This is a genomic window from Rhodococcus mengyinensis (genome assembly GCF_048381435.1).
In the GTDB taxonomy this organism is placed as follows: domain Bacteria; phylum Actinomycetota; class Actinomycetes; order Mycobacteriales; family Mycobacteriaceae; genus Rhodococcus_F; species Rhodococcus_F opacus_D.
Genome location: NZ_JBLWIT010000116.1, coordinates 55,789 through 113,459 on the forward strand (window position 1 = coordinate 55,789; position 57,671 = coordinate 113,459).

Genomic DNA, 57,671 nt, shown 5'->3' on the forward strand with positions numbered 1-57,671 from the left:
GCCGATCACGAAGAACACGTCGGCCTTGTCGAAGTCCTGGTACGACCCGGGCGGACCGTCCGCGCCCAGCGACTGCTTGTAACCGGTGCCCGCACTGGCCATGCACAGCCGCGAGTTGGACTCGATCTGGTTGGTGCCGACGAAGCCCTTCGCGAGCTTGGTGATCAGGTACTGCGCCTCGATGGACATCTGACCGGAGACGTAGAAGGACAGGGCGTCCGGTCCGTGCTCGTCGAGTTGTTCCTTCAACCGGCGCGCGGTCTCGCTGATGGCGGCGCCGACGTCGATCGAGGTGGGTGCCTCCCCGCGCTCGTCGCGGACGTACCCGGTTTCCATCCGGCCACCGGCCACCAGCATCTCGGCGCTCGTCGCACCTTTGGTGCACAGCCGCCCGAAGTTGGTGGGATGGTCCTTGTCGCCGGACGCCTTGAGCACACGGCGCGCACTGGTCTCGGGATCGATCCCGACCTCGAGCACCATGCCGCAGCCGACACCGCAGTACGAGCAGGCGGTCTTCACTGTGGAAGTCCCGGCTTTCTGCTGCTGCATCGACTAGCTCCTCACCTGCACGGTCGCAGCCTGTCCACCCGGCTCACGACCTGTATCAATGCTGCCGTGAACCGTGTTTCGTCGGGATTAACCCCCGTGAGCGTTCGGTGACGTCTCTCGCACCCGGGCCCGGGCACGGTGGTGATGTCGAGGCAGAATCGACCAGGTCATGTGACCGTCGTCACTTCAGGTGAGTGGCCGCCCGAAAGCGGAGTAAATAGAACCGAGCGGATCGACGCTCGGTCAGCCCTGCTGCGTGGCCCACCACGACAGCAGTTCGGCCTCGGCCTCGTCGCGACTGAGGGGGCCGCGATCGAGCCGGAGCTCCTTGAGGTACTTCCACGCCTTCCCGACGTCGGGGCCCGCCGGAATGCCGAGCAGCTCCATGATCGCGTTGCCGTCGAGGTCGGGGCGCACCCGCGCGAGGTCTTCCTGCTCGGCGAGCCGGGCGATCCGCTCCTCGATGTCGTCGTATGTCGCCTGCAGGGCGGCCGCCCGCCGCTTGTTGCGGGTGGTGCAATCGGCGCGGACCAGCTTGTGCAGCCGCGGCAGCAGCGGGCCGGCATCGGTCACATACCGGCGCACGGCGGAATCGGTCCACTGACCCTTGCCGTAGCCGTGGAACCGCAGGTGGAGGAACACCAGCTGCGAGACGTCGTCGATCATCTGCTTCGAATACTTCAGCGCCCGCATCCGCTTGCGGACCATCTTCGCGCCGACCACCTCATGGTGGTGGAAGCTCACACCACCGCCCGGCTCGTTGCGCTTCGTGTCCGGTTTACCGATGTCGTGCAGCAGCGCCGCCCACCGCAACACCAGGTCGGGGTCGCCGTCCTCGAGGTCGACGGCCTGCTTCAGCACGGTCAGCGAGTGCCAGTACACGTCCTTGTGCTGGTGGTGCTCGTCGATCTCGAGCTTCATCTGCGGCACCTCGGGCAGCACGAAATCGGCGAGACCCGTCTCGCACATCACGTTCATGCCGTCGATCGGGAATTCGCCGAGAATCAGCTTGTCGAGTTCGGCCCGCACGCGTTCGGCCGTGATCCGCTCGATCTGCGGCGCCATGTCGACGATGGCCTGATGCACGCGCTCGTGCAGCGTGAACCCCAGCTGTGACACGAACCGGGCGGCCCGCAACATGCGCAGCGGGTCGTCGTTGAAGGAGTTCTCCGGCGCCGACGGCGTGTCCAGCACCCCGGCCAGCAGGGCGTTCATGCCTCCCAGGGGGTCGACGAAGTCCTGCGATCCGTCCGCACCGATCCGCACGGCCATCGCGTTGACCGTGAAATCGCGCCGAACCAGATCGTCCTCGAGCTTCGTCCCGAACTGGACGACCGGATTGCGCGACACCCGGTCGTAGGCGTCGGCGCGATACGTCGTGATCTCGATCTGCTGGCCCGCCTTGGCGGCGCTGATCGTCCCGAACTCGATGCCCGTGTCCCACTGGTTGTCGGCCCAGCCGGACAGCAGCTTCTGCACCCGCTCCGGGTGAGCGTCGGTGGTGAAGTCGAGGTCGGTGCCGAGGCGGCCCAGGATTGCGTCCCGGACACTGCCCCCCACCAGGTACAACTCGTGACCGGCGGCAGCGAACCTCTCACCGAGCGGCGTCAGGACTTCGGACAGCTCGCGCAGCGTCACCGCGGCGCCGGCAAGCAGTCGCGTACGGCGCTCGTCGTCGAGAGAAGGGGCAGTCACGTCCAGGAAGCTTACCGAGGTGCGCAAATAGCGAGATACGCATACACGCTGTCACCTCGCCGTTCGGTTCACCACAGGTGTGTCACGAAGCGTCTCGGTTCGGGTGCGGCGTTCCGGTGGAGACGGCAAAGCCAACTACTATCGATGGGGTGTCTGCTGCCGAACGTGCGAACAGGAGTCGCCGCAACTCGCGGCGGCGCGGCGCCGTCGGCAAACCCGCGAAACCCCACATGAGGACGGTTCGCGAAACCTCGGCGGGCGGGCTCGTCGTCAACGGTCTCGGCGGACCGCGGGAGAATCTGTGCGCCGCGCTGATCGGACGCACCGACCGACGCGGGCGGCTGCTGTGGTCGCTGCCCAAGGGACACATCGAGCAGGGCGAGACCGCCGAACAGACCGCGATGCGTGAGGTCGAGGAAGAGACCGGCATCCAGGGCACCGTCCTCGCGTCGCTCGGCAGCATCGACTACTGGTTCGTCACGGAGGGCCGACGGGTCCACAAGACCGTCCACCACTATCTGCTGAGATGCCTCGGTGGGGAACTGTCGGACGAAGACGTGGAAGTCACCGAGGTAGCGTGGGTGCCGCTCGCCGAGCTGGGATCACGCCTGGCCTACGCAGACGAACGGAAACTCGCAGAAATCGCCGGTGACTTGATCTCCAAGATGACTACCACCCCGACCGCCCCCGACCTGAAGCTCCAGAAGGGGCCAGACGCCGGATGAGGATGGCTTTGCGTCGGGTCGGTGCCGTGACGTTGACCGCACTCGCGGTCGTTCTGGCTCCCACCAGCACCGTGGTGGCGGCGGCCCAGGACCCGGTGCCGCCCGAGAGCGCCGGGACCCAGACGGTCGACGAGGACCCCGAGTTTCTCGAACTGCACATCGACAACGTCACGCCGTCCACGGTCACCACCACCAGCGACCCGTTCGTCACCGTCACGGGCTCGGTGAAGAACGTCGGCGACCGCACGGTCCGCGACGTCAGCGTGCGGTTGCAGCGCGCCCCCGCCGTCGCGAGCAGCGAGGGCCTCCGTACGTCTCTGACCCTCGATCAGTCGCGGTACGACACGGTCGGCATGTTCGACACGGTCGCGGGCCGCCTCGACGAGGGGCAGAGCAAGCAGTTCACGCTGTCGCTGCCGCTGCGGTCCGACACCGACATCTCCCTCGACATCACCGAACCCGGCGTGTATCCGCTGATGGTGAACGTGAACGGCACCCCCGAGTACGGCGGGGCGGCGCGTCTCGACGACGCCCGTTTCCTGCTTCCCGTGTTCGGGGTCCCCGGCACGCCGGCCGTGCCCCCGGACATCTCCAGTCCCGTCGCGGTCACCATGCTGTGGCCGCTCGCGGACCGGCCCCGGCTCGCGGCGGGGGTGCCCGGCTCCGTCACCGAACCGGTCCGTCTCGTCGACGACGACCTCGCGACGTCGCTCGCGGACGGCGGCCGCCTCGACGAACTGCTGGGCGCGGTGGAGTTCGCCACCCGGGAGAGCGTCGACCGCGACCACACGCTCCGGGACAGTCTGTGCCTGGCCGTCGACCCGGACCTGCTGATCACCGTCGAGAACATGACGCGCGGATATCTGGTGGTGGACGACCCGTCCGATCCCACCGGTTCCGCGCACGAGGGCACCGGTCAGGATGCCGCGTCGGCGTGGCTCGACCGCGCCCGGTCGCTGGCCGCGTCCATGTGCACCACGTCGGTGCCGTTCGCGCAGGCCGACCTGTCCGCGATCACCGAGGTCGCGAACCCGGACCTGACCGCGACGGCCGTCGAAGCCCCCGCGGACATCGTCGACAACGCTCTGGGTGTCACGTCGCTGCGCAATTTCGTATGGAGCGACGCCGGGGTGCTCGACGACGCGACGGCGCAGATGCTCCGCGGAGACGAGGCGACCACCACGCTCGTGGCCGCCAATTCCGTCGACACGACGACACCCCGCGACAGCGCCCACGTCATCGAGGCCACACCGCCCCCCGCGCCCGTTCCCGCGAACGGGGAGACGACCCCGGCGGCCACCGAGACGCCCGCGGCCACCGGAAGTGTCGACGCGCTGCTGTTCGATCCCTCGGTCGGCACGGCGCTCGCGGCCATGGGGACGACACCGCAGACCCCCTCGTACACCCCGCAGCGCGCGCGGTACGACCTCTCGGACGATTCGCAGACCGCCCGGCTGCAGGACGCGCTCGGTGCGGTGTCGTGGTCTGCCCTCGAACCCGAGGCCGCACGGGCTGCCGGCACCCCGCGTTCGCTGATGGTGGTGCCGCCGCAGCTCTGGACGGCGGGCGCCGAGGACGCGAAGACACTGCTGTCCACGGTCTCCTCGCTGATGCGCTCGGGCCTGGCGACGCCCCGGCCGCTGCCCGCGATGCTGGGACGACAGCCCGGATCACCCGAGGTCGCGACCCTGGAGTACCCGGATCAGGCCGCCGAGGACGGCGTCCCCGCCCATATCCGGGACGCCGCCGGCACGCAGACACCCCGCATCGAGGCGCTGAACGCCGCGCTGGTCGACGACCCGCAGGCCCCGCTCACCCCGGAACGCTTCACCGCACCGCTGCGCGAGGACCTGCTGCGCTCGATGAGCCTCGCGCATCGCCGCGACGACGAACGGCGGTCCGCGGAGGAGGCGTCCGACGTGCGCGCCGACGAGGTGGCCGAAACCATGGACGACCTGTTCGGGGCAGTCACCGTCGTGTCGCCGGGCGGCGTCTACACGCTGGCGTCGGAGCAGAGCCCGCTGCTGCTGGTGGCCAGGAACGACCTGCCGGTCGGGATCACCGTCCGTCTCCAGGTGGATGCGCCGTCGGGGATGACCATCACCGACATCGGCCCCACCACGCTGCCCCCGCGGGGCAGTCGCACCCTCACCGTTCCCACCGAGGCCAACGACTCCCGCAAGCTCGTCGTCCAATTCTCTCTGACCACCGCCGATGGACAGCAACTGGGAGAGCCGACCAGCGTGACGGTACGGTCCAACGCGTACGGGCAGGCGTTGGCGATACTGACAGCATGCGCGGGTGCTCTGCTGCTGTTCCTCGCCGGCCGCCGGCTGTGGCATCGATTCCGCGGCCAGCCGGATCCAGCTGACGAAGGGTACGAACGTTCATGACCGGGAACTTGCCCAGTAGGGGCCAGAGGCTTCCCGATCGCTCCCATCCCCGGGTCGCCCCGTGGGAGCGGGACCACTGGGCTCGGGAAATCCGGCCGGACGAGGCACCGACGGTGCAGTTCGCGGCCATCCGGGTCGACCCCTCGCCGCCTCCGGTCCGGGATTCCGGGCCCTCGACCGCGCCGCAGAAGCAGAGCAACTCGCGACTGCTGGCGTCCACCGGTTCGATCGCGGTGGCGACGCTCGTCAGCCGCATCACCGGATTCGCCAAGCAGCTCCTCGTCCTGACGCTGCTGGGTGGGTCGGTGGCCAGCTCGTTCACTGTCGCCAGCCAGATCCCGAACATGATCTCCGAGCTCGTGCTGGGAGCGGTGCTCACCGCGATCGTGGTGCCCGTCCTGGTGCGCGCCGAACGTGAGGACCCGGATCAGGGTGCGGCGTTCGTGCGACGCCTGTTCACCGCCACGTGTGTGCTGCTCGGCACAGCGGCGTTGCTGGCGACCGCCGCCGCACCCGTACTCACCACCCACGTCTTCCTGTCGGCCGACGGCAAGGTGAACACATCCCTCACCACAGCTCTGTCCTATCTCCTCCTGCCCGCGATCCTGTTCTACGGACTGTCAGCGCTGCTCACGGCCATCCTCAACACCCGGCAGGTGTTCAAACCCGGTGCCTGGGCTCCGGTGCTGAACAACGTCGTGATGCTCACCGTGCTGGTGATCTACTACGCGACACCGGGGGAGATCACCCTCGATCCGGTGCGGATGAGCGACCCGAAACTGCTGGTCCTCGGTGTGGGCGTCACGCTGGGTGTCGTGGTGCAGGCGATGAGCCTGGTGCCTGCGATCCGGCGCGAGGGCATCTCGCTGAAACCGCTGTGGGGCCTCGACGACCGGCTCAAGCAGTTCGGCGGGATGGCCGTCGCGATCATCCTGTACGTGCTGATCAGCCAGGCGGGCATGATCGTCGCCACCCGCATCTCGTCACACGCGGACGCGTCGGGTCCCGCGATCTACAACAACGCGTGGCTCCTGCTGCAGCTGCCGTACGGCGTGCTCGGCGTGACGGTGCTGACGGCGATCATGCCGCGACTCAGCCGCAACGCCGCCGCCGACGACACCCCGGCCGTGGTCGACGACCTGTCCGTCGCCACCCGCCTGACGATGATCTCCCTCATCCCGATCATCACGTTCCTCACGTTCGCCGGCCCCGAGATCGGCCAGGCGCTCTACGGGTACGGCAACTTCGGGACCGGTGACGCCGAACGCCTCGGCCAGGCCGTCAGCTGGTCCGCGTTCACGCTCATTCCCTATTCCCTGGTACTGATCCAGCTCCGCGTGTTCTACGCCCGCGAGCAGGCCTGGACCCCGACGTGGATCGTCCTGGGCATCACCGCGGTGAAGATCGCGCTGTCGGCGCTCACCCCGATGATCGCCTCCAGCGACGACCAGGTGGTCATCCTGCTCGGCGTGGCCAACGGCCTCGGCTACATCACCGGCGCGCTCGTCGGGGGCTGGCTGCTGCACCGCAGTCTCGGCAACCTGCAGATGGCGAACGTCGGCAAGACGGTGTGGGTGGTGGTGCTCGCGTCGATGGCGGGTGCGCTCGTCATGCTCGGCGCCGACCGCCTCCTCGGGCTCGACCGTCTCACCAGTTTGTTCGGCGGTCCGGGCTCGATGGTCCGGGTCATGATCAGCGGCGTCCTGATGCTCGTCGTCACCTTCGTGATCCTCTGGTTCGCGAAGATCCCCGAAATCGTGTCCATCACCGTCGCCGTCGCCCGCAAGGTTCGCGCGCTGCGCGGTCGCGGCGCCGCACCGGAACCGGAGGCTGACCCGCTCGCAGAAGCCGAAACTGAACTGATTCCCGTGGTCCGCGCCACACCGCACGACTTCGGGGGACAGCCGCGTGGTATCGAACGACCCGGTGGACTCCCGTACCCTGGACACGAGCGGGTCGGATCGCCGCCCGGTACTGGTCGGAGTTGGGCATTCGAGAATGAAGGAGTGAGGGTGAGCGACGACGACGTGGCCGGCAGCAAGAGAGCCGGAGGTTCTACGGTGCAAGCGTCCGAACGCGATTCGGCCGCCGCCCCCAACGGCGTCGACGCCCCGACCACCCGGATCTCGTCCGAGTCGGCCTCCACCGACTCCGCGAAGTCCGGCAAGCAGGCCGGCGCCGCCGCACCGCAGAAGAAGGACGCAGACACGTCCGCGGGCTCCGAAGACACTCCGAAAACGGGGCAGAGCAAGGAGACCGGCGATCCTGCGGATGCGCAGACGAAGGCTGCTCCGAAGACTCCCGCCAAAGACTCCGGCGAATCGCGCGGAGACACACGTCACATGGGCGCTGCCCCCGCACGGGATCTCAGTTACGACACCGGAGTGATCCCGATCACACCCGCACCCGGACGTGAGCCCGGCGCAGGTCCTCGTCGTACTCCCCGTGGCCCCAAGCTCATTCCCGGCGCGTCCGTCGCGGGCGGTCGGTACCGCCTGCTGACACCGCACGGCGGTTCGCGGGGACTGCAGTTCTGGCAGGCGCTCGACGTCAAGCTCGACCGCGAGGTGGCTCTGACGTTCGTGGATGCCGAACAGCGCTCCACCTCGGCCGGTCCCGAAGGCCCGCAAGCCATTCTGTCGCGCACCCTGCGACTGGGCCGGATCAACTCGCCCGGTCTCGCCCGCGTGCTGGACGTGGTCCGCGGTAGCTCCGGCGGCATCGTCGTCGCCGAGTGGACCCCGGGACGCTCGCTGCGGGAGATGGCCGACACCAAGCCGTCTCCGATCGGCGCCGCCAGTGCCATCCGCGCACTCGCCGCGGCCGCCGAGACCGCGCACCGGGCCGGTGGGGCACTGTCCATCGACCACCCCGACCGCGTCCGTATCAGCATCAACGGCGATGCCGTGCTGGCGTTCCCGGCCACGCTCGCCGACTCCGACTCGAGTACCGACGTGCGCGGACTGGGCGCCATGCTCTACGCCCTCATCACCGCCCGCTGGCCGCTGGGCGACCCGTCCGCTCCCGCGGGTGACCCGTCGGGTTCGCACCGTCCGGGCAGCGTCGGCGGTATGCGACTGGCCGACCGCGACTCGAGCGGGCAGCCCATCGGACCGCGGGTGATCCGCCCGGAGGTCCCGTTCGAGATTTCCGCGGTGGCGCTGCGCTCACTCGAGCCGAACGGGGGAATCCGCACGGCGGCCACCGTGCAGCACATTCTCGACCAGGCGTCCGTCGTCAACGACAAGACCGAATTCATCCCCGTGCTGCGGCTCGGGCAGCGGGCCCCCGGCACGACCGGTCACGCTCTCGCCGACCCGGAAGCACTGGAGGCGGAGAAGAAGAAGTCCAACCGGATGATCGCGGCGCTCGTGGGCCTCGCGGTCGTCACGATCATCGTGCTGGCGCTCCTGGGCTTCTGGCTCGCGACGTTCCTCACGGGCAGTAGTTCCGACGCGCCGCTCACCGAACAGGACTTCGGGCTCACCACGTCGGCCGAGGCCCCGCCCAACCCCGAGTCCCCCGCCCCCGCGCCCGCCCCGGCGGCGAACGTCGCGCCGGTCAGCCCCTCGGGGGCGACGGTGTTCTCGCCGCAGGGCACCCCCGACTCGGCCGCGAACGCCCGGCTGGCCGTCGACGGCAACACGTCCACCGTGTGGAGCACCGACTCGTACTTCCAGCCGTTCCCCGCGCTGAAGAACGGTGTGGGCCTGATGGTCACGCTGGACGATCCGGCGACACTGTCGAGCGTGTGGATCAACTCGCCGACACCGGGCACCAACGTCGAGATTCGCAGCGCCCCGTCGGAGAACCCGACCCTCGACCAGACGCAGGTGCTCGGTTCGAAGGTCCTCGGCAACGGTGTCACCGAGATCCCGGTGAAGTCGGAGGGACCCACCAAGAACGTCCTGGTGTGGATCACCGGCCTGACTAATTCCGGTGGCAAGAACCAATCGTCCATCGCCGACATCGGTTTCAACGCCGCGACGTAGTCGGCACCCGGTGCTCGCGGATCGGCGACCTGAGCTAACATCCGCCGGTGCGAATCTTCCGGGGGGATTCCGAGGGTGAGCCCTCGGACGTCGACCTGTTGGCTGCGCACGTCGCCGGCGATCGGCACGCCTTCGAGACACTGCTCTCGCGGCACTACGACCACCTGTGGCACGTCGCCAAACGCACCAGCTACACCACCGAGGACGCGGCGGACGCCCTGCAGGAGGCGCTGCTGTCCGCGCACCGTAACGCGGGCTCGTTCCGCCGGGACGCCGCGGTCCGGAGCTGGCTGCATACGATCGTGGTCAACGCCTGCCTCGACCGCATCCGCCGGAACAAGGCTCGTCCGGCGGTGTCCCTGTCCGCGGACGAGGACGACGAACCGAGCGATACCCGCGACTACGTTTCCGAGGTGGAGCTCAGCATGGTGGTCGAGCGCGCACTGGCGCAGCTCCCACCGGATCAGCGGACCGCGATCGTGGCCGTCGACCTCGAGGGCCGTTCGACGAGTGAGGCGGCCGCGCTTCTCGGGGTTCCGGAAGGCACCGTGAAGAGCCGCTGCGCCCGCGGCCGGAAGAAGCTGGCCGCCTCTCTCGAATATTTTCGGGTGGAGGGGAACCGATCATGACTCCGGGGCGTCAAAACGTAGTAGGAGCGGGGAACTGTCCTGTCGTCCCGGACCACAACGACTCGGTGAGGAGGTGCCATGGCCGACCGTGAACCCGATCCGTCCGATGCCGCGCTGCCCGCACCGCCGTACTCCGAGGACCTACTGGCCGATCTGCACGCCGGGGTGCTGCCGGACTCGGTGAGCGATCGCCTGTGGCCGCTCGTCCGGAACGACCCGCAGGCGATGGCCGTGATCGACGCCCTCGACCGGGTCACTGATCAGTTGGGCGCGCTCGGACGCGATCATTCCGTCTCGACCCCGATTCCCGCCGACGTCGCCGACCGCATCAACCGTGCTCTCGCCGCGGAGCGGGACACACCTGCCGAGGCCACCGTGGTCCCACTCACCCGGCGACGGAAGTGGGCTGCCGCGGCCGCGGGGACGTTCGCGGCGGCGGCAGCGGTCGTGGTGGCAGTCGCGGTCGTCACGCCGGACAGGCAGGAACCCGAGACCCCGGTCGTCGCCCTGCCCAGTTCCGAAACCTCGCCGGCACCAGCCGTTCTCGATCTGGGCACCGGTCTCGACTCCGGACGCCTCCTCACCGTGATCGGTTCGCGGCAGCTCGGACCACTCGAGGATCCCGCACAACTGTCGGAATGCCTGCGCGCCAACGGTATCGAACCGTCCCGCCCCCTGCTCGGTTCCGGCGAGGTTCGCCTCGACGGTGTTCCCGGGGTACTACTGCTGGTGGCCGCGCCGCGTCCGCCGCAGATCACGGCGCTGGTGGTCGGCGGTGAGTGCGGCGCGGGAGATCCGGCGACGATCGCCGTCACCGAGATCGGTTGATCCTCAAGATCGTTCCCGCTCCGAACGGGCGACCGGCAGGAGTAGCTCGAGGATCTTCCCACGCAGTTCCGGAGTGTCGTCCTCGACGGCGATCAGGCTGGTGAACAGCGCGGCGCCGGCAGCGAGCACCAGCACGGCCGTCGCGGTGCTCGACCCGGCCGGGTCCACCTCGCTCTCGAACAGCTGAGTACTCGGCCCGCTGAATCCCCGCCACAGCGCGGTACGGAGGTCGTCGTGGTCGCGGATCGCTGCCAGCAGACCCGGCGTGGCCGCTCGCACCTCCGGTCGCGAGAACAATTCGGCACTGCCGGTCACCACCCAGCGGATCCAGCCTTCGCGGTCGGTGCCCTCGAACGGTGTCAGGTCGGGTGTCGCACCGAGGATGGCGTCGAGAACCAGATGCGCCTTCGACGGCCATCGTCGGGTGATGGAGGCCCTGCTCACCCCGGACCGCGTCGCGATGGCCCGCATGCTCAGTTGATCCCAGCCCGATTCCACGAGCATCGCCCGGGTGACCGCGAGGACGTCGGTGTCGATCCGCGGGTCGCGGGGGCGGCCGGTTCCAGTTGCATTCATTGGTTCGAATTGTGGGACAGAAGTGCCTTCCGCGCTATATCGTACCTATTACGAGTCCAGCGGCATCGTAATTGAAACGGACGAACACATGAAGATCGCGGTCACCGGCGGCACCGGATACGTCGGCGCCCACACCACGCTGGCGCTCCTCGCCGCCGGCCACACGGTTCGACTGCTGGTGCCGCCCGCCGAATCTCCCGACACCCTGCTCGTGGCAGCCGGGGACGACGCCGCGCGGATCGAGCAGGTGGTCGGCGACATCCGCGACGCCCAAGTGGTCGCACGCCTCCTCGACGGCTGCGACGCGCTACTCCACGCCGCCGGGGTAGTGGGCACCGACGACCGTCGCGAACAGTTGATGTGGGAGATCAACACGCAGGCCACCGCCGCGATCCTCACCCGGGCGGCCTTCCTCGGACTCGACCCGATCATCCACGTCGCGAGTTTCAGTGCCCTGTTTCCGTCACCCGACGCCGTCATCGGACCGGACAGTCCGACGGCGTCTGGCCGTAGCGCGTACGGCCGCACCAAAGCGGCCGCCGACCGCATCGCCCGCGCACTCCAGGACGCGGGCGCCCCCGTGGTCATCACGTACCCGACGAGCGTCGTCGGTCCCGGGCTCGGATCCACCAAGGGCGTCACCGAACAGGGATGGGGCGCGATCGTCAGCGGCGGGGTGGCGCCCCGATTCGACGGCGGCATGCAGATGATCGACGTGCGCGACGTGGCCGCGGTCCACACCGCCGCGATGCACCCCGGCCGCGGACCCCGGCGATACGTCTGCGGCGGCGAACTCGTCGAGTTCAACCACCTCATCGACGTCCTCGAACATTCCTCAGGCCGTCGCCTCCGGCGCATCCCGCTGTCGGGCAGCACCTTTCGCGCGCTCGGACGGATCGCCGACGTGGTCGGCAGGTTCACGCCCCTCAGCGCGGGGCTCAGCTACGAGGCAGCGTGGCTGCTCACCTCGGCGACCCCGACGGACGACTCGCGAACCCGCGACGAGCTCGGGCTCACCTGGCGGCCTGCCCGCGCGGCGCTGGCCGCGACCTTCGCCTGAAACGCCCTCCCACCACCACCCTCGAAGGCGGACCACCATGACCGTTCCACCACCCCGGCCCGGGATCTGGGAGCCGGCCCGCTTGGGTCCCCTGACGTTGCGCAACCGCATCGTGAAGGCAGCCACGTTCGAGGGCGTCATGCCCCGCGGCCGGGTCACCGACCAGCTCGTCGACTTCCACGCCGAGGTTGCTCGCGGTGGCGCCGCCCTGACGACCGTCGCGTACTGCGCCGTCTCACCCGGCGGACGCGTCCACGCGAACACCCTCGTTCTCGACCGCGCCCGCGTCCCCGACCTGCGCCGACTCACCGACGCCGTTCACGCCGAAGGCGGGTTGGTCGCGGCGCAGATCGGTCATGCCGGTCTGGTCGCGAACACACTGTCCAACCACACCAAGACCCTCGCGCCGTCCACCCGCCTCAGCCCGCCCGCCATGGGTCTGGTGAAGGGTGCCACCCGAGAAGAACTCGACCAGGTCACCCGCGACTTCGAGGACGCGGCCCGGAATGCCGTCGAGGCCGGATTCGACGCGATCGAGGTCCACCTCGGGCACAACTACCTTCTCAGCTCGTTCATGAGCCCCAACCTCAACAAGCGGACCGACGAGTACGGGGGCAGCCTGGAGCGGCGGGCGGCGTTCCCCCGGCGGGTGGTCGAGCGGGTGCGCCACGCCGTCGGCGACTCGGTGGCCGTCACGGCCAAATTCAACATGACGGACGGTGTCCCGAAAGGGCTGTGGCTCGACGACAGTCTCCGCATCGCGCAGCTCCTCGAAGCCGACGGGCATCTCGACGCACTGCAGCTCACCGGGGGCAGCTCGTTGCTCAACGGGATGTACTTCTTCCGCGGCGAAGTCCCGATGGCGGAATTCGTTGCCTCACAGCCCAAGCTGGTGGGCTGGGGTCTGAAGGTCTACGGGCCGCGCATCTTTCCGACGTACCCGTTCGAGGAAGCGTTCTTCCTCCCGATGGCCCGGCAGTTCCGCGAGGCCCTGTCGATGCCGCTGATCCTCCTCGGCGGCATCAACAGGCTCGACACCATCGAGAACGCACTCGGCGACGGGTTCGAGTTCGTCGCGATGGCGCGCGCCCTGCTCCGCGACCCGGACCTCGTCAACAAGTTCCGCGACCGGCACGTGGCCGAGGGACTCTGCATCCACTGCAACAAATGCATGCCCACCATCTACACGGGCACCCGCTGCGTCATCCGGGAGACTCTGCGCTGATCAGGGCGCCTGCGGGGGGAGCGACCGGTATCACCTGCAGTCGGGGAACAACACCCTTTAGTCTTGTGTTGATCCATACGACTGAGCACCCCTCACTACTGGAAGGCCCGCATGACCACTCCATCGACGGTTCATGAACTCATCATCGTTGGTTCGGGACCTGCCGGATACACCGCTGCCGTCTACGCGGCGCGCGCGGAACTCGAACCGCTGCAGTTCGAGGGGACCCAGTTCGGTGGCGCCCTCATGACCACCACCGAGGTCGAGAACTTCCCCGGATTCCGTGAGGGAATCATGGGACCCGACCTGATGGATCAGATGCGGGAGCAGGCCAAGCGCTTCGGCACCGACATCCGCACCGAGGACGTCGAGGAACTCGACCTCACGGGCCCGATCAAGAAGGTCGTCGTGAACGGCGAGACCTACCAGGCGCACGCGGTGGTGCTGGCAATGGGCGCCGCAGCCCGTTACCTGGGGATTCCGGGTGAAGAGAAGTTGCTCGGCCGCGGCGTCAGCGCCTGCGCCACGTGCGACGGATTCTTCTTCAAGGATCAGGACATCGTCGTGGTCGGCGGCGGCGACTCCGCCATGGAGGAGGCCACCTTCCTCACCCGCTTCGCCCGCAGCGTCACCGTGGTGCACCGCCGCGAGGAGTTCCGTGCGTCCCGCATCATGCTCGAGCGCGCCAAGGCGAACGCGAAGATCCGGTTCGTGACCAACGCGGCGCCCGTCGAGGTGCTGGGCGAGAACAGCGTCACCGGCCTCGTGATCCGCGACACCGTCACCGGTGAGACCTCCACGCTGGACGTCACCGGCATGTTCGTCGCCATCGGTCACGACCCGCGCAGCGAGCTCGTCAAGGGACAGGTCGACCTCGACGACGCCGGCTACGTGATCGTCAAGACGCCGTCCACCGCCACGTCGGTGGACGGTGTCTTCGCCGCCGGCGACCTGGTCGATCACATCTACCAGCAGGCGGTCACCGCCGCCGGCACCGGTTGCTCCGCGGCGATGGATGCCGAGCGCTGGCTGGCAGAGCGCGGCGACATCACCGCCAACACTGTCGCCGCCGCCGGCTCGCCGGTCGACGCCTGACCTCACCCACCCACACCCACCTCGAGTAAGGGAAATCCCCGTGTCGAATACCGTCACCATCACCGATGATTCGTTCCAGCAGGACGTCATTTCCAGCGACAAGCCTGTCCTCGTCGACTTCTGGGCCACCTGGTGCGGCCCGTGCAAGATGATCGCCCCCGTCCTGGAGGAGATCGCCGGTGAGCACAGCGACAAGCTGACCATCGCGAAGCTCGACATCGACGCGAACCCGGGCGCTGCCCGCGACTTCCAGGTCATGTCGATTCCCACGCTGATCCTGTTCAAGGACGGAAAGCCGATCAACACGATCGTCGGCACCAAGGGCAAGGCTGCGCTGCTGAAAGAGCTCGCCGACGTTCTCTGATCGACACCCGAACACCCGGCACGATTCCCGATTTTGTGGGAATCTCTGAGACAATCGATCGATGTGCTCCAGTCGCATCAGCTAGACCGACCGGAACACATCGATCGTTTTGTTTGTACCGAGACTCGTATGTACTCGTTGATTCGGACTGAGAGGCCCTGAAACATGCACCGACTCCGTCACGGCGACCATGGTCCGGCCGTTGCTGAGATTCGGGGCACTCTGGCCGGTCTCGGTTTCCTGCACAACGGCATCGCGGACACCCGGCGCGAAGGCACCAACGGTTCGCACTGGATCGCCCCCGACGCCGTGTTCGATCATCACCTGGACAGCGCCGTACGGGCCTTCCAGCAGCAGCGTGGGCTTCTCGTCGACGGAATCGTGGGTCCTGCCACCTACCGGTCCATGAAAGAGGCGTCGTACCGCCTGGGCGCGCGCACGCTGATCTACCAGCTGTCCGCACCGCTCTACGGCGACGACGTCGCCACCCTGCAGACCCGCCTGCAGGATCTCGGCTTCTACGTCGGACGCGTCGACGGCTTCTTCGGACCGCAGACCCACGATTCGCTGTCCTCGTTCCAGCGGGAGATCGGGATCGCCGCCGACGGCATCTGCGGTCCGGCAACCCTGCGGTCGCTCGAGTTGCTCGGCACCCGCGTCACCGGTGGTTCACCGCACGCGATGAGCGAAGAAGAAATGGTTCGCAGCTCGGGACCCCAGCTGAGCGGCAAGCGGATCGTCATCGATCCGGGCCTCGGCGGCGACACCTACGGCACCATCGTCCGGTCCGCGTATGGCACGATCTCGGAGTCCGACATCCTGTGGGACCTCGCCAGCCGCCTCGAGGGCCGCATGGCCGCCACGGGCATGGAGACGTTCCTGTCCCGCCCGCACCACGCCAATCCCACGGACATCGAACGCGCATCCACGTCGAACGCCTTCGATGCCGACCTGATGATCTCGCTGCGCTGCGATGGCAACACCAGCCCGTCTGCCAACGGTGTCGCGAGCTTCCACTTCGGTAACTCGCACGGTTCTACGTCGATGATCGGTCAGGTTCTCACCGGATTCATTCAGCGGGAGATCGTGGCGCGCACGCCGTTGCAGGACTGCCGGACCCACGGTCGCACCTGGGACCTGCTGCGCCTGACGAACATGCCGACCGTGCAGATCGACCTCGGGTACCTCACCAACGACCTCGACGCCGCGGTGCTCTCCAACCCGCGGGCGCGCGACGCCATCGCCGAAGCGATCCTCATCTCCGTGAAGCGTCTGTACCTGCTCGGTCAGGACGATCAGCCGACCGGAACGTTCACGTTCGCCGAGTTGCTCGCCGAAGAGCTGTCTTCCTCCGAACGTTCCTGACGTCTCGTTCCCAAACGCTCAGTGCGCACCGACGGGTGTGCGCTCCCCGATGTCGACCATGCTCACCGTCGCGGTGTGGATAAGACGCTCCAGGGCAGCCTCGACGTCTTCCTTCCACCCGTGATCCCGATTCAGCTCGAGCCGTAGGCGCGGGAACCGATGATGGGGCGCGACGATTTCGAAGCCGTTGTCCTCGAGGAATTCGGCGGGGATCATGCACTCCTCGGGGGAGCACTCGCGGGCCGCTGTGGCTGACGCCATCCCGTGTGTGTCGATCGGCCCGGTTCCGTCGGTGTTGCGGATACCGAACGCCTCGAGCGCGCGAACACCGCGGCGCACCAGATCGGCCACCACGGCTTGGATCAACGTGGTTCCCAGATTCTGTTCTTCACCGGCCGGCTCGAGCCGAAGGCTGGTGAGGAGGACGGCGTCGGCACCGACCGGAGCGGTCGGGAGAAGCTGCGCGCGCGGCACGGTCCGCGGGGGAGCGTAGAGGGCGCTGCCGACCGGCTTGCCGTCCATGACGGCCACCTGTCCGCACGATCCCCATTCGAGCATGACCATGGAGAGCCAGGCTTCCTTCTCGAACTCCTGATCGCAGAATCCGCGCGAACTGTGGATCGCCGCGGGATCCATTTCCCAGAAGACACAGCGACGAGCGTGGGCGGAGAGCTTGTCCAAGCCGTCGAGAGTGAGCGATGTGACGTGAGTCGACACTGGCTAGCTCAGCCTCCATATGTCACTACCGCAGATCATTCGACATCCTCTGGTATTCAACGTTTTTCGCCCCCGATAGTTCTGCTGGAGTCGGTCCGTCAGCGGCCACTGTCACAGTGACGGATCACCCGCGGGTACTTCTACCTCTCTCAGGCGCTCATGAATCGGCCTTCTGTGCCTCCATCATCCCAACGATCCTCTGAAGATCGTCCACCGAACCGAACTCGACCACAATCTTGCCCTTGCGCTTGCCGAGGCTGACCGTGACCCTCGTGTCGAACGAATCCGACAGCCGCTCGGCGACGTCCTGCAGGCCCGGCATCTGGATCGGCTTGCGGCGCTGGGCGGGCTGCGCCGCCTGGTCGTCGCTGCGGTTGGCGAGCGTCACCGCCTCCTCCGTCGCGCGAACAGACATGCCCTCCGCGACGATGCGTGCCGCCATCACCTCCTGCGCGTCGGCTCCGGCCTCGAGCGACAACAGGGCGCGAGCGTGCCCGGCCGACAGCACACCCGCCGCGACGCGGCGTTGCACGGGAATCGGCAATTTCAACAGTCGGATCATGTTCGTCACCACGGGACGCGAGCGACCGATCTTCGCCGCCAGTTCCTCGTGGGTCACCTCGAACTCTTCGAGCAACTGCTGGTACGCCGCGGCCTCTTCGAGCGGGTTCAGCTGCACGCGGTGGATGTTCTCCAGGAGCGCGTCGCGAAGCATGGCGTCGTCGCCGGTCTCGCGAACGATCGCCGGGATCGTCTCCAGCTCGGCTTCCTGGCTGGCACGCCACCGACGCTCGCCCATGACGAGCTGGAACTTGCCGTCGTCGAGCGGACGCACCACGATCGGCTGCATCAACCCGAACTCACGGATCGAGTGGACGAGTTCGGCGAGAGCGTCGTCGTCGAACACCTGACGCGGCTGCTTGGGGTTCCGCTCGATCAGGTCGGGGGCGATCTCCCGGTACACCGCCCCGGTGGGGGAGGGGAGGGGTTGAGCACCGTTCCCGGATTCGCCGTCGGCGCCGTTGCTCCCTCCATTGTTTCCCGTGGACGCGGGAGCGGTCTTCTCGTCCGTCGCAGAGTCCGACGAGTTCGGCGCGGGAGCGGTCAGTACGGTGCGTCGGTCCGCGCCGATCACGACGTCCGCGGCGGCGTTGCCCAGCCCCGGTCCCGTCGTGGTCGGTCCCGTAGGAATGAGCGCGGCCAGTCCACGGCCAAGTCCACCCTTACGCGTCTGACTCATCGCTGCTCCTGCTTCGTGATGTGTGCGGTGCGTGCTGCGAGTTCACGTCCCGCGTCGAGGTAACTCATGGCACCCCGCGAGCCGGGGTCGTAATCGAGCACGGTCATGCCGTACCCGGGCGCTTCGGACACCTTCACGCTGCGGGGAATGACGGCACGGAGGACGGCGTCACCGAAGTGGGTGCGGACCTCTTCGGCCACCTGGTCGGCCAACTTGGTGCGCCCGTCGTACATCGTGAGAAGGACCGTCGACACGTGGAGATCCGGGTTGAGATGTGCCTGCACCAGTTCGATATTCCGCAGCAGCTGTCCCACACCCTCGAGGGCGTAGTACTCGCACTGGATCGGGATCAGAACTTCCTTGGCCGCGACCATCGCGTTCACCGTGAGCAGTCCGAGCGAGGGCGGGCAGTCGATCAGGATGAAGTCGGCATCCACCTCGCCGAGAGCCTTCTCCGAGAGCGCGCCCTTGAGCCGTCCCTCGCGGGCGACCATGGAGACCAATTCGATCTCGGCGCCGGCGAGGTCGATCGTGGCCGGAATGCAGAACAGCCGGTCGTTGTGCGGACTCTTCTGGATCGCCTCCGCAGCCGTCACCTCACCGAGGAGAAGCTCATAGCTGGACGGCACACCGGAGTGGTGGGCGACGCCCAACGCCGTGCTGGCGTTGCCCTGCGGGTCGAGGTCGATGACCAGAACGGTGAGTCCCTGAACCGCGAGGGCGGAGGCGAGGTTGACCGCGCTCGTCGTCTTACCGACGCCGCCCTTCTGATTGGCGATCGTGAGGATCCGCCGTTCGGGCGGCTTCGGCAGACTCACCGAGTGGGGGTGCAGTACCTGACTCGCGCGGTGCGCGGCGGCACCGATCGGAGTCTCCTCGACGGAGATTCCGTTGTAGGGGGCCGTGAATCCGTCGTCTCCGTTCCCGGAGCTCGTCGCCTGGTCGGATTGATGGTCGGTTTCACGTGAAACTGTTTCACGTGAAACGGCGGATTCAGGCCCACCCGACATTGACTACTCCTTCGATTGGGAATCGCTCGTTACTCGACATATTCACTCCCTAGTCACCGTGCACATCGTCATCGACGCTGACGGCGTTTCGGTACACGTTCTGCCCGAACGACAACGGTGGGGACAGGAAGCAGGCCCACTCCGCATTCCACGATATCCAGCTTGCCAGCACCCAACCGAGTCAGGGAAGCACGATCACGGGAAATCTCTTCGGCGGCGCTCGAACCTTTCAATGCGAGCATTCTCCCATGCTCGTGGATAAGCGGCAGCGACCACTTGGCCAACTTCTCCAACGGCGCCACCGCGCGGGACGTCACGACGTCTGCGCCGCCGGCTTCCTTCACCACACCCGACTCCTCGGCCCGGCCCCGGACCACGAGCACGTCCAGACCGTTCGACTCGACGAACTCGGCGAGGTACACCGACCGTCGCAGCAGCGGCTCCACCAACGTGATCCGGAGATCGGGTCGGGCGATCGCGAGCGGGATACCGGGCAACCCGGCACCGCTGCCGACATCGACGACCGACTCACCCTCGGCGATCAGTTCACCGACGACGGCACAGTTGAGGAGATGACGTTCCCAGAGTCGCGGAACCTCCCGGGGCCCGATCAACCCCCGCTCGACACCGTCGGTCGCCAGCGACTTGTAGTAGCGCTCCGCGATATCGAATCGTTCACCGAACACCTGGCGTGCCGCCGCTTGTTCGTCCCATTCGGCCGGCTCTCCACCATTCGGTTCCACGTGAAACATCCTCCCGCGAATAACGCGAAATCAACAAACACAGCTTCTTTATTATCCGCCCTCCGTCACGACTATGTCCCTTAACTCGAACGCGCAACGCCGGAACAGTGTCGAGCCGCACCCCCTTCCGGTGGGGGAGGGGAGGGGTTGGGTTAGTGCACTGTCGGTGAAGCGCCCGTTCGGCTCGGCGGTCCCGTCGTCGCCTCACCGGTGAACCCTCTCTGCGATGGATCTCGCGCACATCTCGTCATCTGGTTCTGCGGAACAGCGGGGCGATCGACGCGCGCATGTTTCACGTGGAACAGGCGACGGATCGCAAGGGGGGTATCTGGGGCCGGCCGTATCCCGGCCCGAGATTGTTCTGCGCCGGTGCGCGCCCGGGACGTTGGTCCGTCTGGTCGCATTCGGCGCGGGCAGTTTCACGTGGAACAACTGTCCTGTGTTTCACGTAGAACAGAACCGACCCCGTCCGTGCATTACCCGGCCGCCGTCCCAACTCGGCAGACGCAAGGGTCCAGCGAATGGCCGACCTCCCAACTACGGCAAAGCCATCCACGCCTACTCGACGCTAGCTCTCGGCAGCTTCACTCCGACGAAGCCCGAGTTCTCAATCATCACAGTGACGAAACTCCCGGGTGTGGTTGGGTGGGTGAAACTACAACCTAAATTACTTCGAAAACGTCCGAAATGGACGGCGCGGACTCCACAAACGCGATAGGTCAGACCGTGGTGTCCGGGAAGGAGTGGTGCTCGTGAGCGACGAGCCAACGACCGTCTTCCTTTCGCAACCCCACTGTGAGGCGGAGCCGGTTCTCCGGATTGTCGGCGAGCTCCGCTTCCATTCCACAGCGGAGGAGCGCATGGGCGAACGCAACATCCTCGCCGGCCGTCACATCCAATGACACCATCTCGAACCTGGCACCCTGCGACTGCCATTCGAAGAACGGCGGCCATGTCTCGCGATACGCATCGATTCCACGAGCGCCCTCGTATGGCGGTGGCACGTCGAACATCACGATGTCGTCGGAGTGGTCCGCGAGAACCCCGGCCATGTCGCCACTGTGCACAGCCTCAGCCCAACGGTCGATCAGATCCCGGATCTGTCGTTCATCCTCGCTCATCATTCACTCCATCCAGTCGACGGCACCGCTTCGGTCGCTTCAATGATGTGGACTTCGAGAAGCATCGAAACTCATCGCACCGAACCACTGACGCGTGAGTGGTATGTCTCGAGACATCGCGGACACTTGCGGATCGTTCCGCTCACCATCGCCGGATGAGCAGAGGAGAGCTTCGATGGACCCCGCATCCTTCTCCACGATCCCAGCAGTCGTCGGCGGCAGGCGAGTAAGCCGATCGCTTCGCCCACAGCGCCCCGACGGATTCACGTGCGGGCGGCCCCCTCAAAACTGAGCGAGGTGCGGCATCCCAATCTTGACCCCCGTCCATAGACCCGGGCTCGAGTCCACTCGGCCTGGGCCGCCGAGGTTGTTGAAAGAGTTCCAGACGATGCCGGCGACCCCACCTACTTGCGGGGGATATCGTCAGCGATTCTCGCTTCCCGCCGCTGATCGATGGGGCGCATCGCCGGGTGGACTCGGCCGCCTCCGGGACGTCCGAGACGGGGAAGAGTCATCTCGTCGAAGCGCTCGCGCGCACGCCGCGATCGAGACCGAGCTGCGGGTGCTCTGGTCCATCCTGGAAACCCTCATCCAGACGGTGAACAAGGCGAAGGTAGACGGCACGATCGGGGGCGAAGGTCGGCGGACCGGTGGCGAAGTTACCCGCCCGCACTGTCCACGAAGTCCTGAGACAGCGCAGTCACGCGACGGTGGCGCACGAAATCTCGCCGCGGACACCCGACCTCTCGGTGGGGGAGGGGAGGGGTGCGTGTTTCACGTGAAACGAAACGAAGCCAAAGTGACGGATGGCGACATACGGATAGCGAAAAGGCGGGGCTCCCGGAGATGGATCCGGGAGCCCCGCCTTGGTGATGCTCTGTGGATCAGTCCTTGATGACGACCACGCGACGTGAAGGCTCGGCGCCTTCGCTCTCGCTCGACACGCCATCGACCTTCGCGACCGCGTCGTGAACGATCTTGCGCTCGAACGGCGTCATCGGAGCGAGCTCCTCGCGTTCACCGCTCTCGAGTACGCGGCGGGCAGCCGAGGAACCCAGCTCGGTCAGTTCGGCGCGACGGCCGGCACGCCATCCGGCGATGTCGAGCATCAGGCGACTACGTTCGCCCGTCGCCTGCTGCACGGCGAGGCGAGTCAGTTCCTGGAGTGCGTCCAGCACCTCACCCTTGCGCCCGACCAACTTGGTGAGATCGTCTCCACCGTCGATGCTGACAACAGCACGGTCACCCTCGACGTCCAGGTCGATATCGCCGTCGAAGTCGAGTACGTCGAGCAGCTGCTCCAGGTAGTCGCCGGCGATTTCCCCTTCCTCGATCAGGTAGTCGTCAGAATCGGAATCCACCTCGGTGTCCGGGTTCTGCGTCGTTGCAGTCACGTCTGTCTCATCTCCGTCCACTGCGATGTCAGGCTCACTAGCCATGCTCGTTCTCTTTTCTGAATCAGCGCCGCTTGCGCTTGGGGGACTTTCCGCGGTTGGACTGGGGGCGGGCACCAGGCTTCGGCTTCGACGTACCCGCAGCCGAACCGTCACCACTCACCTGATCGGAGGCGCTGTCTTCGTCGACGCCCTCGACGATCTCCGGCTCGTCCGCTGAGGAAGAACCGTCCGTTGCGGTCGCGGACTTCTTCTTTTTCTTGGTGAGATCGGGACGTGCACCGGGCTTCGGAGCGTTGTCCGCCCGGCGTGCGATGGCAGCCTGCTTCTTCTCTTCCTCTTCTTGGTCGATGCGACGGAAGACGATGTGCTGCTGCGCGTACGTCCAGATGTTGTTACTCACCCAGTACAGGAGGATCGCGATGGGGAGGAACGGACCACCGACGAGCACACCGAGCGGGAAGACCCACAGCGCGAGCTTGTTCATGATCGCGGACTGCGGGTTGGCGGCGGCCTCGGGGCTCTGCCGAGCCACAGAAGCGCGCGAGTTGAAGTGGGTCGCGATGCTGGCGATGACCATCAGCGGAACCGCGACAACGGCGATGTTCAGCACGGTGGGGATCGGGCCGTAGGCAGCAAACGCGTCGAGCTGTTCCTTCGGCATGGTGATCCAGGCCGAGATGGGAGCGCCGAACAGTCGAGCACTCAGGAAGGACTGCACGTCCTCGACGCTGAAGAAGTAGTTCGGCGTGTTCGCGTTCGCCTCGACCGACATGCCGAGCTGCCCGAATCCGGTGCCGGTGCGGTTGAACGAGCGAAGCACGTGAAACAGGCCGATGAAGACCGGAGCCTGCGCGAGAACCGGGAGGCAGCCCATGATGGGGTTGAACCCGTGCTCCTTCTGGAGCTTCTGCATCTCGACGGCCTGACGCTGGCGGTCGCCGGAGTACTTCTTCTGCAGAGCCTTGATCTGCGGCTGAAGTTCCTGCATCTGGCGCGTCGTGCGAACCTGCTTCACGAACGGCTTGTACAGCACGGCACGCAGCGTGAACACGAGGAACACCACGGAGAGTGCCCATGTGACACCGCTGTCCGGCCCGAGGAAGGGAATGGCACCGAATATCTTGTGCCAGACCCACAGGATCCCGGACACCGGATAGTAAATGAAGTCGAGCACGGCTCTATGTACTCCTCTGTTCGTCCACGTTCGCCGGACAGCAACGACGGCCACCCGCATGACGGTCGCGACGGGCAGGGACCGGGTCCCACCCACCAGGGTGCCAGGGGGCACACTTCGCCAACCGAACCACCGTCAAAAAAAGGCCTTTGATCGCCCCGTGGGTACGCAGGGATTCCACCGCGTACTCGCTACAGGTCGGCATGAACCGGCAGGTCGGCATCCTCAGGGGCGACACATACGTCCGGTAGAGCTCGATGAAGAAAATGAGAGTGCGCGCCGGTAACGCACGGACCGACTTCCACGCGGAAGAGGCCGAGGAGGTGGCCTCGGCCGTGTCGGCGCGCGACTCGTGGAGTGCGCTTTTCATGCGGAGGTACTCACGGGTGCAAGAAGGTCCAATCGAAGGAGACCTGCACGAAGTTGCTTCTCCAGGTCCCGGCTACTTGCAGTCGCAGCTCCCGGAAGAGCCCGAATCACCACATCGGTTCCCCGTGGAACCACGTCCACGAGGTCGATGCAGATATGACGAAGCCGGCGTGCGACTCGATGTCGAATCACCGCCGGCCCGACAGCCTTACTCACAACCAGTCCGAATCGCGGACCGCCGCTACTCACCAGCTCATCTGCCTGCGCACGGTCGAATGCGTGCACAACCAGGTCGCGTCTTCCCATCCGACGACCACGTCGCACAGTCAACGAAAAATCTGAATGACGACGCAATCGGTGCGGCTCAGGCAACACCCCGAGCTCCCGAACCCAGTGTCGGGATCAGGCGGTGAGAGATTCGCGGCCCTTACGGCGACGCGCCGAAACGATTGCACGACCCGCACGGGTCCGCATACGAAGACGGAAGCCGTGAACGCGCGCGCGGCGTCGGTTGTTCGGCTGGAACGTCCGCTTGCCCTTGGCCACGGTCAACACTCCTCGAAGTTCATCGACGCCTCCCGGCGTCATGGATCTAACATTGGCGAAAACTCAGGTGTTCATCCACAGGGTGGGGATGGAACGACCCCGAAACTGGACTCGAGCCAGCACGAAACCGCCACCTCACCACAGGGTGACTGTTCGAGAGTACTTACCACTCACGGTCAGGTCAAACTCGCTCACCTGCGATTCCCCCGCGAATCGGTTGACCGACACGCCGAGGATCGACAAATGCTTGCACCCCAACTTCCAATGTGCCAAACCGCTGTGAGGTTGCCGACACTGTTGCTAGCGTCTATGCATGGTCTCGCCGATGAACCCTGATCGAGTGCCCGGCTCTCGACTTCACCGTTCTCATCTGCATATTCACCACAATTCATCCACAGGGCACAGATGGTGTGCCGCTTCGGATCGCCACGAGGGTTGTTGACACCCTTCACTTCCCGGGTCCGTGAACCCGCTCATCCAGGTTTCGCATGCATAAGCGCAGGTCAGCGCGCTGGATCTGGACTCCTCTCCATGCAACGGCGTCTCGACAGGGGGCATCTGCACTTTGTCCACATCTGTGGATAATTGTGTGGAAACACAGTTCAGATGGCATATTCGTAGGTCCGTACGGGGTCCATCCTCAGGTCGGGGAAGTTACCGATTCCACCTCGACGACGGCACCGACACTCGACTCGGCACCGCTGGCGCCGAGTCCGCGAACACACTGGGGAGGAACCACGTGAACGACGATCCGAATGCGCTCGCACGGATCTGGATCGACGTCGTCGCAGACCTCACATCCGATTCGCCCGGCGGCGATCTGCCGCCGCTGACGAGGGGACAGAAGGCGTGGTTGGCGCTCGTCAAACCCCTGACGCTCGCACAGGGCTTCGCGCTCCTGTCCGTTCCGTCGCCCTTCGCGCAGGAGGCGATCGAACGGGATCTCCGTGAACCGATCCTCCACGCCCTCGGCCGGCATCTCGGTGAGCAGGTCGAAGGCCTCGGTGTGCGTATCGCGGCCCCGGTCGACGACGAGCCCGAATCCGATCCGCCGAGCCGGGACCACCGGCCCGAGCCGGAACCTCTCCACACGCCTCGCCACCTCGAGCCCTCCGTCACCAGTTCCGGATCGTTTCGCAGGCGCCGGTTCGGTTCCGGAGAGGATCAGCCCTACTCCGACACGACGGACTTCGAGGAAGTCGACGACGACCGCGAGGCCCTCGCCAGCGTCCACGAATCCTGGCCGTCGTACTTCACGAAGCCCCCGTCCGGCCCGGCACCGTCGGCGACCGGGGGGAACAGCCTCAACGCGAAGTACACATTCGACACCTTCGTGATCGGCTCGTCCAACCGATTCGCCCACGCCGCGGCGGTCGCCATCGCCGAGGCGCCGGCACGCGCGTACAACCCGTTGTTCGTGTGGGGAGCGTCCGGCCTCGGCAAGACGCACCTCCTGCACGCCGCCGGCCACTACGCCCAGCGGCTGTTCCCGGGGATGCGGGTGAAGTACGTCTCCACCGAGGAATTCACCAACGACTTCATCAACAGCCTCCGCGACGACCGCAAGGTGGCGTTCAAGCGCCGCTACCGCGAGACCGACGTGCTGCTGGTCGACGACATCCAGTTCATCGAGGGCAAGGAAGGTATCCAGGAGGAGTTCTTCCACACCTTCAACACCCTGCACAACGCGAACAAGCAGATCGTCGTCTCGTCCGACCGGCCGCCGAAGCAGCTGGCGACACTCGAGGAACGACTGCGTACCAGGTTCGAATGGGGCCTGATCACCGACGTTCAGCCGCCCGAACTCGAGACCCGCATCGCGATCCTCAGCAAAAAGGCCCGAATGGACCGGCTCGAGGTGCCCGACGACGTCCTCGAGTTGATCGCCTCCCGGATCGAACGCAACATCCGGGAACTCGAGGGTGCCCTCATTCGTGTGACGGCGTTTGCGTCCCTGAACAGGCAACCCCTGGACCTCACGCTCGCCGAGGTGGTGCTGCGCGACCTGATGCCGGACTCGTCGAGTCTCGAGATCAATGCGGCGACGATCATGGCGGTCACCGCGGAGTACTTCAACATGTCCATCGACGACCTCTGTGGCCCCGGTAAGGCACGTCCGCTGGCGTCCGCCCGCCAGATCTCCATGTACCTGTGCCGCGAGCTCACCGATCTGTCCCTGCCGAAGATCGGGCAGACTTTCGGCCGCGACCACACCACCGTCATGTACGCGGACAAGAAGATTCGCAAGGAGATGACGGAGCGGCGGAAGGTCTACGACCAGGTCCAGGAGCTGACCGCCCGGATCAAGCAGCGCTCCAAGAGGTAGTCACCGACACCTGCCTCCCCTGTGCCCCTGGTAGCTCGCCTACCGGGGGCACAGGTCGTTTCGCGGGGAACCGCAGTCTCGCGGGCAACTCGAGGGGCTCCTCGAGCCGGTCCTCGAGGTTTGGCTCGAGCGGGTCCTCGAGGCACCGCTCGAGGGTCTACTCGAGGCTTGCGCGAACCCCCGCCGACACGACACGCCGATGCAACACGCCGACGCCGGGACCTGGGATAAAGCATGCACACCTGTGGATAAGTGTGGGGATGAGGTGGAATCTCTGTGGACAGAACGTGCAGAACTTTGAACAACCTCGAGTAGTCCACATGGGTGCCGGATTGGTCCTCGAGTTTGTCCTCGAGAATTCCCCACACGACGACGCGGACGGACCAGCGGCTACACGCCTTCGTCCACAGATTCCACAGGACCTAATAGTACTTCTCATTAATTCTTATAAAAACCTCTTTGAAAACAGGGTTGGGGACAGCGTCGGTTCACAGGCCTCGGTCGGCGACTCGAGGACGCGACGGTTCCGCTTTCAACTTCGTCCTCGAGGGCATACGGTTATGCATCGCCGCTCTGTGAAAGACTGCAGTGCTGTGGTCACGGCCCGACCGTGGCGAACAACCGTGCCTACCGAGAGGAACAACCCGGCGATGGAGCTTGGAAGCCTGAAGTTTCGTGTCTCCCGGGAAGAATTCGCTGATTCAGTGGCATGGGTCGCTCGCAGTCTGCCGTCGCGGCCTCCTGTCCCCGTTCTCGGCGGCGTTCTCCTGGACGCGACCGAGCAAGGGTTGACGGTTTCCGGATTCGACTACGAGGTATCGGCCCAGGTCAGGGTCGCAGCCGAGGTCGGAAGCGCCGGCCAGGTCCTCGTCTCCGGCAAGCTTCTCGCCGACATCACGAAGTCGCTTCCCAACAAGCCGGTCGACGTGACCCTCGAAGGCACCCGCGTGCTGATCACGTGCGGAAGCGCCAAGTTCTCCCTGCCCACCATGCCGGTCGAGGACTATCCGCAGCTTCCGCAGCTGCCGCAGCAGACCGGCTCGATTCCCGCCGACGTGTTCTCCGAAGCGATCAGTCAGGTGGCTGTCGCGGCGGGCAAGGACGACACCCTGCCGATGCTGACCGGCATCCGCGTCGAGATCGAACGCAACGCGATCGTGCTCGCCGCCACCGACCGGTTCCGTCTCGCAGTCCGTGAACTCGAGTGGTCGCCGGCGAACCCCGACACCACCGCAGCCGTCCTCATCCCCGCAAAGACGCTCTCCGAATCGGCGAAAACGCTTGCAGGAGATGCCACTTCGCCGGTCGAGCTGGCGCTCGGTTCGGGTTCCGCGGTCGGCAACGACGGGCTCCTCGGCATCGTCAACGACGGCCGCCGCACCACCACCCGGTTGCTGGACGCCGAGTTCCCGAAGTTCCGGCAGCTGCTGCCGTCCGAGCACACGGCACTGGCCACCGTCGAAATCGCTCCGCTCGTCGAGGCGATCAAGCGTGTTGCCCTCGTCGCCGAGCGCGGCGCGCAGGTCCGCCTGCAGTTCTCCACCGAGGGACTTCTCCTCTCCGCGGGTGGCGACGATGCGGGTCGCGCAGAGGAAGGCTTGAACGCGGTCTTCCAGGGTGAGCCGCTCACGATCGCCTTCAACCCCGGCTACCTGATCGACGGACTGTCCTCGCTGCACAGCGAGCAGGTGCTGTTCGGTTTCACGACCCCCAGCCGCCCCGCCGTGCTGCGCCCGGCCACCGAGGACGAGATCGAGCCCGACGATTCCGGCAACTTCGCGGCGCCGGAGAGCGCGTACACGTACCTGCTGATGCCGGTGCGTCTCCCGGGCTGACGGTTTCGCGGAAGCGAAACCAGCACTGCCGAACGAAATCTCACGAGTGGACGGAGATCACGATGCAGATCGGGTTGGTCGGGCTCGGAAAGATGGGATTCAACATGCGCGAGCGGTTGCGCGCGCACGGGCACGAGGTGGTCGGTTACGACCCCCGCCCCGAGGTCACGGATGTGGCGTCGCTCGCGGAACTCGCGACACGACTCGAGTCTCCCCGAGTCGTGTGGGTGATGGTTCCGGCGGGAAAGATCACCCAGGACACGGTGACCGAGCTGTCGTCGGTGCTCGAGACCGGCGACCTGGTGATCGACGGCGGCAACTCGAGGTACACCGACGACAAAGTCCACGGTGAGCTGCTGGGTTCCCGCGGCATCGGCTACCTCGACTGCGGTGTGTCCGGCGGAATCTGGGGACTCGAGAACGGCTACGGCCTGATGGTCGGCGGATCGGAGGCGGACGTCGAGCGGGCGCTGCCCATCTTCGACGCTCTGCGCCCCGAGGGTGAGCGCGCGGACGGCTTCGTCCACGCCGGCCCGGTCGGTGCAGGCCACTACGCGAAGATGATCCACAACGGCATCGAATACGGGCTGATGCAGGCGTACGCCGAGGGCTACGAGCTGCTCGAGGCGGAAGACCTCGTCACGGACGTCCACGGTGTGCTGCGCGCGTGGACCAAGGGCACAGTGGTCCGGTCGTGGCTGCTGGAGCTGCTCGTCAAGGCATTGGGTGAGGATCCCGATTTCGCCGAGATCTCCGGTTACACAGAAGATTCCGGTGAGGGTCGTTGGACCGTACTCGAGGCGATCGACCATGCCGTGCCCGCACCGGTGATCTCGGCCGCGTTGTTCGCGCGGTTCGCGTCCCGTCAGGACGATTCCCCCGCGATGAAGGCCGTCTCGGCGCTGCGCAACCAGTTCGGTGGTCACGCCGTGAAGAACGCGGCAGGCGAGGCAGAAGCCGGTTCTGGAACGTAGGTGTTCGTTCGCGCACTCTCGCTCAGAGACTTCCGTTCCTGGGACGCTCTCGGTCTCACCCTGCGTCCGGGCTGCACCGTCTTCGTCGGACCCAACGGTCACGGCAAGACGAACGTGCTCGAGGCGCTCGGCTACCTGTCGACCCTGTCGTCTCATCGGGTCAGCTCGGACGCCCCGCTGATCCGGACGGGTACCGGTCAGGCGTTCGCCGGGGCGACCGTCGTCAACGCCGGCCGGGAATTGACCGTCGATCTCGAGTTGAACGAGGGCAAGTCCAACCGGGCACGAATCAACCAGTCACCCACCCGGCGGCCGCGAGAGATTCTCGGGATTCTGCAGACGGTGCTGTTTGCGCCGGAGGATCTGTCGCTGGTCCGCGGTGACCCGGGGGATCGGCGACGCTACCTCGACGAACTCCTCACGGCCCGTATTCCGCGGATGGCGGCGGTGCGCGCCGACTACGACCGGGTGCTGCGGCAGCGGTCGGCGCTGCTCAAGACCGCGGGCGGCGCGTTGCGACGGGTGTCCCGCGGCAGCGGCCGCCCGAGCGAAGACGGCGCGAGTGCCCTTGCCACGCTGGAGGTCTGGGACGGACATCTCGCCGCACACGGCGCAGAGCTGCTCGCCGGGCGGCTCCACCTCGTCCACGATCTCGCTCCCCACCTGGCCGAGTCGTACCAATCGCTGGCGCCGGAATCGAGGCCCGCGAGCATCCGCTACCGCTCGAGTCTGGGCTCCTCGCTGCCACCGGAGTTCACCGAACCGGCTCGAGTGCCCGAGGCGGGTGACATCGCGTTTCTCGAGGAGCGATTCCTTCAGGAGCTGTCCGTGATGCGCTCCAAGGAAATCGAGCGGGGTGTGTGTCTCGTCGGACCGCATCGTGACGATCTCGAACTGCACCTCGGCGACACCCCGGCGAAGGGATTCGCGAGTCACGGTGAGTCGTGGTCGTTCGCGCTCTCGTTGCGGCTGGCGGGATTCGCCCTGCTGCGCTCGGACGGCAGCGATCCCGTCCTCATGCTCGACGACGTGTTTGCCGAACTCGACCGTCGTCGACGGCGCGCACTCGCCAAGGTCGCGTTGGACGCGGAACAGGTCCTGATCACAGCCGCCGTGCCGGAAGATGTTCCGGAGGAACTCGACGCCGTCCGATTCGGTGTGGAGGCCAGCGACACCGATCGAGGGCGGATATCGCACATCGTGGAAGAGCCGGAGGACCGCAGTGACGGATGATCTCGAACCCACCGCACCGGCTGCGGCCCCCGAACCGGAGGTGAAGGGAATCGACCTCGCCCGCCGCGCCCTCGAGGAGGCGCGTGCCGCGGCGAAGGCGAGCGGAAAATCCGTCGGTCAGGGCCGCCGATCCGGAACCGGTGTCCGGGCCCTGCGCGCCCGGCGTCGACGCGGATGGTCGGGTCCGGGACCGGACGACCGCGATCCGCAGCCGTTCGGTGCTCTGACCAACGCGATCGCGAAACAGCGCGGCTGGTCGCCCAAGGTGTCCGAGGGGACGGTCCTCGGTCGGTGGGTGCAGGTGGTCGGTGAGGACATCGCCGCGCACGCCGAACCGACGGGGCTGCGGGACGGGATCCTGAGCGTCTCCGCGGAGTCGACGGCCTGGGCGACGCAGCTTCGGATGATGCAGTCGCAGATTCTCGCGAAGATCGCCGCGGCCGTCGGCGACGGCGTCGTGAAGTCGTTGCGGATCACCGGTCCGACCGCTCCGAGCTGGCGAAAAGGGGAACGGCACATCCGGGGGCGTGGGCCCCGGGACACGTACGGATAGGCCGGAGCGGACGTTCGGTTCCTGGTTTTGTCTATTACCCGGTGTTACAGTTACTCCAGGTTTTCGAGTGAACTGTGCCACAGGCCTCCGTCGTGGCGCAGCCGCCGGCACGAAGGAGTAACGAGATGTCCGCCCCGACTGCACCCCGGAACGCGATCCCCGAACCGGACCACATCCTGTTGCAGGCCAGGAACGTGGAGTTCGACTGGTCGAACCTCCCCATGCACTGGATCCCGGGCGACCCGTTCAGCACGCACGTCCTCAACGTCCTGCACCTCCTCCTGCCCGCGGGCGAGGAGTGGTTCGTCGAGACGTTCAAAGAGGCACTGCCGCTGATCGAGGACGAGCAGCTCCGCGACGACGTCGTCGGGTTCATCGGCCAGGAGGCGATGCACGCCAACGCCCACACCGGCGTCCTGGTGCACCTGAAGGAGAAGGGTCTCGACCCGACACCCTTCACCGAGCAGATGGAATGGACGTTCTCCAAGATCCTCGGACCGCGACCGCTCACCGGTCTGCGCGAAAAGAACTACCTGATCGAGCGGCTGGCAGTCATCGCCGCCATCGAGCACATCACCGCGTTCCTCGGCGACTGGGTGCTCAACGCCGAGGGACTCGACCGCTCCGGCATGCATCCGACGATGCTCGATCTACTGCGCTGGCACGGCGCCGAGGAGGTGGAGCACCGCTCCGTCGCATACGACGTCATGCGGTACTTCGACAAGCGTGAGTCCCGGCGGATCCGCACCCAGGTGATCGTCACCCCGGTGATCGTGTGGCTGTGGGTGCGCGGCACCCGTTTCCTCATGCGCAACGATCCGGAGCTCGCCCAGTGGTCGGAGCACCGGCGTAAGCCGCACCTGACCGATTTCTTCGCGGCAGGCAAGCGCGGCACCCTCCCGACGGCCCGGGAACTCGGCAAGCGGATGTCGACGTACTTCACGCGTTCGTACCACCCGAGCAACGAGGGTTCGACGGCGCAGGCCGTGAAGTACCTGGCCTCCTCGCCCGCGGCTCAGGCGGCCGAACGATGAAGCTGTCTCAGGTGCGGGAGGTGCTCACCGGGCAGGGCCTGCCCCGCTACGACGCTCCCCCGGACATCAAGGGGCGACCGCGCCCCGACCGCGCCATGCGGATCACCGAGGCCGTGGCCGCCAAGTACCTCCGCGTTCTCACCGCATACGAATACAACCCGGGCGTCGCCGGTCACAACCCGGACGTGGCGATGAAACTGGTTGTCTCCCAACGCGACGTCGTCGCACGGGACGAGAACGTCGTCCAGTTGCGGTTCGAAGCCGAGGACGGTGCGGAACTGCCTGCGTGGCAGCCGGGTTCGCACCTCGACTTCCACCTTCCGTCCGGGCTGCGACGTCAGTACTCGCTGTGCGGGGACCCGTCCGACCGCACGGGCTACAGTGTCGCCGTCCGCCGGATCCCCGAGGGCGGTGGGGGATCCCTCGAGATGCACGCGCTCGAACCCGGCACCCCGGTGACGGTGCGCGGGCCCCGCAACGGGTTTCCCTTCGTCGGCGAGGGGAGTGCGCTCTTCGTCGCCGGCGGAATCGGTATCACGCCGATCCTGGCGATGGTCCGGGCGGCGCGCGACCTCGGAATGGACTGGCAGTTCGTGTACTCCGGCCGGTCGCGGGAGTCGATGCCTTTCCTCGACGAGATCGAAACATTCGATCGGTCACGGGTTTTCATCCGACCCGACGACGAGTTCGGTCTGCCGACCGCCGGGGAATTGCTGGAGCGTGCCGCGCCGGGCGGCGCCGTCTACTGCTGCGGACCGACACCGATGCTGGAGTCGGTACGCCGCGCGTTCCCCGGAAGCCCCGCCACCGCATTGCATTTCGAACGCTTCGGGGCACCGCCGGTGCTCGACGGCACCGAATTCGAAGTGCAGCTTCTCAGCACCGGTGAGGTGCTCACCGTCCCCGCCGACGAATCCGCACTGACGGTGATCAAGAAGACGATGCCCGGAGTGGGGTACTCGTGCCAGCAGGGATTCTGCGGCACCTGCCGGGTGAAGGTGCTGTCCGGAACCCCGGATCACCGCGAGACGCGGCTCACCGACGCCGAGCAGGAGAACGAGATGCTGATCTGCGTGTCCCGCGCCGACAGCGGCCGTCTCGTCCTCGATCTGTAGTTCCCACCGTCGATCCCGTACCCGAACCCGCACGACCAGAGGACCCCACCATGACTCCATCCACATCCGGTACCGCCCGGCGGATCACCAACGGTTCCGTCGAACTCGCCGTGTTCGAGGAGGGCAACCCCGACGGCGAGACGATCGTGCTGGTGCACGGCTGGCCCGACACCCACGACCTGTGGAACCGGGTGGTGCCGTTCCTGACGGAACGGTTCCGGGTGGTCAGCTACGACAGCCGCGGCGCAGGCCGGAGCACCGTGCCCACCCGGGTCGAGGACTACCGACTGCCCGCCCTGGCCGGCGACCTGTTCGCGGTGATCGACGCCGTCAGCCCGGGCCGGCCGGTGCACGTGCTGGCCCACGACTGGGGATCGGTGGAGGCGTGGGAGGCGGTCTGCGAACCGGGAGCCCGCGCACGGATCGCGTCGTTCACCTCGGTCTCCGGGCCCAACCTCGATCACCTCGGCAAGTGGATGCGCCGTCGCATCTCGGACCGCAGCTTCGGCGGGCCGCTCGCGCAGGCCGTCGCGTCCGGCTACACCGTGCTGTTCCAGATCCCGGGGCTGGCGACGCTGCCGCTGCGGCTGTGGTTCTCCCGGCACTGGCCGGCGTTCCTGAAGTTCTTCGACCGCCTCGACCCCGCGCTGGTGCATCCGGCGCCGACGCTGGCGGACGACATGGTGAACGGTCTCAAGCTGTACCGCGCCAACATCCGGACGAGTCTGCTGAGGCCGCGCGAGCGGCACACCGACGTCCCCGTCCAGCTGATCCTGAACAAGAACGACAAGGCGGTGCGGCCCGTCGGCTACGAGGACACCGAGAAATGGGCGCCCGACCTGCGGCGTCGAGAGGTCGACGCCGGGCACTGGTCGCCGATCTCGCACGCCGAGGACATCGCGCAACTCGCCGCGGAGTTCGTGCTGGACATCGAGGACCGGCGGTGGGCGGATCTCCCCGACGGCCCGTCCGAGAGCGCTTCTGCCTAGGTTTTCACTCCCGAGACGCCCTGAAAATTCGTCTACGGGGCGCTCAGGGGTGTCATAGCCCGCTCCTGGCGCTGACGTACCAGTAAGATGGCCGAGGTAACTAGCGGCAAGATTCCCGATTCTCGTCTCCCGCGTGCCCGACCAGGGCGGTGGGCGCCTGCGTCGGGCATTGGACGGAGAAGGAGAGCTACCCACCCGTGGCTGCCCAGAAGTCAGACAAAAGCACCTCCAGCAAGGACTACGGCGCTTCTTCCATCACCGTCCTCGAGGGACTCGAAGCTGTTCGTAAGCGACCGGGTATGTACATCGGTTCCACCGGTGAACGCGGTCTCCACCATTTGATCTGGGAAGTCGTCGACAACTCCGTCGACGAGGCCATGGCCGGCCATGCCACCAAGGTCGAGATCACCCTGCTCGAAGACGGTGGCGTCCAGGTCGTCGACGACGGTCGAGGCATCCCCGTCGGGATGCACGCCTCCGGTGTCCCCACCGTCGAGGTCGTCCTCACCCAGCTCCACGCCGGCGGCAAGTTCGACTCCGACTCCTACGCCGTGTCCGGCGGTCTGCACGGTGTCGGTATCTCCGTCGTCAACGCGCTGTCCACCCGGCTCGACGTCGACATCAAGCGTGACGGCTTCCAGTGGAACCAGACGTACACCGACTCGAAGCCGGGCGAACTCGTCAAGGGCGAAGCCACCAAGGAGACGGGCACCACGGTCACGTTCTGGGCCGACCCGAACATCTTCGAGACCACGGTCTACAGCTTCGAGACGGTCGCGCGCCGCCTCCAGGAGATGGCCTTCCTCAACAAGGGCCTGACGATCACCCTCACCGACGAGCGCGTCAGCGACGCCGAGGTCACCGAAGAGGTCGTCAGCCAGGTCGCCGACGCGCCGAAGACCGCCGAGGACGAGTCCGCCGAGGCGCAAGCGCCTGCCGTGCACAAGGTGAAGACCCGCGTCTACCACTACCCGGGCGGCCTCGAGGACTACGTGCGGCACATCAACCGCACGAAGCAGCCGATCCACAACTCCGTCGTCGGATTCACCGCGAAGGGCACCGGCCACGAACTCGAGATCGCGATGCAGTGGAACTCCGGCTACTCGGAGTCGGTCCACACGTTCGCGAACACCATCAACACGCACGAGGGTGGCACCCACGAAGAGGGCTTCCGTTCCGCTCTGACGGCGACGGTCAACAAGTACGCGCTCGACAAGAAGCTCCTCAAGGAGAAGGACCCGAAGCTCACGGGTGACGACATCCGTGAGGGTCTCGCGGCGATCATCTCCGTGAAGGTTGGTGAACCGCAGTTCGAGGGTCAGACGAAGACGAAGCTCGGTAACACCGAGGTCCGGTCATTCGTCCAGAAGGCGAGCAACGAGCACCTGTCGCACTGGTTCGAAGCGAACCCGGCCGACGCGAAGACCATCGTGAACAAGGCGGTGTCGTCGGCGCAGGCCCGCGTCGCCGCCCGCAAGGCCCGCGAACTGGTGCGCCGCAAGAGCGCCACCGACCTCGGCGGCCTGCCGGGCAAGCTCGCCGACTGCCGGTCCAACGATCCGAGCAAGTCCGAGATCTACATCGTGGAGGGCGACTCCGCAGGCGGCTCGGCCAAGTCCGGCCGCGACTCGATGTACCAGGCGATCCTGCCGCTGCGCGGAAAGATCATCAACGTCGAGAAGGCACGCATCGACCGTGTGCTGAAGAACACGGAAGTCCAGTCGATCATCACCGCGTTCGGCACGGGCATCCACGACGAATTCGACATCGCGAAGCTGCGGTACCACAAGATCGTGCTGATGGCCGACGCCGACGTCGACGGCCAGCACATTGCAACGCTGCTGCTCACGCTGCTGTTCCGCTTCATGCGGCCCCTCGTCGAGCACGGCCACGTCTACCTGGCGCAGCCCCCGCTGTACAAGTTGAAGTGGCAGCGCAGCGAGCCGGAGTTCGCGTACTCCGACCGCGAGCGCGACGTCCTGGTCAAGGCCGGCCTCGAGTCCGGCAAGAAGATCAACAAGGACGACGGCATCCAGCGTTACAAAGGTCTCGGCGAGATGAACGCCAAGGAACTGTGGGAGACCACGATGGATCCGACGGTGCGCGTCCTGCGTCTGGTGACGCTCGACGACGCAGCCGCAGCCGACGAGCTGTTCAGCGTTCTCATGGGTGAGGACGTCGAGGCCCGGCGAAGCTTCATCACCCGTAACGCCAAGGACGTCCGCTTCCTCGACGTCTAGGTATCCGGCACAAGAGATTACGGATGTCATGCAGCCACCGGTGGTCGGAAGACCCCGGTGGCTGCACCCGTCTGGGCCGGTTGCGGGACCGGGTCGCGCAGAAATCCGTCCTCGACTGTGAACCGCGATTCTGTGTAGCCTGGTCCGCTGATCCACCCCGCGACGGCAACGTCTGGGATCGGTGGTGCGCATGTTACTTGGAAGTAAGGATCGGGGAATTTCTGTGGTAAGAACGTTCCCCATGGGGATGTGATGAACTCGTTACATTCGGAAATCGGTGCGTCGGGCAGCGCTGCGCACAGCGCAACTGATCGATCACTTTCCTCTGTCGACGCGTGTCGTCCGGACCGGTACGACTGTCCCGCCGCAGGCGCGGTCACGAGCACAGAGCGACAAGCTATGAGTGGTTGGAAAGGAAGCGTGGGATGAGCGACGATTCGCCGCCCCGGGCAAAGTTCTGGGATATCGAGGGCTGGGGCCTGCGGTGGAAGGTCACCGCGGTTCTCGCAGTTCCCGTCACCGTCGCCATGGTGCTCGGCGGGCTCCGTGTGCAGGGCGAGCTGAGTAACGCCGTCCACTTCACCGAGGCGGCCGACCAGATCGTCGTCGTCCCGGACATCGTGGCCCTCGAGGCCTCGATGGGTACGGTGACCAGTGGTTACGCCTCGGGCACCCTCACCAAGCAGGACCGCGAGGACGCGGAAGCCCTGATGAACGATGTGTCCGAACAGGCCCGGAACCCCGAACTGGATCCCGCCGTCGCGAGTTCCATCAACCAGACCGTCTCGGACGGCCGCGCCCTCCTGAATCTGATGGATTCCCCAGGTGTCGCCACCGACCTGCTCGCGGAACGCCAGCGCGCGTTCGCCGCGGACTTCATCCGCGAAGTGGACGACATCGTCCGTCCCATCGAAGACAGCGAAGTCGTCGACAAGGGCTACCAGCTGACCAACGCGTGGCAGGCGCAGCGTCGTCTGTTCGAACAGGCCATGGGCCTCGTGATCGTGAAGGACGTCTATGCCGGTCCCGACGGACGGGAGAAGGCCCGCACGGGCGACATCCCCACCTCGGCCGTCGTCGCGGCCGCCGGCGCCGAATCGAGCCTCCTCGACGTCCTCGACCGGTACTACCCGAAGGGGGATCCCCGTCTCGAGACGCTGCGAAACAACATCAACGACCGCAACGCCCTCATCGACCAGGGCCTGGCGGACGCGGCGCGCGGCGGGATGCTGCCCATCCTGCAGCTGCGCTCCTCGCTCATCGCGAGCCGTGACGTCTACCAGGACCTGACCAGCGAAGCGGCGAAGGACATCGCGTCCACCGTGCAGGTCCGCGCGGCCGAGACCCGGTCCGCCGCGCTGCGTGACACGGCGATCGTCCTCGGAACCCTGCTCGCGGCGCTCGTCCTCGCGCTCCTCGTGTCGCGGTCGCTGATCGGTCCGATCCGCCGCCTGCGGTACGGCGCGCTGAAGGCCGCCCGCCGCGACCTTCCGGAGGCGATCGAGCAGATCAAGGCCAGTGACGATCCGCGGGCACTGTCGTTCGAGCCGGTGGCCGTGCACTCCTCCGAGGAGATCGGCCAGCTCGCCCGCGCCGTGGACGACATCCACGGGCAGGCACTCAAGCTCGCCGGTGAGCAGGCACAACTGCGCCTGCAGATCAACGACATGTTCGAAACGCTCGCGCGCCGAAGCAAGTCGCTCGTCGACCAGCAGCTCGGCCTGATCGAGAATCTCGAGTTCGAGGAGAAGGATCCGAAGCGACTCGAGAGCCTGTTCCGGCTCGACCACCTGGCCGCGCGTATGCGCCGGAACGGTGAGAACCTGCTGATTCTGGCCGGCACCCGCGTGCGTCGTTCGCAGGCGGCGCCGATCCCGCTCGGCGACGTGCTGCGTGCCGCGATCTCCGAGGTCGAGGACTACCAGCGTGTGCAGATGGGTGCAACCCCCGAGGGCGCGCTCAGCGGCACCGTCGTCACGGACGTCGTGCACCTGCTCGCCGAACTCGTCGACAACTCGCTGCGCGCTTCGCCGCCCGACACGGTCGTGACGTTCAGTTTCGCTCGCGCCGTGGACGGCGGGGTGCTGCTCGAGATCGCGGACCGCGGTATCGGTATCCCGGCCGACGACATGCGCGCCGTCAACGAGCGGCTGGCATCGGGTGGTGAGGTCGGTCCCGAGACCGCCCGCCACATGGGTCTGTTCGTCGTGAGCCGGCTCGCGAAGCGTCACGGCCTGACCGTGCGCCTGCGGTCGACGTTCGACACCGCCCGCAACCCGGGCGTGACCGTGAGCATTCACATCCCGAATGCGCTGATCGTGTCGCAGGCCGCCCGGCAGGACACGGGACCGCAACGGAAGATCCCCGCGGCACCGGTCCGGACCGCCATTCCGGCACCCGCGGCCCCGGCACCGCGCAAGGACAACGGACAGCAGCCGGCAACCCGCAACGGACTGCCGACCCGCACCCCGTCCACGCCTCCGCCCGCGCCGAGCCCGGCACCTGCGGGTGCGGTGACGACGGCGTCGGGCACGAGCCTGCCCCGACGTCAGCCCGGTGCCAGTGGCATCGCGGCCGGCGCGGGATCGTCGGCCGGGGCACCGGCCGCGCAGTCTCAGGACACCGTGAACGTCCGTGGATCCGGGGCGATGCCGAAGCTGCCCGTGCGGCGGCCGCAGGCGACGACCACGGAGACGGCACCGGCGCAATCGCAGCCGCAGCACGCACCGCACGCACCCCGCAGCGAGAACCGCATCGAGGCGCGGACCGCGGAGCAGCCGGCGCCCCCGTCGTCGAACGGCGACGACCAGGCACCGGTGCGACACCGCTACCGCACCAACTCGGCGAAGACCGCGTCGTTCTTCCAGTCGCGGATCGATCCGCCACCGTCCGAGGCCACACCGCGCCCCGGCGGCGGCACCCCGATCTTCTCCGACATGGTGTCCGACTGGCTGACCGATCCGACCGGCGCCGAAGGCGCACCCGGCGTCTGGCATTCCGCCGGCGACGCCGGATGGTCGGCCGCGGAACGGATCAGCGAGACTCCCGTCGAGGTCGACCCGGAGATCGGACTGCCGAAGCGGCGTCCCGGCGACCGGCTGGTGCCCGGCACGGTCGAAGGCGCGCACAATACGGGGACACTGCGCCGGGTGCGTGACCCTGAGACAATTCGCGCGAATCTCAGTCGTCACCAGCAGGGCGTCCGAAACGGCAGGGCCACGAGGCTCGCGGAACGTAACAGCATTGAAGGAGACCGATGAACACCGCTCATGGATCCGACGTCACGCGACCGCTCGACTGGTTGGTGTCGAACTTCGCCAGTGACGTGCCCGGTGTCTCCCACGCCGTGCTCGTATCCGCGGACGGTCTCCTGATGGCAGCCAGCGCCCATCTCCCCATCGACCGGGCCGAGCAGCTGGCCGCGGTCACCTCGGGGCTGGCCAGCCTGTCGGCCGGTGTGTCCCGGTTGTTCGAAGGCGGCGGAGTGCTGCAGTCGGTGGTCGAGATGCAGCACGGGTACCTACTGCTCATGAGCGTCGGCGACGGCTCGCACCTCGCGACCCTCACGGACGCCGAATGCGACATCGGGCAGGTCGGCTACGAGATGGCGATCCTGGTCGACCGCGTCGGCGCATCGGTGCAGGCCACGGCCCGCACCCCGCAGGGTCTCTGACCAGCCCATGCCCATGAACGACCACCACTCGGAGCAGCCGGGCCCGAACATCGTGCGCCCGTACTCGCTGACGTCGGGCCGGACCCGGCCTGCGGTCGAACTCGCGCTCGAAGCGTTGATTCAGGCACTGCCGCAGTCGGTGGACCGGCAGTGGGAACTCGACGACGTCAACGCGGCGATCGTCGCGTTGTGTCAGCAGTCGCCTTCGGTAGCCGAGATCGCCGCCCGGGTGGGCGTTCCCCTCGGGGTGGCACGCGTCCTGGTCGCCGACCTGGTCGAGGCCGGTCATCTGCAGATCCTGGCCACGCTGAAGGAAGACTCGACCGACTCCGAACGTCGTGAACTCATCGAAAGGGTCCTCAGTGGACTTCGCGAAATCTGATCCCCGCAATCGGGTGACCTCGACCAAGATCGTGATCGCCGGCGGGTTCGGCGTCGGCAAGACCACGCTGGTCGGGGCGGTCTCCGAGATCGTCCCGCTGCGCACCGAGGCGCTCGTGACCAACGCCAGCGACGGCGTCGACAACCTGGCTGCGACACCGCAGAAGGGCACGACCACCGTCGCCATGGACTTCGGTCGCATCAGCCTGGCCGACGACCTGGTGCTGTACCTGTTCGGAACCCCCGGTCAGCACCGGTTCTGGTTCATGTGGGACGACCTGATCCGCGGTGCCATCGGTGCGATCGTCCTGATCGACACCCGCCGGCTGGACGAGAGTTTCGCGGCCGTCGACTTCTTCGAGGCCCGGCAGCTGCCGTTCCTCGTCGCGATCAACGAATTCGACGACGCCCCGCGCTACCCCATCGAGGACATCCGTGCGGCCCTCGCGATCTCCGAGGACGTGCCGATCATCCCGATCGACGCGCGTGACCGGGAATCGGCGAAACGCGCACTGGTCGCGATCACCGAATACGCACTGACCAAGCTCCACACGGCCGCGTACTGAGGATTCGAAACATGTCGGACGACTTGCAGCACTTCTCCATGGGCACGTGGATCGTCGCCCTCGCCGCGGTCACGGCGTTCATCGGCGTCTTCGTCGGTATCGCCAGCGCCCGCAAGGCGGTGACCGCGCCGAATCCGAGGCAGCGGTACCTCTGGCTGGCGTGGGGTGCGCTGTCCATCGGCGGCATCGGCGCCTGGCTGCCGCACTACATCGCGATGGTCGGATTCGAGGTCTACGGCAGTGTGGTGCGCTACGACGTCCTGTGGATCGCGGTCTCGTTCGTGGTGCCCGTCGCGGCCGCCGCGGTGGCGTTGCTGATCATCAGCCCGCCGCCCACGAAACACCGGCTGCCGAGCGCATCGGTGGAGATCGGCCGCCTCGCCGGCGGTGCGGTACTCCTCGGCGTCGGCTTCACCGGAATGGACCTCGCGATCGTCGCCTCCCTCGAGATCCAGGGTTCGGTGGAATCCGACATCCTGCTGACGGCGGCGTCGGCCGTGATCGGCCTGGTCGTCGGTGCCGGAATCATGTGGTCGATCTCGGCCCTCGAGTCCCGCACGCTGCGACTCGTGGCGTCGGTGGTCGTGGCGGCCGGACTGGTGGCCATGCACTACACCGGGGTGTTCGGGCTGAGCGTCACCGTCGACCAGGCCGTGGCGCGCCCGGACGGGCTCGAGGTGTTCTCGATCCTGTTCCCCGTCTTCGTGCTGGGCATGCTCGTGGTCACGATCCCGATCACCGCCCTGCTGATGGCGCCCGACCGCGTCGCCGCCGAGCTCGAACTCGAGGCCGACATGCTCGCCGCCGAATCCCTCGCCGCCGAAACCCAGGGCCGGGAGCTCGAACTCCAGTAGATCGGACGACTCCTGCGGCACCGATTCATGAGTGCACCCGAGTCCTTCACCCTCACAGCTGACCTGCACCTATAGACTCGGGTGGTTGCGCGACGTCGTGCAGGACCGCGAGTCCGCGAGGAGACGTCAAGCCGAGTAGAAGAAGGAGCTCATGACTGACACAACGTTGCCGCCGGAGGGACCGGGGCACGACCGCATCGAGCCCGTCGACATTCAGCAGGAGATGCAGAGCAGCTACATCGATTACGCGATGAGCGTGATCGTGGGCCGGGCGCTGCCCGACGTGCGCGACGGCCTCAAGCCGGTGCACCGCCGCGTTCTGTACGCGATGTACGACAACGGTTACCGGCCCGATCGCGGTTATGTGAAGTCTGCGCGACCGGTCGCCGAGACGATGGGTAACTACCACCCCCACGGTGACGCCTCGATCTACGACACGCTCGTCCGCATGGCGCAGCCGTGGTCGCTGCGGTACCCGCTCGTCGACGGCCAGGGCAACTTCGGTTCCCGCGGCAACGACGGCGCCGCCGCGATGCGATACACCGAGTGCCGGCTCACTCCGCTGGCCATGGAAATGCTGCGTGAGATCGACCACGAGACGGTCGATTTCACCCCGAACTACGACGGTCGTACACAGGAACCGTCAGTTCTCCCCAGCCGTATCCCCAACCTGTTGATCAATGGTTCCGGCGGCATCGCCGTCGGTATGGCCACCAACATCCCGCCGCACAACCTGCGGGAGGTCGCCGAAGCCATCTACTGGGCGCTCGAGAACTGGGAAGCCGACGAGGAGTCCACCCTCACCGCGGTCATGGAACGCGTCAAGGGACCCGACTTCCCGACGCACGGCCTGATCGTCGGCGGCCAGGGCATCCACGACGCCTACACCACCGGACGCGGTTCGGTCCGCATGCGCGGTGTGGTGGAGATCGAGGAGGACGCCAAGGGACGCACCACGATCGTCATCACCGAGCTGCCGTACCAGGTGAACCCGGACAACCTGATCACGTCGATCGCCGAGCAGGTGCGCGACGCGAAGATCGCCGGCATCTCCGACATCCACGACGAGTCCTCGGACCGCGCGGGTATGCGCATCGTCGTGACCGTCAAGCGTGACGCGGTCGCGAAGGTCGTGCTCAACAACCTGTACAAGCACACCCAGCTGCAGACCAGCTTCGGCTGCAACATGCTGTCCATCGTCGACGGCGTGCCGCGCACCCTGCGCCTCGACCAGATGATCCGGCTGTACGTCGCCCACCAGGTCGAGGTCATCCGCAGGCGCACCGAGTACCTGCTCCGCAAGGCCGAGGAACGCGCTCACATCCTGCGCGGACTGGTGAAGGCCCTCGACGCCCTCGACGAGGTCATCGCGCTGATCCGGGCGTCGCAGACCGTCGACATCGCGCGGGCCGGGCTGATCGAGCTCCTCACCGTCGACGAGATCCAGGCCGACGCGATCCTCGCGATGCAGCTGCGTCGCCTCGCCGCCCTCGAGCGTCAGAAGATCATCGACGAACTCGCCGAGATCGAGCTGGAGATCGCCGACCTCAAGGACATCCTCGAGAAGCCCGAGCGTCAGCGCCGGATCGTCCGCGACGAGCTCAAGGAGATCGTCGACAAGCACGGCGACGACCGCCGCACCCGCATCATCGCCGCCGACGGCGACGTGGCCGACGAGGATCTGATCGCCCGCGAGGACGTCGTCGTCACGATCACCGAGACCGGCTACGCCAAGCGCACCAAGACCGACCTGTACCGCTCGCAGAAGCGCGGCGGCAAGGGCGTGCAGGGCGCCGGGCTGAAGCAGGACGACATCGTCTCGCACTTCTTCGTCAGCTCCACCCACGACTGGCTGCTGTTCTTCACCACGAAGGGCCGCGTCTACCGGGCCAAGGCATACGAGCTGCCGGAGGCGAGCCGCACGGCCCGCGGACAGCACGTGGCCAACCTGCTCGCGTTCCAGCCCGACGAGCGCATCCAGAGCGTCATCCAGATCAAGACGTACGAGGACGCCCCCTACCTGGTTCTCGCCACCCGCAACGGTCTGGTGAAGAAGTCCAAGCTCACCGATTTCGACTCGAACCGCAGCGGCGGCATCGTCGCCATCAACCTGCGCGGCGAGGACGAACTGGTCGGCGCGGTGCTCTGCTCCTCCGACGACGACCTGCTGCTCGTCTCCGCGCAGGGACAGTCGATCCGCTTCTCCGCCACCGACGAGGCGCTGCGTCCGATGGGCCGCGCCACGTCCGGTGTCCAGGGCATGCGATTCAACGGCGACGACGAACTGCTGTCGCTGAATGTCGTGCGCGAAGGCACCTATCTGCTGGTGGCGACGTCGGGTGGCTACTCGAAGCGCACCGGTATGGAGGATTACCCGGTCCAGGGTCGCGGCGGAAAGGGTGTACTCACGATTCAATACGACAAGAAACGTGGCACCCTGGTCGGAGCGCTCATCGTGAACGACGACGACGAGCTCTACGCGATCACCTCGGGCGGTGGCGTCATCCGCACCGCCGCCAAGCAGGTCCGCAAGGCCGGTCGGCAGACCAAGGGCGTTCGTTTGATGAACCTCGGGGAAGGCGACACCCTGCTCGCGATCGCGCGCAATGCCGACGAACCCGACGAACCCGACGACAACGCCGAGAGCAGCGGCAAAGGAGCTAAGGAGTCCTAGTGAGCACTCCCAACCAGCCAGGCAGTGACCGGCAGAACCCGGGTTCCGCCAATCAGGCGAAATCCGAGCAGCAGGCCTCCCGCACTCCCGAGAACGGGTCGGCGCGACCGAACCCGCAGCAGGGTTCCGCGCCGCAGGGGCCGCAGGCGTCCGCCGGTCGTGGTCCCGCTCAGGCGGGGCCGGCTGCCCGGCCGGGCGGTGCTCCCGACGCGAGACCGGATCGGCGGGCTCCGGCCGATCCGGCCCGGTCTCCGTCGACGCCCCAGCATCAGGGTCCGCGTACGCAGACCCCGCAGGGACGGTCCGTGCCGCCGCAGCAGGGTCACGCTCCGAATCAGCAGGCTCCCGGGCATCAGGGCCCGCCGCAGCAGGCGCCCGGCAACCGGGCTCCCGCGGGTGGTGCTCCCACCGAGGGTGTGCAGTCCATTCGGGGAAATCAGGCTCCGCCGTGGCAGCGCGGAATGCAGCGGGAGCCGCAGACCAACCTGAAGCGGCCCGTGCAGGGCGGGTCCGGTGCCAAGCAGGCTCCGCGCCCGGAGGGTCAGCCGAACGCGTCCAACGGCGCGGGCACAGCGGCTGCGGCGGGTGCCGCGGCAGCGAAGGCTCCCGGCGGCCAGGACGTCCAGAAGCCGCAGACCGCTCCGACGCAGAAGACGCAGCAGCCCCAGGCGCAGGGTCAGCGACCCCAGGGCGCGCAGAACGCGGGTGCGCCCACCCAGGCCGTGCCCACCCAGAAGGCGCCCGCACAGAACCCGTCGGCGCCGGCGAAGGGCCAGCCCGCACCCAAGCAGGGTTCCGATCGCACACCGTCCTCGACCGCGGCCACCGCAGCGGTCGGTGCGGTATCCGGCGCAGCCGCGGCCGGTGCCGTGACGCAGCGGGAGGCCGCGAAGGCGAAGGCGTCCGCGATCGACGGACCCACCCGGCACATCAACCGGGACGTGCTACCCAAGGACATGCCGGACCTGTCCGAGGCCAAGCACCCCTTGCCGGGGCCGGCGGCCACGGGTCAGCAGCCGAAGATCGCCGTGGCCCCGCAGCGGGTCGAGGAGGGCGAGGCGCTCCGGGCGACGGTGCAGGTCCGCAAGATCGATCCGTGGTCGACGCTGAAGATCTCGTCCGTCATCTCGGTGTCGCTGTTCTTCGTGTGGATGGTGGCCGTCGGTCTGCTGTACATCGTCCTGGACGGGATGGGCGTGTGGGACCGGCTGAACAACGCGTTCACCGATATCGTCGCGGAGTCGAGCTCTGACGGGCTCGTGACGGCCGGTCAGGTCTTCGGATACGCCGCCGTCATCGGTCTCGCGAACATGGTGCTGTTCACCGCGCTGGCGACGATCGGCGCCTTCATCTATAACCTGTGTTCCGACCTCGTCGGGGGTGTCGAAGTGACGCTCGCCGACCGGGACTGAACGCGGAAAACGACGGGGGCTGAGCTGGGAAAAGAGCGTCTCGCCGGACCGGTTTTGGTAGTTGCCGGTCCGGTGGGGTAATCTTCCGACTCGGTTCAGGGAACTGCGCGAGATGAGTTTCCAGACTTCAGGGGCCTATAGCTCAGGCGGTTAGAGCGCTTCGCTGATAACGAAGAGGTCGGAGGTTCAAGTCCTCCTAGGCCCACTCCTGGTGCCGGTGAAAGGTCATTCGCATGAAGGTCCTCCTGTTTGTAGGAGCCGGAGTGCTGGTGGCGATCGGACTGTCCAAGTTGCTCCGCGGCAACGAGGTGTGGCACGAGGTAACGGGGCCTTAGCTCAGTTGGTAGAGCGCTGCCTTTGCAAGGCAGATGTCAGGAGTTCGAATCTCCTAGGCTCCACAAGTACGAATACAGAACAGTGTGCCCCGGATTCGGAAGAGTCCGGGGCACACTGCTGTGCGGACCAGAGCGGGGTGAGGTTACCCTTACTTCATGACCGCACTCGATCCCGGAGCCCGTGAACGCCTCGACCCGCGCAGCCGCGTCGCATCCCACCACCGCAACGGTGAGGGAACCGCACGAATCGGATACCCGATCGGAGTCCGCATGGTCACGGTCCGTGCACGCGAGTACGTCACACCCCGCATGGTGCGTCTGACTATCGGCGGCCCCGGACTCGACGGATTCCACACCTATCAGGCCGACGATCACGTCAAGATCGTGTTCCCCGATCCGGACGGCACCCGCCGCGTGCCCGTGGTGAACGACGCGATGATGCTCGACTGGCCGCGACCGCTCCCGACCACGCGGAAATACACCGTCCGCCGCTACGACGCCGACGCCCGCGAACTCGACCTGGACTTCGTGCTGCACGACGGCGGGCTCGCGTCCTCCTGGGCGACGACGGTCGCGATCGGCGACGAGGTGACCATCGCCGGACCGCCCGGCGCCAAGGCCTTCGCCCACAACTTCGACCACTACGTGTTCGCGGTCGATTCCACCGCACTACCGGCGGTCGCGCGGTGGCTCGACGAGTCCCCGGCCGACGTCTCGGCGCACGTGGTGATCGAAACCGATGACGACGTCGAGCACGGCTACCCGCTGGCCGTGCGCGAGAACGTGGACGTGACGTGGCTCGTGCGCGACGGCAGCGAGTCCGCTCTGGCGTCGACGGTGCAGTCGCTCGCGCTGCCCGACGGCCGCTGCTTCCTGTTCGCGGCAGGCGAGGCGAATGACATCAAGCCTCTGCGCGCGTGGAGCCGGGACCGGATGGATTCGCTGTTCACCGGGTACTGGAAACGCGGAGTCGCCGGGCTGGACGACTGACCGGCCCTACACTCGCACCATGACCACGGTCCGGCCCGCAGTCGCCCGCCGCGCGGTCGTAGCCGCGGTGATGCTCGCGATGTCGGCGGTAGGCGGTGCCGTGCCCGCGGGTGCGCAGACCCGTCCCCTGGAACCGATCGCCCGGGCGGTCTCGCTGCGCCTCGCCACGGCAGACGCGGTGGCGGCGGCCAAGTGGGGCACGCCGTCGCCGATCGACGATCCCGCGCGCGAAGCCCAGGTCCTGGGTGCGGTGGCCACGCAGGCGGCCGACGAGGGTCTGAGTGCGGGGCGGGTGCAGCAGATCTTCCGGGACCAGATCGAGGCCAACAAGGTGGTGCAGCGCGCCCTCTTCGGCTGGTGGAGCGTCGCACCCGGCGCGGCGCCGACCGTCCGGCCCGACCTGACGCAGGTCCGTCCGGTGATCGACCGCCAGAACACGGATATTCTGCTGCAGCTGCGGGCACAGGAGGCCGTGCTCGCCGGTCCGGGCTGCGTGCCCGCTCTCGTGGACGCGGCGGTCGCGGTGGCTGCCGAACAGCGTCTCGGCCCACTGCATCAGGCCACGCTGGCGCGCGCGCTCGTGTCGATCTGCGGGCCGGTCCGCGAATGATTGGCCGTTTTGACATGGTCCGGCAAGATGTCGCCACTTAGACTGGGGTCATGATCTCCAAGGTCGCAACGCTCCTCCTCGACCGTGTCTCGATGTTCGAGTTCGGGGTGGTCTGTGAAGTGTTCGGAATCGACCGCACCGCACACGGGGTTCCGCCGTTCGACTTCCGGATCTGCGGGATCCGTCCCGGCGAACCGCTCGCGTCGATCACGCCCGGACTCACGCTGTCCGCCGACTACGGACTGGATTCCCTGCGCGACGCCGATCTCGTCGTGGTGCCGCCGCCCGGGGCGCAGTCCGACTTCCCGGTGGAGGTGCTCGACGCGGTGCGCGGCGCCGCGGATGCCGGTGCCATCGTCCTCAGTCTGTGCTCGGGTGTCTTCCTGCTCGGCGAGGCGGGGCTCCTGGACGGGCGCAAGTGCACCACCCACTGGGAGTACGTCGAGGAACTGGCCACCCGGTTCCCGACCGCGACCGTCGACCCCGACGTCCTGTTCGTCGACGAGGGCAACCTCGTCACCAGTGCGGGCACCGCGGCAGGCATCGACGCGTGCCTGCACGTGGTGCGCCGGGAGCTCGGTTCCACCGTCGCCAACACGATCGCCCGCAGGATGGTCGTGCCGCCCCAGCGCGACGGAGGACAGCGCCAGTTCATCGAGCAGCCGGTGGTCGCGTGCACGTCGGACAGCCTGAGCGAGACGATGGCGTGGATGAGCGAAAACCTCGAGTTGCCGCACACGATCGACGAGCTCGCGGCCCGCTCGTCCATGTCGACGCGCACGTTCGCCCGCAAGTTCGCGGCCGAGACGGGCACCACCCCGGTGAAGTGGCTGACGACGCAGCGGGTCCTCTACGCGCGGCAGCTACTCGAGGGCACCGACCTCGGTCTCGAGGCGATCTCGAGACGCAGCGGATTCGGGTCCGGCGCGCTTCTGCGCCACCACTTCAACCGGGTCGTCGGCGTCGCGCCCGCCGACTATCGGCGCCGGTTCGGCTGCAACACGGCCGAACTCACGCAATGAACGTGCCGATGGCCGGGTTCGCCTGGCAGATCGGGCTGCTGCCGAAGTTGATCGATCCGAACGCCGTCGCCACCACGTTCCCGACGCCGGTGTTCACCGTCGCGGACAGGAAGGGGTAGACGCCGCCGAGGTTCACGATCCCCGAACGTCCGCTGTCGGTGTTGACCCAGGCCACGGTGACCTGCGCGGCCGCCGGGATCGGTGGCGCGGCGGGGCGCGACTCGAAACGGATGTCGCCGTCGGCGATGGGCGGTGACGCCTCCGGCCCGGACTGTCCGGTGAGCGCCGTCAACGACATCAGGCTGCCCTGGTTCGGACATCCGATGGTCAGGGCCGGTCCGCCGAACGGGTGCGGCGGGTCGGCGCCGGCGGGGCCGGCCGTCAGCAGAGCCGCCGTGGCGGCGATCGGAAACGTGACGACGGCGATGTGGTGGACGATACGTCTGGCGGTCATGTCTGCTCCTCGGAACGGATCCTCGCGCTGGTGCGCATCTGCCTGCGGGATACCCCTGGTACAAGCCGTGAAACGAAGACAGGACACCAGGACGGTTGTCCACCTAGGATTCGCAGATGCCGGAGACCGCGCCTCCCGTCCCCTCCCGATTGCGGGACACGTCCGTGCGGTACGCGCGGTCGCTCCACCCCGTCGGCCTCGCGTTCGCGTTGCTGTTCTTCGTGTGGTCGATGACGCCGTCGCTGCTGCCCCGGCCGTGGTACCTGCAGGCCGTTGCGACGGGCATCAGCCTGGCCACCGGTTACGCCATCGGATGCTTCGTGGCCTGGGTGGTGCGCAAGTGCGGGGTCGAACCGAACTTCTCGCCGAAGACCCGTCGGATCGGGTGGTGGACCCTGCTGGGCGCCGCCGTCATCCTCGTGCCCACCTTCCTGGTGCTGGGGTCGTGGTGGCAGCAGATCGTGCGCGACCTGGTCGGGGTCGATCGCGCGAACCGCACCTACTACCTGTTGATCCTCGTGATCTCGTTCGCCGTCGCGGCACTGCTGCTGGCCGTGGGCAGAGGACTCCGCGGTGCAGCGCGGCGATTGACCGCCGTCGGATTGCGCTACGTGCCCGCGCCGATCGCGAAGATCGCGAGTGTCGTCGTGCTCGTCGCCGTCCTGTTCTTCGTCGTCAACGGCGCCCTCCACGCGGGCCTGCTCGCCCTCGCCAACGGCAGCCTCGCCGCCGCCGACCACGACACGGCCGCAGGCGTCACCCAGCCCACCGCGCCGGAACGGTCGGGCTCGCCGGACTCGCCGGAACCGTGGGATTCACTGGGCAAGGAGGGCCGCACGTTCGTCGCCGGCGGTCCGTCGGCGGAAGACATCGCAGCCCTGACCGGACGTCCGGCGCTTACGCCGATCCGCGCGTACGCGGGCCGCGACTCCGCGGGCACCGTCGAGGAGGTCGCGCACCACGTGGTGGCCGAACTGAAACGCACCGGCGCCTACGACCGCGCTGTTCTGGCCGTCGCCACGACGACCGGTCGCGGCTGGGTCAACGCGGACGTCGCGTCGTCGCTCGAGTACCTGAGCGACGGCGACACCGCTATCGCGTCGATGCAGTACTCGTTCCTCCCGAGCCCACTCGCGTTCATCGCCGACCGGGAGACACCGATGGTGGCAGGCAGGGCGCTGTTCGAGGCCGTCTACGCCGAATGGGCTGCGTTGCCGCGGGAGTCGCGGCCGAGACTGGTGGTGTTCGGCGAGAGCCTCGGTTCGTACGGGGGACAGGCCGCGTTCGTCGGCGGCCAGGACATGCTGGCGCGCGTCGACGGCGCACTGTGGGTGGGAACGCCCAACTTCACCGAACAATGGACCCGGATCACCGAGAACCGCGACCCCGGGTCGTTCCAGCGAGTCCCGGTGATCGAGGACGGCGCCGGGATCCGCTTCGCCGCAGATCCCGCCGACCTCGAACTCGACGGGCCGTGGGGCGACAGCCGGGTGGTCTACTGGCAGCACGCCGGCGACCCCATCACCTGGTGGTCGTTCGACCTTCTGCTGAACCGCCCCGACTGGCTGCGTGAGCCGCACGGTCCGGACGTGGATCCCGGTATGCGGTGGCTCCCGTTCGTGACGTTCTGGCAGGTCACCCTCGACATGGTGTTCTCGGCGGACGTTCCCCCCGGCCACGGGCACAACTACGGGGAGGACGCCGTCGACATGTGGGCCGCGATCCTGCAGCCGCCCGGCTGGACGCCGGACGACACCGAGCGAGCGCGCGCCCTACTGGCCGGGCAGTGACGGGTCAGTCGGCGTGAGGGGCTTCGTCGCCGTGGGCGGCGTGGGCTGCTGCGTGTCCGCACTGTCGAGGTCGCGCAGGTTCGGGGGAGCGGACGCGACGCGCGGCTGCTCGCGGCGGCGGCTCTTGACGAACACCGCGCCCCCGGCCACGGCGGCACCGAGCAGGACGACGATCGCGATGCGACGGCCCTTCCGCGACTTCTTCTCCTCGACCGGTGCCACGGCCGAGGTCAGGGGACGAACGACATCCTGGGCGACCTTCTTCACCGGCACGGTCCGGGCGCGTTCGTAGCCCTTCTTGGCCAGCGAGGCCCCCTGACGGCCGAGAAACACACTGAGCCGGCCGGCACCGCGGGCCGTTGCGAGTGCCGCCGAGCGTGCGTAGCGCCGCGCCTGATCGACAGCCTCGGATTCCTTGACGCGGGAAGCCGAATCCTCGACGTGGGCCAGAGCGGTCTCGAATCGTTCGGACACCTGCTCCTGCAGGGTTTCGGCGCGTTCGGTCGGAAGCAGATTCGTGAGGGACTCCGTCGCTCGTGTCATGTCCCCACTTTGTCACAAGAACCGGGAGCACGAACCGATCCGAAGTACTCGAGTCACCGCGGCGGAACCACTCGGAACCCCACAATGGCAACATGGTGGTGTGACTTCACCTCATCAGACCGCAACCGCAACGCTGCACACCAACCGCGGCGACATCAAGATCGCGCTGTTCGGCAACCACGCGCCCAAGACCGTCGAGAACTTCGTCGGCCTGGCCGACGGTTCGAAGGACTACAGCACCGCCAACGCGGGTGGCACCGACTCCGGACCGTTCTACGACGGCGCCGTCTTCCACCGCGTCATCGACGGATTCATGATCCAGGGTGGCGACCCCACGGGCACCGGCGCAGGTGGCCCGGGCTACAAGTTCGGCGACGAGTTCCACCCGGAACTGCAGTTCGACCGCGCGTACATCCTGGCCATGGCGAACGCCGGCCCGGGAACCAACGGTTCGCAGTTCTTCATCACCACCGGCCCCACGCCGCACCTCAACCGTCGCCATACCATCTTCGGTGAGGTCGTCGACGAGGAGTCGAAGAAGGTCGTCGACGCCATCTCGACCACCGCCACCGATCGCGCGGACCGTCCGCTCGAGCCGGTCGTGATCAACAGCGTCACCATCGCGTAGGGAACTGCAGCACATGACCAACCCCGGCTGGGGCGGTGCCGCGAACGAGGGCACTCCGCCCCAGCCGCGGTGCGTCCGCCACCCCGATCGCCCCACTGCGCTGTCGTGCAACCGGTGCGGTCGTCCCGCGTGCCCCGAATGCCTGCGCGAAGCGGCCGTCGGCTACCAGTGTGTCGACTGCGTCGCCGCCGGACGGCGTGATGTCCGCCCGGTCCGTAACGTCGCCGGCGCCGTGACCACACAGCGTCCGACACCGCTGGTGACGTACATCCTGATGGCCGCGAACGTCGGCATCTTCCTGATCACGGCGGCGCAGTCCCGCAGCATCATGCAGAACCATGCCGGGTCGAAGCTCTTCGCGGACTGGGCGCTGTTCCCACCCGCTGTCGTGGACGGGCAGATCGTCCGCGTGCTCGGCAGCGGATTCCTCCACTTCGGCATCATCCACCTGGCCGTCAACATGTTCGCGCTGTGGGTGATCGGCCGCGACACCGAACTGGTCCTCGGGCGTGCCCGCTACGCCTGCGTGTACTTCGCGTCGCTGCTCGGCGGTTCCGCCGCGGTGATGCTGTTCCAACTCGGCGCGGTCACCGCGGGTGCGTCGGGTGCCGTGTTCGGACTGATGGGCGCTCAGGCCGTCATCCTCCTGCGTCTGCGGCGCAGCCCCGCACCGGTGATCTCGGTGATCGCCATCAACGTGATCATCAGCATCACGATCCCCGGCATCTCACTGTGGGGGCATCTCGGCGGCCTGGTCGCCGGAGCCGCGGCCACCGCGGGAATCCTCTACGGGCCCCAACTGCTGGGCGTCGGGAACAACCGGGAGAAGGCCGTCACCGTCGGCTGGGTCTGCCTCGGCGTCGTGATGCTGGTGCCGCTCGCCGTCATCGCGATCCGTACCTTGCAGCTGCGCGCGAGCTTCGGCTACTGACCCCGGCCCACCAGACGGTGCACTGCGAGGGCATCGAACACGTCCTCCGGATTGGTGCCGAGATCCCAGCGGCCGAAGATCAGGAGGCGTTCGGTGCCGTCCTCGGTGCGGACGTCGATCTCGAGCATCGGCACCCGGCGGCCCAGCCGGGGATAGCGCACGAGCCGCGCGCGTTCGATCTCCGAACGGGCATAACCGTGGCGGCCGGTCAGCCTGTTCACCACGATCCCGCCGCCCTCCTTGTCGACGGCGAGGCGCGGGCGTTGCCGGAGCGCGGACGCGGCGGTCAGCAGCAGCCCGAGGGCGGCGACGCACACGAGGACACGCCCCGCCGGCTCGGTCGACACGGAAAGTCCGGCCACCCCCAACGCGACTCCGCCCGCAGCGAGAGCGATCACCGCGCCGAGGGGCGTCGACCACTCCAGCGGTGCCTCGTCAGCAGACATCAGCACTCGACCTGCGGCTATCCACAGGGGTTGTCCACATTGGGGATGAATGACATGGGTGTAATTGTGATGGTCAACGCCAGCGCATCGTCATGATCAGACCGACCACCATGAAGCCGAATCCGATGAGGAAGTTGTAGGCACCCAGGTTGTTCATCCACTCGAGCTGGTCGGCGGCCAGGTAATAGACGAGCAGCCACACCAGGCCGACCAGCATGAACCCGAGCATCACCGAGACGTACAGGGTGCTCGAGGGGCCGGCCTTCACCTTCACCGGGGTGCGGCTCGCAGGGTTGATCGTGTAATCGGTCTTCTTTCGGACCTTCGACTTCGGCATGACGTCCTCGTTCGTGCGGCTCAACAGGAATGTGGGCAGGTAGATTCGGAAATACCTGCGTGTGTACACGCTAACGTAGCCGCGATTCGCGCGGCGAGGACGAGGGGACGGAAACACCGGTGACCAGGTCGATCTTCTGGCGGATCGCGGTGCTGGTGGTGTGTCTCGTGGCCGGTCTGCTGGTGGCCACCACCCGTCAGGTGTCGCACGGCAACGAGATTCGCGCCGGCGATTCCACCCGACTGTCCGACCTCGTGCGCAACGCCCAGTCCGAGACCGACCAGGTCGCCGAGACCCGCGACCGGCTGGCGGCACAGGTCGAATCGCTGCAGCAGGACGCCGCCGCGTCCGACAGCGGTGTCGCGCAGGCGCTCGCCGACAGCAAGGCGCTCGCCACCGATGCCGGACTCACACCGATGACCGGTCCCGGCGTCACCGTCACACTCACCGACGCCCCCCGCGACGCGGACGGCAAATATCCCGTCGACGCGTCGCCGGACGATCTCGTCGTCCACCAGCAGGACGTCCAGAGTGTGCTGAACGCACTGTGGGTGGGCGGTGCCGAGGCGATCAGCATGCAGGACCAGCGGATCGTGAACACGTCGGCACCGCGCTGCATCGGCAACACCCTGCTGCTGCACGGTCGCACCTACAGCCCGCCCTACGTCATGTCGGCGATCGGGGATCCCGCGCGACTGGAGGCGGCGCTCGCCAACGAACCCGGAATCCGGGTGTTCAAGCAGTACGCCTCACGGTTCGGTCTCGGCTACTCGGAGGCGGCGTCCGGTCAACTGTCCGTGCCCGGTTACGCGGGGCACTGAGCCCGAACGGTCCCCGGCCGTGCAGAGCGGGAAGCGGGCAGAATACCCTGCTTCCATGAGGATTCTCGTCGTCGACAACTACGACAGCTTCGTGTTCAACCTGGTCCAGTACCTCGGACAGCTGGGAACACGGGCCGTGGTCTGGCGCAACGACGATCCGAACCTCACCGGGCCCGACGCCGTCGCGGCGGCAGCGGCCGAGTTCGACGGCATTCTGCTGAGCCCCGGCCCCGGCACACCGCAGCGGGCAGGCGCGACGATGGACCTGGTCACGGCGTGTGCCGCGGCCAAGACGCCGCTTCTCGGGGTGTGCCTCGGACACCAGGCGATCGGGGCCGCATTCGGCGCCACCGTCGACCGGGCACCCGAACTTCTGCACGGCAAGACCAGCATCGTCCACCACACCGGCGAGGGCGTTCTCGCGGGTCTTCCCGACCCGTTCACCGCCACGCGCTACCACTCACTGACCGTCCTGGAAGACACCATCCCGGACGAACTCGAGGTCACGGCCCACACCGACAGCGGCATCGTCATGGCGATGCGGCACCGGGAACTGCCGATCCACGGCGTCCAGTTCCACCCGGAGTCCGTGCTCACCGAGGGCGGGCACCGCATGCTCGCCAACTGGCTCGCCGTCTGCGGCGAAGCCCCGAAGGAATCCCTCGTCGCCACCCTCGAGACCGAGGTCGCGCAAGCGTTGGGCGCCTAGCGCCCGTGCGCCTTTTTGGTAGCTACAGCAACCAGAAAGGCGCACGGGTGGCGGAGCCGCCTACCGCGGGATGCCCAGCGCGCCGACACCGACGGAGACGACCCCGTTCTTGGTGATCTCCGATCCCGGCGGCTGTTCCTGGCTGATGATCTTGCCGACCATCTCCGGGTCCAGGGTGGACGTCTGCGTCTGATTCAGCGAGCTCGACGACCCGCTCCAGCCGGCGCTGCGCAGCTCGGCGAGCGCCTGCGACACCGTCTTGCCCGTCAGGTCCGGCATCTCGATGTTGTTGCCGTTCGACACCCGGATCTGGATGGTGTCACCCTTGGCTGCGGTGGAGCCGCCGACGGGGTCGGTGGAGACGACCTGGCCCTTCGGCACACCGGAATCGATGTTCTGGATCTGCACCTTGAAACCGGCGCCCTCGATGTTCGCCTGCGCGACCTCGACCTTCTGGCCGGTCACGTCGGGGATGCGGATCTGCTCCGGCCCGGTGCCCAGCGTGACGGCGACCTCGGAGTCGAGGGAGATGCTCGCGCCGGAGGACGGGTTCTGTTCGATCACCTTGTCGACGTCGGACACGTCGGACGGTGCACGGGCGACAGCGGTGTCGAGTCGCAGTCCCACCGCGTTCAGCTCCTGCTGCGCTTCCTGCTGGGTGAGACCGGCGAGCCGCGGGACCTTCACCTGTTCGGGGCCCGACGACACCTCGAGGGTGATCGTGCTGCCCTCGTCCACCTGCACGCCGCCGACGGGGCGGGTGGTGATGACGTTGCCGGTCGCCACGACGGCGTCCGGTTTCTGTTGCCGGGCGACGCGGAAACCGAGGTTCTGCAGTGTCGTCTCGGCGTCGTCCGCGGCCTGGTTCGTGACGTCCGGCATGGTCACCTGATCGGCCTTCGAACCCGGGCCGACGGACCACAGGAACGCGCCGACGATGCCGACGACGATGAGGGCGCCCAGCGCCATCAGCGCCACCCGCATCGGGTTCTTCTTCTTGTCGGGCTCGCCGCCGTCCGTCTTCGACGCGGTGGCCGGGGCCGGTGACTGCTGGCGCCGGTAGTTTCCCGCGCCGGTGTCGACGGCCCCGAGGATCGTGGTGCGGTCCTCGTCGCTCATGACCATCGGCGCGCTGGGGCGCTGCCCGCCGAGCACCCGGACCAGGTCGCTGCGCATGTCCGCGGCGGTCTGGTAGCGGTTGGCGGGGTTCTTGCTCATCGCCTTGAGGATCACCGAGTCGAGCTCACGCGGAATGTCCGGGTTGACCGCGGACGGTGTCTGCGGGTCCTCCCGCACGTGCTGGTACGCGACCGCGACCGGGGAGTCACCCTTGAACGGGGGTTCGCCGGTGAGGATCTCGAACAGCACGCAACCGAGGGAGTA

The 57,671-nt window shown here is 67.1% G+C and carries 52 protein-coding genes and 2 tRNA genes (2 of these 54 only partly in view); 36 read left to right on the forward strand and 18 right to left on the reverse strand.

The genetic code is table 11. The features are described 5' to 3' along the window. Together ACNJ7E_RS25745 and ACNJ7E_RS25750 are read right to left on the reverse strand one after the other, a co-directional pair. Positions 1–549 carry the start of a bifunctional nitrate reductase/sulfite reductase flavoprotein subunit alpha gene (locus tag ACNJ7E_RS25745; protein WP_418341259.1) on the reverse strand. 3,588 nt of this gene lie to the left of the window's left edge, so 549 of the gene's 4,137 nt are visible here — the first part of the coding sequence; it begins with the start codon at positions 547–549; its stop codon lies beyond the left edge, outside the window. Positions 550–792: 243 nt separating this feature from the next. Further along, positions 793–2,244 (reverse strand): CCA tRNA nucleotidyltransferase, encoded by a 1,452-nt coding sequence (locus tag ACNJ7E_RS25750; RefSeq protein ID WP_283334682.1) that lies wholly within the window; start codon positions 2,242–2,244, stop codon positions 793–795. Positions 2,245–2,393: 149 nt separating this feature from the next. On the opposite strand from ACNJ7E_RS25750, the gene ACNJ7E_RS25755 reads away from it, so the two are divergent. From ACNJ7E_RS25755 to ACNJ7E_RS25775, 5 genes are all read left to right on the forward strand, one after another. Further along, positions 2,394–2,969 (forward strand): NUDIX hydrolase, encoded by a 576-nt coding sequence (locus ACNJ7E_RS25755; RefSeq protein WP_005572816.1) that lies wholly within the window; start codon positions 2,394–2,396, stop codon positions 2,967–2,969. Between the two features lie 2 nt (positions 2,970–2,971). After that, positions 2,972–5,362, forward strand: a complete 2,391-nt coding sequence (locus ACNJ7E_RS25760; RefSeq protein WP_418341260.1) for a DUF6049 family protein — start codon at positions 2,972–2,974, stop codon at positions 5,360–5,362. Between the two features lie 113 nt (positions 5,363–5,475). Beyond that, complete coding sequence (murJ, locus tag ACNJ7E_RS25765) at positions 5,476–9,354, forward strand: murein biosynthesis integral membrane protein MurJ (RefSeq protein ID WP_418341292.1); 3,879 nt, start codon at positions 5,476–5,478, stop codon at positions 9,352–9,354. Between the two features lie 47 nt (positions 9,355–9,401). Then, positions 9,402–9,983 (forward strand): RNA polymerase sigma factor SigM, encoded by a 582-nt coding sequence (gene sigM, locus ACNJ7E_RS25770; RefSeq protein WP_283334684.1) that lies wholly within the window; start codon positions 9,402–9,404, stop codon positions 9,981–9,983. Between the two features lie 78 nt (positions 9,984–10,061). Continuing rightward, positions 10,062–10,811, forward strand: coding sequence for a hypothetical protein (locus ACNJ7E_RS25775; protein ID WP_280783051.1), 750 nt, complete (start codon positions 10,062–10,064; stop codon positions 10,809–10,811). A 3-nt stretch (positions 10,812–10,814) separates the two neighbouring features. Here the strand turns inward: ACNJ7E_RS25775 and ACNJ7E_RS25780 are convergent, their stop codons facing one another. Next, positions 10,815–11,387: a TetR/AcrR family transcriptional regulator gene (locus ACNJ7E_RS25780; RefSeq protein WP_280783052.1), complete on the reverse strand. Its 573-nt coding sequence runs from the start codon at positions 11,385–11,387 to the stop codon at positions 10,815–10,817. An 88-nt stretch (positions 11,388–11,475) separates the two neighbouring features. On the opposite strand from ACNJ7E_RS25780, the gene ACNJ7E_RS25785 reads away from it, so the two are divergent. The 5 genes from ACNJ7E_RS25785 to ACNJ7E_RS25805 all read left to right on the forward strand — a co-directional run bounded on the left by ACNJ7E_RS25785 (position 11,476) and on the right by ACNJ7E_RS25805 (position 16,496). After that, a complete protein-coding gene (locus ACNJ7E_RS25785) occupies positions 11,476–12,447 on the forward strand; it encodes an NAD-dependent epimerase/dehydratase family protein (RefSeq protein ID WP_005560827.1) in 972 nt (323 codons plus the stop codon). A gap of 37 nt (positions 12,448–12,484) precedes the next feature. Beyond that, a complete protein-coding gene (nox, locus tag ACNJ7E_RS25790; RefSeq protein WP_418341261.1) occupies positions 12,485–13,672 on the forward strand; it encodes a 4,4'-dithiodibutanoate disulfide reductase in 1,188 nt (395 codons plus the stop codon). 111 nt (positions 13,673–13,783) lie between these two features. Further along, entirely contained in the window at positions 13,784–14,767 is a 984-nt protein-coding gene (gene trxB, locus ACNJ7E_RS25795; protein ID WP_418341262.1) for a thioredoxin-disulfide reductase, read from the forward strand. 40 nt (positions 14,768–14,807) lie between these two features. Continuing rightward, positions 14,808–15,131 carry a thioredoxin gene (gene trxA, locus ACNJ7E_RS25800; protein WP_005249122.1) on the forward strand — a complete coding sequence of 108 codons (324 nt, stop codon included), beginning with the start codon at positions 14,808–14,810 and terminating at the stop codon, positions 15,129–15,131. A 165-nt stretch (positions 15,132–15,296) separates the two neighbouring features. After that, on the forward strand, positions 15,297–16,496 hold the full coding sequence (locus tag ACNJ7E_RS25805) for an N-acetylmuramoyl-L-alanine amidase (protein WP_005560831.1): 1,200 nt from the start codon (positions 15,297–15,299) through the stop codon (positions 16,494–16,496). 18 nt (positions 16,497–16,514) lie between these two features. Here ACNJ7E_RS25805 and ACNJ7E_RS25810 read toward each other — a convergent pair whose 3' ends face one another. From ACNJ7E_RS25810 to rpmH, 10 genes are all read right to left on the reverse strand, one after another. After that, the gene (locus tag ACNJ7E_RS25810; protein WP_280783056.1) at positions 16,515–17,213 is read right to left on the reverse strand and encodes a GNAT family N-acetyltransferase; all 699 of its coding nucleotides are present in this window, start codon (positions 17,211–17,213) and stop codon (positions 16,515–16,517) included. Positions 17,214–17,370: 157 nt separating this feature from the next. After that, on the reverse strand, positions 17,371–18,453 hold the full coding sequence (locus tag ACNJ7E_RS25815; protein WP_105416920.1) for a ParB/RepB/Spo0J family partition protein: 1,083 nt from the start codon (positions 18,451–18,453) through the stop codon (positions 17,371–17,373). Further along, positions 18,450–19,463 carry a ParA family protein gene (locus ACNJ7E_RS25820; RefSeq protein WP_005560835.1) on the reverse strand — a complete coding sequence of 338 codons (1,014 nt, stop codon included), beginning with the start codon at positions 19,461–19,463 and terminating at the stop codon, positions 18,450–18,452. Before ACNJ7E_RS25820 ends, ACNJ7E_RS25815 begins: the two co-directional genes overlap by 4 nt. A 68-nt stretch (positions 19,464–19,531) precedes the next feature. Next, the gene (rsmG, locus tag ACNJ7E_RS25825; protein WP_005249117.1) at positions 19,532–20,215 is read right to left on the reverse strand and encodes a 16S rRNA (guanine(527)-N(7))-methyltransferase RsmG; all 684 of its coding nucleotides are present in this window, start codon (positions 20,213–20,215) and stop codon (positions 19,532–19,534) included. A gap of 710 nt (positions 20,216–20,925) precedes the next feature. After that, on the reverse strand, positions 20,926–21,330 hold the full coding sequence (locus ACNJ7E_RS25830) for a nuclear transport factor 2 family protein (protein ID WP_418341263.1): 405 nt from the start codon (positions 21,328–21,330) through the stop codon (positions 20,926–20,928). An 881-nt stretch (positions 21,331–22,211) separates the two neighbouring features. Beyond that, positions 22,212–22,766 (reverse strand): Jag family protein, encoded by a 555-nt coding sequence (locus ACNJ7E_RS25835; protein ID WP_005249113.1) that lies wholly within the window; start codon positions 22,764–22,766, stop codon positions 22,212–22,214. Positions 22,767–22,785: 19 nt separating this feature from the next. Further along, positions 22,786–23,898: a membrane protein insertase YidC gene (yidC, locus tag ACNJ7E_RS25840; protein ID WP_418341264.1), complete on the reverse strand. Its 1,113-nt coding sequence runs from the start codon at positions 23,896–23,898 to the stop codon at positions 22,786–22,788. Positions 23,899–23,902: 4 nt separating this feature from the next. Further along, positions 23,903–24,268, reverse strand: coding sequence for a membrane protein insertion efficiency factor YidD (gene yidD, locus ACNJ7E_RS25845; protein WP_280783059.1), 366 nt, complete (start codon positions 24,266–24,268; stop codon positions 23,903–23,905). Continuing rightward, positions 24,265–24,642 (reverse strand): ribonuclease P protein component, encoded by a 378-nt coding sequence (gene rnpA, locus ACNJ7E_RS25850; RefSeq protein WP_280783060.1) that lies wholly within the window; start codon positions 24,640–24,642, stop codon positions 24,265–24,267. Before rnpA ends, yidD begins: the two co-directional genes overlap by 4 nt. A gap of 27 nt (positions 24,643–24,669) precedes the next feature. Then, a complete protein-coding gene (rpmH, locus tag ACNJ7E_RS25855) occupies positions 24,670–24,813 on the reverse strand; it encodes a 50S ribosomal protein L34 (protein WP_005263481.1) in 144 nt (47 codons plus the stop codon). A 739-nt stretch (positions 24,814–25,552) separates the two neighbouring features. Between rpmH and dnaA the strand changes: the two genes are divergently transcribed. From dnaA to ACNJ7E_RS25960, 21 genes are all read left to right on the forward strand, one after another. Continuing rightward, positions 25,553–27,139 (forward strand): chromosomal replication initiator protein DnaA, encoded by a 1,587-nt coding sequence (gene dnaA, locus ACNJ7E_RS25860; protein WP_011596259.1) that lies wholly within the window; start codon positions 25,553–25,555, stop codon positions 27,137–27,139. Positions 27,140–27,789: 650 nt separating this feature from the next. Beyond that, positions 27,790–28,974 carry a DNA polymerase III subunit beta gene (gene dnaN / locus ACNJ7E_RS25865; RefSeq protein WP_005249107.1) on the forward strand — a complete coding sequence of 395 codons (1,185 nt, stop codon included), beginning with the start codon at positions 27,790–27,792 and terminating at the stop codon, positions 28,972–28,974. A gap of 62 nt (positions 28,975–29,036) precedes the next feature. Beyond that, a complete protein-coding gene (gene gnd / locus ACNJ7E_RS25870) occupies positions 29,037–29,948 on the forward strand; it encodes a phosphogluconate dehydrogenase (NAD(+)-dependent, decarboxylating) (RefSeq protein WP_418341265.1) in 912 nt (303 codons plus the stop codon). After that, positions 29,949–31,181 (forward strand): DNA replication/repair protein RecF, encoded by a 1,233-nt coding sequence (gene recF / locus ACNJ7E_RS25875; RefSeq protein WP_418341266.1) that lies wholly within the window; start codon positions 29,949–29,951, stop codon positions 31,179–31,181. It abuts the gene before it with no gap. Then, positions 31,171–31,734 (forward strand): DUF721 family protein, encoded by a 564-nt coding sequence (locus ACNJ7E_RS25880; protein ID WP_005249104.1) that lies wholly within the window; start codon positions 31,171–31,173, stop codon positions 31,732–31,734. Before recF ends, ACNJ7E_RS25880 begins: the two co-directional genes overlap by 11 nt. A gap of 125 nt (positions 31,735–31,859) precedes the next feature. Beyond that, positions 31,860–32,768, forward strand: coding sequence for a metal-dependent hydrolase (locus ACNJ7E_RS25885; RefSeq protein WP_280783065.1), 909 nt, complete (start codon positions 31,860–31,862; stop codon positions 32,766–32,768). Next, positions 32,765–33,883: a PDR/VanB family oxidoreductase gene (locus ACNJ7E_RS25890; RefSeq protein WP_105416938.1), complete on the forward strand. Its 1,119-nt coding sequence runs from the start codon at positions 32,765–32,767 to the stop codon at positions 33,881–33,883. The genes ACNJ7E_RS25885 and ACNJ7E_RS25890 overlap by 4 nt, the downstream gene beginning before the upstream one ends. Before the next feature lie 50 nt (positions 33,884–33,933). Continuing rightward, on the forward strand, positions 33,934–34,872 hold the full coding sequence (locus tag ACNJ7E_RS25895) for an alpha/beta fold hydrolase (protein ID WP_418341267.1): 939 nt from the start codon (positions 33,934–33,936) through the stop codon (positions 34,870–34,872). A gap of 197 nt (positions 34,873–35,069) precedes the next feature. Continuing rightward, positions 35,070–37,112: a DNA topoisomerase (ATP-hydrolyzing) subunit B gene (gyrB, locus tag ACNJ7E_RS25900; protein WP_105416942.1), complete on the forward strand. Its 2,043-nt coding sequence runs from the start codon at positions 35,070–35,072 to the stop codon at positions 37,110–37,112. Between the two features lie 425 nt (positions 37,113–37,537). Beyond that, complete coding sequence (locus ACNJ7E_RS25905; RefSeq protein ID WP_280783068.1) at positions 37,538–40,372, forward strand: sensor histidine kinase; 2,835 nt, start codon at positions 37,538–37,540, stop codon at positions 40,370–40,372. Beyond that, complete coding sequence (locus ACNJ7E_RS25910) at positions 40,369–40,785, forward strand: roadblock/LC7 domain-containing protein (protein WP_005249096.1); 417 nt, start codon at positions 40,369–40,371, stop codon at positions 40,783–40,785. The genes ACNJ7E_RS25905 and ACNJ7E_RS25910 overlap by 4 nt, the downstream gene beginning before the upstream one ends. A gap of 7 nt (positions 40,786–40,792) precedes the next feature. After that, positions 40,793–41,167, forward strand: a complete 375-nt coding sequence (locus tag ACNJ7E_RS25915) for a DUF742 domain-containing protein (RefSeq protein ID WP_005249095.1) — start codon at positions 40,793–40,795, stop codon at positions 41,165–41,167. A 13-nt stretch (positions 41,168–41,180) separates the two neighbouring features. Next, positions 41,181–41,732 (forward strand): GTP-binding protein, encoded by a 552-nt coding sequence (locus tag ACNJ7E_RS25920; protein ID WP_005249094.1) that lies wholly within the window; start codon positions 41,181–41,183, stop codon positions 41,730–41,732. Positions 41,733–41,743: 11 nt separating this feature from the next. After that, positions 41,744–42,586 (forward strand): MHYT domain-containing protein, encoded by an 843-nt coding sequence (locus ACNJ7E_RS25925; RefSeq protein WP_280783069.1) that lies wholly within the window; start codon positions 41,744–41,746, stop codon positions 42,584–42,586. A gap of 151 nt (positions 42,587–42,737) precedes the next feature. Beyond that, entirely contained in the window at positions 42,738–45,260 is a 2,523-nt protein-coding gene (gene gyrA / locus ACNJ7E_RS25930) for a DNA gyrase subunit A (RefSeq protein ID WP_280783070.1), read from the forward strand. Beyond that, entirely contained in the window at positions 45,260–46,672 is a 1,413-nt protein-coding gene (locus ACNJ7E_RS25935; protein WP_418341268.1) for a DUF3566 domain-containing protein, read from the forward strand. The genes gyrA and ACNJ7E_RS25935 overlap by 1 nt, the downstream gene beginning before the upstream one ends. Positions 46,673–46,803: 131 nt before the next feature. After that, positions 46,804–46,877 (forward strand) — tRNA-Ile (locus ACNJ7E_RS25940). 120 nt (positions 46,878–46,997) lie between these two features. Continuing rightward, a tRNA-Ala gene (locus ACNJ7E_RS25945) sits at positions 46,998–47,070 on the forward strand. Positions 47,071–47,163: 93 nt separating this feature from the next. Then, positions 47,164–47,997 (forward strand): siderophore-interacting protein, encoded by an 834-nt coding sequence (locus ACNJ7E_RS25950; RefSeq protein ID WP_280783087.1) that lies wholly within the window; start codon positions 47,164–47,166, stop codon positions 47,995–47,997. A 19-nt stretch (positions 47,998–48,016) separates the two neighbouring features. After that, positions 48,017–48,607 (forward strand): chorismate mutase, encoded by a 591-nt coding sequence (locus ACNJ7E_RS25955; RefSeq protein WP_418341269.1) that lies wholly within the window; start codon positions 48,017–48,019, stop codon positions 48,605–48,607. A gap of 50 nt (positions 48,608–48,657) precedes the next feature. Then, the gene (locus ACNJ7E_RS25960; RefSeq protein WP_280783089.1) at positions 48,658–49,629 is read left to right on the forward strand and encodes a helix-turn-helix domain-containing protein; all 972 of its coding nucleotides are present in this window, start codon (positions 48,658–48,660) and stop codon (positions 49,627–49,629) included. On the opposite strand, the gene ACNJ7E_RS25965 is transcribed toward ACNJ7E_RS25960, so the two are convergent. Next, entirely contained in the window at positions 49,619–50,083 is a 465-nt protein-coding gene (locus ACNJ7E_RS25965) for a hypothetical protein (RefSeq protein ID WP_317570515.1), read from the reverse strand. The genes ACNJ7E_RS25960 and ACNJ7E_RS25965 overlap by 11 nt on opposite strands. A 116-nt stretch (positions 50,084–50,199) precedes the next feature. On the opposite strand from ACNJ7E_RS25965, the gene ACNJ7E_RS25970 reads away from it, so the two are divergent. Next, entirely contained in the window at positions 50,200–51,873 is a 1,674-nt protein-coding gene (locus tag ACNJ7E_RS25970; RefSeq protein WP_418341270.1) for an alpha/beta hydrolase, read from the forward strand. Here the strand turns inward: ACNJ7E_RS25970 and ACNJ7E_RS25975 are convergent. Next, the gene (locus ACNJ7E_RS25975) at positions 51,856–52,416 is read right to left on the reverse strand and encodes a hypothetical protein (protein WP_418341271.1); all 561 of its coding nucleotides are present in this window, start codon (positions 52,414–52,416) and stop codon (positions 51,856–51,858) included. The two genes, ACNJ7E_RS25970 and ACNJ7E_RS25975, sit on opposite strands and share 18 nt — an antisense overlap. A 100-nt stretch (positions 52,417–52,516) precedes the next feature. On the opposite strand from ACNJ7E_RS25975, the gene ACNJ7E_RS25980 reads away from it, so the two are divergent. Next, a complete protein-coding gene (locus ACNJ7E_RS25980) occupies positions 52,517–53,044 on the forward strand; it encodes a peptidylprolyl isomerase (protein WP_025431550.1) in 528 nt (175 codons plus the stop codon). A gap of 13 nt (positions 53,045–53,057) precedes the next feature. Continuing rightward, on the forward strand, positions 53,058–53,975 hold the full coding sequence (locus tag ACNJ7E_RS25985) for a rhomboid family intramembrane serine protease (RefSeq protein ID WP_280783093.1): 918 nt from the start codon (positions 53,058–53,060) through the stop codon (positions 53,973–53,975). On the opposite strand, the gene ACNJ7E_RS25990 is transcribed toward ACNJ7E_RS25985, so the two are convergent. Both ACNJ7E_RS25990 and crgA read right to left on the reverse strand, forming a co-directional pair. Next, positions 53,969–54,427, reverse strand: a complete 459-nt coding sequence (locus tag ACNJ7E_RS25990) for a PH domain-containing protein (RefSeq protein WP_280783094.1) — start codon at positions 54,425–54,427, stop codon at positions 53,969–53,971. The two genes, ACNJ7E_RS25985 and ACNJ7E_RS25990, sit on opposite strands and share 7 nt — an antisense overlap. A gap of 67 nt (positions 54,428–54,494) precedes the next feature. Next, positions 54,495–54,758, reverse strand: coding sequence for a cell division protein CrgA (crgA, locus tag ACNJ7E_RS25995; RefSeq protein WP_005249082.1), 264 nt, complete (start codon positions 54,756–54,758; stop codon positions 54,495–54,497). A gap of 119 nt (positions 54,759–54,877) precedes the next feature. Between crgA and ACNJ7E_RS26000 the strand changes: the two genes are divergently transcribed. Both ACNJ7E_RS26000 and ACNJ7E_RS26005 read left to right on the forward strand, forming a co-directional pair. Next, on the forward strand, positions 54,878–55,579 hold the full coding sequence (locus ACNJ7E_RS26000; RefSeq protein ID WP_280783095.1) for a DUF881 domain-containing protein: 702 nt from the start codon (positions 54,878–54,880) through the stop codon (positions 55,577–55,579). Between the two features lie 55 nt (positions 55,580–55,634). Further along, positions 55,635–56,288 carry an aminodeoxychorismate/anthranilate synthase component II gene (locus tag ACNJ7E_RS26005; RefSeq protein ID WP_280783096.1) on the forward strand — a complete coding sequence of 218 codons (654 nt, stop codon included), beginning with the start codon at positions 55,635–55,637 and terminating at the stop codon, positions 56,286–56,288. 60 nt (positions 56,289–56,348) lie between these two features. On the opposite strand, the gene pknB is transcribed toward ACNJ7E_RS26005, so the two are convergent. After that, positions 56,349–57,671, reverse strand: the 3' portion of a protein-coding gene (gene pknB, locus ACNJ7E_RS26010; protein ID WP_280783097.1) for a Stk1 family PASTA domain-containing Ser/Thr kinase. The gene runs 597 nt beyond the window's last position; the window shows 1,323 of its 1,920 coding nt (coding positions 598–1,920); its start codon lies beyond the right edge, outside the window; the stop codon is at positions 56,349–56,351.

Bases quoted from the DNA above. Each gene is read 5' to 3' on its own strand.
- ACNJ7E_RS25915 (WP_005249095.1), top strand. From the start codon at position 40,793: ATGCCCATGAACGACCACCACTCGGAGCAGCCGGGCCCGAACATCGTG.
- ACNJ7E_RS25890 (WP_105416938.1), top strand. From the start codon at position 32,765: ATGAAGCTGTCTCAGGTGCGGGAGGTGCTCACCGGGCAGGGCCTGCCC.
- ACNJ7E_RS25950 (WP_280783087.1), top strand. From the start codon at position 47,164: ATGACCGCACTCGATCCCGGAGCCCGTGAACGCCTCGACCCGCGCAGC.
- ACNJ7E_RS25785 (WP_005560827.1), top strand. From the start codon at position 11,476: ATGAAGATCGCGGTCACCGGCGGCACCGGATACGTCGGCGCCCACACC.
- ACNJ7E_RS25910 (WP_005249096.1), top strand. From the start codon at position 40,369: ATGAACACCGCTCATGGATCCGACGTCACGCGACCGCTCGACTGGTTG.
- trxB (WP_418341262.1), top strand. From the start codon at position 13,784: ATGACCACTCCATCGACGGTTCATGAACTCATCATCGTTGGTTCGGGA.
- ACNJ7E_RS25820 (WP_005560835.1), bottom strand. From the start codon at position 19,463: ATGTCGGGTGGGCCTGAATCCGCCGTTTCACGTGAAACAGTTTCACGT.
- gyrA (WP_280783070.1), top strand. From the start codon at position 42,738: ATGACTGACACAACGTTGCCGCCGGAGGGACCGGGGCACGACCGCATC.
- yidD (WP_280783059.1), bottom strand. From the start codon at position 24,268: ATGAAAAGCGCACTCCACGAGTCGCGCGCCGACACGGCCGAGGCCACC.
- ACNJ7E_RS25760 (WP_418341260.1), top strand. From the start codon at position 2,972: ATGGCTTTGCGTCGGGTCGGTGCCGTGACGTTGACCGCACTCGCGGTC.
- ACNJ7E_RS25830 (WP_418341263.1), bottom strand. From the start codon at position 21,330: ATGATGAGCGAGGATGAACGACAGATCCGGGATCTGATCGACCGTTGG.
- ACNJ7E_RS25965 (WP_317570515.1), bottom strand. From the start codon at position 50,083: ATGACCGCCAGACGTATCGTCCACCACATCGCCGTCGTCACGTTTCCG.
- ACNJ7E_RS25895 (WP_418341267.1), top strand. From the start codon at position 33,934: ATGACTCCATCCACATCCGGTACCGCCCGGCGGATCACCAACGGTTCC.
- ACNJ7E_RS25905 (WP_280783068.1), top strand. From the start codon at position 37,538: ATGAGCGACGATTCGCCGCCCCGGGCAAAGTTCTGGGATATCGAGGGC.
- ACNJ7E_RS26005 (WP_280783096.1), top strand. From the start codon at position 55,635: ATGAGGATTCTCGTCGTCGACAACTACGACAGCTTCGTGTTCAACCTG.
- dnaN (WP_005249107.1), top strand. From the start codon at position 27,790: ATGGAGCTTGGAAGCCTGAAGTTTCGTGTCTCCCGGGAAGAATTCGCT.
- ACNJ7E_RS25780 (WP_280783052.1), bottom strand. From the start codon at position 11,387: ATGAATGCAACTGGAACCGGCCGCCCCCGCGACCCGCGGATCGACACC.
- ACNJ7E_RS25970 (WP_418341270.1), top strand. From the start codon at position 50,200: ATGCCGGAGACCGCGCCTCCCGTCCCCTCCCGATTGCGGGACACGTCC.
- ACNJ7E_RS25835 (WP_005249113.1), bottom strand. From the start codon at position 22,766: ATGGCTAGTGAGCCTGACATCGCAGTGGACGGAGATGAGACAGACGTG.
- crgA (WP_005249082.1), bottom strand. From the start codon at position 54,758: ATGCCGAAGTCGAAGGTCCGAAAGAAGACCGATTACACGATCAACCCT.
- ACNJ7E_RS25960 (WP_280783089.1), top strand. From the start codon at position 48,658: ATGATCTCCAAGGTCGCAACGCTCCTCCTCGACCGTGTCTCGATGTTC.
- ACNJ7E_RS25815 (WP_105416920.1), bottom strand. From the start codon at position 18,453: ATGAGTCAGACGCGTAAGGGTGGACTTGGCCGTGGACTGGCCGCGCTC.
- ACNJ7E_RS25975 (WP_418341271.1), bottom strand. From the start codon at position 52,416: ATGACACGAGCGACGGAGTCCCTCACGAATCTGCTTCCGACCGAACGC.
- rsmG (WP_005249117.1), bottom strand. From the start codon at position 20,215: ATGTTTCACGTGGAACCGAATGGTGGAGAGCCGGCCGAATGGGACGAA.
- ACNJ7E_RS25885 (WP_280783065.1), top strand. From the start codon at position 31,860: ATGTCCGCCCCGACTGCACCCCGGAACGCGATCCCCGAACCGGACCAC.
- ACNJ7E_RS25925 (WP_280783069.1), top strand. From the start codon at position 41,744: ATGTCGGACGACTTGCAGCACTTCTCCATGGGCACGTGGATCGTCGCC.
- ACNJ7E_RS25805 (WP_005560831.1), top strand. From the start codon at position 15,297: ATGCACCGACTCCGTCACGGCGACCATGGTCCGGCCGTTGCTGAGATT.
- ACNJ7E_RS25985 (WP_280783093.1), top strand. From the start codon at position 53,058: ATGACCAACCCCGGCTGGGGCGGTGCCGCGAACGAGGGCACTCCGCCC.
- gnd (WP_418341265.1), top strand. From the start codon at position 29,037: ATGCAGATCGGGTTGGTCGGGCTCGGAAAGATGGGATTCAACATGCGC.
- ACNJ7E_RS25955 (WP_418341269.1), top strand. From the start codon at position 48,017: ATGACCACGGTCCGGCCCGCAGTCGCCCGCCGCGCGGTCGTAGCCGCG.
- nox (WP_418341261.1), top strand. From the start codon at position 12,485: ATGACCGTTCCACCACCCCGGCCCGGGATCTGGGAGCCGGCCCGCTTG.
- ACNJ7E_RS25775 (WP_280783051.1), top strand. From the start codon at position 10,062: ATGGCCGACCGTGAACCCGATCCGTCCGATGCCGCGCTGCCCGCACCG.